This window comes from Streptomyces sp. NPDC018964 (genome assembly GCF_044390325.1).
GTDB lineage: Bacteria > Actinomycetota > Actinomycetes > Streptomycetales > Streptomycetaceae > Streptomyces.
The window spans coordinates 56,432-100,224 of the sequence record NZ_JBIRYZ010000023.1 but is presented as its reverse complement, the minus strand read 5'-3'; the positions used below and the strand labels follow the sequence as shown (position 1 = coordinate 100,224).

Below are 43,793 nucleotides of genomic sequence, written 5' to 3'. Positions count from 1 at the left end.
TGGTGGGTGCGGGGGGCGGGGGGGGCGGTGGGGGGCGGGGGGGCGCGCCCCTCCCGGGGGGGGGGGGGGGCCGGGGGGGGCGGGCCGCGGGGGGGGGGGGGGGCGCCCCGGGGGGGGGGGGGCCCCCCACCGCAGCGGTCCTCGGCCGTGCACCGCCCGCGTCAGGCCGACGCGGGCGCGAGCTCCATCTCGCCGTCCACCCGGGCTCCGCGGTCCGGGGCCACGTCCAGACGCATCAGGACCGGGGGCGAGGCGACGGAGGGGAGCAGGTGCTTCAGCAGGACCGAGACCCGGTACTCGACGTCCTGCAGGCCGGTCTCGAGCTGGGAGTACAGCTGCACCCCGTTGAACGCGCCGACCACCATCTCGGCGACCTCCCGCGGCACCACGTGCGAGAGGGTCTCACCGCGCTGGTGGGCCTGGCTCACGACCTCCGTCAGCACGTCGACCCACTGCGTCCAGGCGCTTCCGTAGTACTTGCGGCCGACGGGATCGGCCGAGAGCCGGGCGCCGGCCCGCAGGAGGGGGTCGTGCACCATCCGGTGCGCCACCGTCATGGCGATGTCCACCAACTCCTGGAGCTTGATCTCCTGTTCGGGGACCCGCTGCTCCGTCTGCACCTCGAGGATGCCTTGCGCAAGCGCTTCCTTGGAGTCGAAATGGAAGTAGAGCGCGCCCTTGGTGACCCCAGCCGTCTTGAGGATGTCCGCGACGGTCGCCGCGGTGTATCCGTGCTCCGCGAAAACCGTCGCGGCCGCCTCCAGCACGGCCCGGCGGGTCCTGATCGCTCGTTCCTGCTGCGCCACTGGACCTCCCCTTCAGCCAACCGCACTCTGCTGCAGGGCACGATCGCTCATAAAAAACCGTCTAGAAGGTACCTTAGGCTTTCGTCAACCGCTGCACCAGGGTGTCCAAGTTCTCTTCGCCCTCCCGCACCGGTTCCGGGAGAGCGCCACTCGGCCGGACGACAGCGGAATCCCACTGGTCAGGTCGCCGGAAGAGGGACCGGTCGAAGCGTGCTGCGCCGTCCCCCGAGGAGGGAACGGCGCAGCAGGTAAAAAATTCCGGAGTGCTTGTTTCCATGCGGGGCCGCGGGCGCGCCCGGGGTCAGGACAGTGCGGGGACCCGCTGCGCGGCGGGTTCGGCCGGCGACCGCCACAGACGGCCCTCGGCGACCTCGGCGTCGACGGTCCGCAACAGCCGCGCGTCTATCGCGTCGAGCGTTCCGACGATGTGGCGCACCCCGGCCTCGCGCATCAACTGCCTCTGGAAACTGTGCTCGTAGGTGGTCGGGTGCCCGATGAAGGCCGCTCCCAGCCGCTGCGCGGTCTCGGCCACCCGCGCGACGTCGTCGATGAACAGCGCCTGGTCACAGCGGAGCCCGAAGACGTCCTCGGCGATCTCCCGGACGCCGGGGCGGAACGCGTCGGTGCACACGTATCCGGGCCCGTCGAAGTACCCGGCGAACGGCGCCAGGTGGCGGTCGAAGTGGGCGCGTCCGAGCCCCCCGTAGCACACCAGGGACGCCCCGGTGGCGTGCAGCCGGCTCAGCAGCTCGCCGGCGCCGTCGAGCACCCGCACCGGGTGTTCCTCGAGGTACCGCTCCCGCTCCTCGAAGTACGCCCGCACGACCTCCTCGGGCGTCCCCGGCAGGCCCAGGACGGCCGCGGCCCGGAGCTGCGACTGCGACAGCACCGCCCGCTCCAGTTCGGCGGTGTAGACGCCGCCGTGGCGCACCACGAACCGGTGGATGACCGGACTGAAGGTGTCGTTCAGCAACACTCCGTCGATGTTGACCGCGATCAGACGCACCTGTCGGAAGGACACTGGGGACCGCCTAGCGTCGAGCCGCACGGACACCGCGTGCGGAGCCTGATGATGTCGGGCGACGAGCTGCGCCGATCACCTCGGCGGCGGGTCGCCCGCGGAAAAGATTAAACCGGGCGTGCGGTTTTATCAATGGGCCCGGGCGTTCTGCGTCCGCCCCGTCCTCAGGAACCGCACCCCGAAAGCAGGCGCGCGCTCCTTCGACGAACGTGTGCATGAACTGGAAGACTGGCGCGGGCTGCCGGTGACCTGCCGGCGCCGGGGGAACAGGGGGCGATGATGAATGCGCTGAAAGGCAGAACGGCTCTCGTCACGGGGTCGGGCCGGGGCATCGGCCGGGCCATCGCCTGCCGGCTGGCCGCGGACGGCGCGCTCATCGCCGTCCATTACGGAAGCGACGAGGCCTCGGCCCGCCGGACCGTCGAACTGATCGAGGACCGCGGCGGGCGCGCCTTCGCCGTGTGCGCCCCCCTCGGCGTGCCCGGCGACGTCGAGGCGCTGTACGAGCGGTTCGACTCCGGGCTCGAGCGGCTGGGTGAACCGGCGGCCCTGGACATCCTGGTCAACAACGCCGGCTTCAACGTCCGCGGCGGTGTCGCGGACGTGACTCCCCAGGACTTCGACCGGTTGATGGCCGTGCACGCCAAAGCGCCTCTGTTCCTGGTGCAGCAGGGGCTGTCGCGGCTGCGGGAGGGGGGCCGCGTCATCAACATCAGTTCGGCGGCCACCCGGGTGGGTTTGCCCTCCTCGCTCGTGTACTCCATGGCGAAGAGCGCGGTCGAGACGCTCACGCACACCCTCGCCAAGGAACTGGGGCCCCGGCGGATCACGGTGAACTGCGTGGCTCCGGGGTTCGTGAAGACGGACCTGAACAAGCGGCGCTGGTCGACGCCCGAGGAGGAGGCCGCGCACGCCGCGCTGTCCGTGTTCGGCCGGATGGGGCACCCCGGGGACATCGCTGACATCGTGGCCTTCCTCGCCTCGGACGACTCCCGCTGGATCACGGGTCAGTGCATCGACGCGTCCGGAGGCACCGGCCTGTAGGGCGGGGCGCTCACAGCGGCAGGGTGATGCCCAGCTCCCGCATCGCCGAGGACGGCGGGCCGCCCTCCGAACGCTCCGTCTTGCAGCCCTTGCTGCCCGGGGCGAGGGTGCGCGGGTCCACGGCCTCCGCGGGCGCCCCGGTGGCGTACAGGCCCTCGGGGGCGGTGTCGCGGTCGTGCGGGAGCAGCCAGAAGACGCGCCGGCGGAAGGTGCCCGAGGAACGGGAGGGCTTGGCCTCCGGGCCGAGCAGCGCGTACCCGACCATGCGCCCGTCGCGGTGGTAGGCGGGCCTGCCGCGGCGGGTCGGCAGCCGGTCCAGGCTCTGGCGCACGTAGTCCAGCCCGGCTATGTCCTCCAGCCAGACGAGCTCCATCTCGTCGACGATCTCGTCCTCTGCGATGAGGGCGCTCATGCTGTCTCCTCGTCCGCGACCAGTCCGATACCGGGGTAGTACTTCCGCTGGTTGGACAGGATCATCTCCTTGGGCGACGCCAGTCCCACCGTCTCTCGGACGCGCGCGGCGAACGCGCGGGACGAGACGGCCGGGGCCCCCTCATTCTGACACCACGTCCGGTAGACCGCGTAGAGCCGGGTTTGCTCCGCCCGCAAAGAGGGCTCCACCCGGCAGGATTCGCTCAGGAACCGGCCCGTGTGGTCCTCCGTCTCGGCATAGACGGTCGTGGCGATGCGCACGCGTTCGGGTCCGGTGAGGTCCTTCTCCCCCGTCAGATAGCGGCGTGCGCCCGTGATGAGCCAGTTGAGGATGCCCGGCCCCTCCTCGGTGACGAGGATGTCCGCCAGGTTGTCGATCTTGTGGTCGTCGGAGACGACGCGCTCGAAGGGGATCAGGCGCATCCGGCGCCAGAACGCGAACCCTCCGGTGCCGACCTCCGGCCGGTGGTTGCCCAGCAGCCACAGCTTGTGCGTGGGCTGGAAGCTGAAGAAGTCCTGGCGCATCCGGCGCGCCTTGATGCGGTCGCCGCCGGTGAGCAGCTTGACGCGTGCCTCGTCGAAACGGTCGCCGGGCTTCACCTCGCTGCACACGATGACGCGCCGGCCGTGCAGTTCGGCCAGGTCCGTGGGGTGTCCCTCGTACGGCCTGGTCATCAGGAAGCCGGGCGGGGCGGCGTCGGCGTAGTCGCCCAGGAGCTTCATCAGGACGTCCAGCAGAACCGACTTGCCGTTCTTGCCGGAGCCGAACAGGAACGGCATGACCTGTGCGCCGACATCTCCGGTGATGGAGTAGCCGAGCAGCAGGTGCAGGAAGTCGATCATCTCCGTGCCCTCGGGACCGCCGCCGAAGGTGTCGGTGAGGAACCGGTCCCAGCGGGGGGTGGGCATCTGCTCGGGGGCCACGGTGGTGGAGCGGGAGTGGAAGTCCTTGTTCAGGTCGGGTCTGCGCACCAGGCCGGTGCGCAGGTCGACGATCCCGGCCGGCGTGCACAGCGCGTACGGGTCGGTGTCCAGCAGCGTCGCGTTGAGCACCATGCCGGGGGCGGACTTGGCCTGGGCGAGCATCGCGTTCATGCCGCTGGTGCTCAGCGCACGACGGCGGTGCTGCTGCAGCGCGGCCGTGCTGTGGACGCCCCGCGGGTCGTTGGTGGCGATGGCCTCCGCCAGGTCCCCGGCCGCCCACAGCACGGTGTCGTCCTCGTCGATCTGCCAGCGGGTGCTGTCCCACCGGAACCAGCCGAGACCGGGGACGTGCCGGTAGTCGTCGGCGTAGAGCTTGACGAACAGCTTGGCGTTGCCGCGGTCGGTCAGGGTGTCCGGCAGCAGCCCGGCGGCCGTGGCCTCACCGACCGGTTCCGGTGTGTACGGAGCCTGCTCGCGGGGCTGCAGCAGGGCCCGGCTCGGGGGCTGGGCCAGGATCTGCGCGGCGACCGACCGGGCGTCGAAGAGGACGTCGTCGTCACCGGAGGTCATGCGTGCCTCCCAGGGACAGCGGACGCGTCCGGCCCGCACTCAGACCGCCGCGGATGACGGCGCCGTAGCGCCGGCGCTGCCCGGGCCGGGCGCGCGCGGCCGCCTCCGTCAAGAGCCGCTGTGCCTCCTCCTCGTCGAGCAGGCCCGCGGCGACCAGGCCGCCTGCGGTGTAGGCCGCCCGGTTGAGCTTCTCGGTGAAGCCCGCTCCCTCGGGGACGGCGGCACAGGCGGCCACGTCGGCCAGGAGGACGGTCAGCGCGCGTCCCGCGGCGAAGCGCCCGCCTCCGGCGGCCAGGACGGCCTGCCGGGCGCGCGGCGGCACCGGGCGGGGCGCGGGCACGTGCGCGGGCGGCAGGTGCCCGGTGCGCTGGAGTTCACGGGCGAGCCAGTCCGGCAGCGGCGCGGGCTCACGCACCCGTCCCACCGGCTCGTACGCGCCCGCCTCTGTCACGGTGCCCGGGGCGACGATGTAACCGCCGTGCGCCCGGATGTCGACCTGCCAGGCGAGCGCACGGCCGCCGCCGGAACCGGCGGAGCTCTGCCACCGGTGCCCCCGATGGGCCCTGTACCACACGTGCAGACCGCCCGAGGGCGTACGCACCCTCAGGGTCGTCTCGTCCTCCGCCGGGCTCGTGACGCCCCGCAGAGCGGCCAGCACGCCGATCGTGTGGAAGCCGTTGGCGAGTCCGGTCAGGTCGACGGCCTCGGAGATCTCGATGCCCGGCAGCAGCCGGTCCCGGTCGGGCAGCCGGCGCGCGTGCGCGTCGACGTCGACGACGACCAGGCCCGCGGGACCGCAGGAGATCCCGACCCCGAAGCCGGGGTTGGCCCCCCACCACTGCTCGATCCGCGCGAAGTCCAGCGTGGCGGCCCGGAACCCGTGGCACCAGCGGCCGGCCGCCGGGCAGCGGCAGCCCCGGTAGGTGTGCCCGTGCTCCCGGCAGGCCGCGCAGTTGCCCGGGGGCGTCTTGCGTCCCCGGGCCAGTGGATGCACCGGCCAGCCTCGGCCCGCGCACCACCGGGCGGTGGCCAGCGAACGGGAAGGGCTCTGCCGGGCGTGCGCGGGCTCGGGTAAGTCGCTGCGTGAGAACCCCAGTTCATCGGCCATGCAACTCCCCCGTCAGCGACCGAAGCGACTCAAAACGAGGAACAGACTAGCGAATCGCGAGTGACGAAGGAGGAGCCTGTGTGGAGAAACGATTCCGGACACCTTTCCGCCCGAGCGACCGGACCGGACCGGGGCCAGCGACTGGACGACTTTCGGTCGCTTCGTCAGTAGCTGCGAAAAACAGCAGGTCACAGGCTTGCGATTGATCCAATAGCGACTGAAGCGACTGAAGGGGTCTATATATAACGTGTACACGCGTACGCGCACGCGCATACGCACACACTCCAGTGGCCTCATATATAGGGGCCTTCGGTCGCTTCAGTCGCTACCGCAGCTCAAGCAAGACGCTTGACCTGCGCTTTTCCATAAGCGACCGAAGGAGACCCTTCCCCGAGACGGTCGCTGCGCTTCAGTCGCTCACCGCCCCCGGCCGCCTCCGGAACGCCGGAACGCCCGCCTCCGGGACCTTCCGGGGCCAGCGACCGAAGCGACCCCAGCGACTCTCCAGCGGGTTCGAAACCGCCTCACGTACCGGGCCGGTCCAGGAAGGACCCCGGGGCGCCGGACGGGCCAGTGCGCGACGGCCGACACGGCTCCCCGGCCGGCTCAGCCGGCTGCCCGGCCCTCGAGGTCCTCGCCCCCGGCTGCGGCCGGGGGCAGGCGGGTCCTTCCGCCGTACGGGAACGACGGGACCGGCCCCGAGCCCGGGCCCGTCTCCAGGCCGGGGACGCAGTCCGTGTGCCAGCCGCCGGCCGGGACCTTCCCGCGGAGCAGGGTGCCGCGCTCGAACCGCTCCCTGCGGGCCTCGGTCGGGAAGAGCAGGAGCAGTCCGGCCAGCAGCCGCGACGCGTCACCGCCGACCCGTCCGGGCTCCGGGTCGAGAACGGCGGTGAAGACCCACTCGTCGGTCCTGATCAGCGGTACGCCGCCCGCCCAGTGGCGTTCGGCCCAGCTCCCTCCCACGGTCACGGGGATGCCGTACGCCTCGCTCGCCAGGTAGGCCACCGCCTCCCGCACGTCCGCACGCTCCGCGAGCCTGTCGTACGGTCCCGGCCCGGCCCGGCGGGGCAGCTGCCGCACCCGCCCGCCGGGCCGCTCGGACGGGGAGCGCCCGCCGTCCGAGCTCTGCCGGGCGCCGCGCGGCGAGGTGATCTCGACGTCCAGCCCCGCGGGAACCATCAGCCAGCGGGCCGACAGCGCCCCGTTCTCCTCGGATCGCATACCGCCTCCCTCGTCGTCGGGCCGTTCAGGACGGTGCGTGTGCGTCGTCGCCCCGAGCCTCGGCCCGCCCGGTCGAGGCGGGGCGAAGCACCGCCCAACACCGACGGCAGCACCGCGCTCCCCGCCCGGCCGCCCGAGCTGCCCCCCCGTGGCCGAAGACCGCGCCCCTTCGTCGCCCGCGGGCAGATCTGTCCGGTTCCCCTCCGTCGCGCCCGGACGCCTCCACGGCCCTCCGCAGCCGGACGACCGCGCCCGTCCGGTCCGCTCCCCCACGGCGGACCGCTCGCGCCCGTGAGTGGAGAAACAGCTGTTGACCTGCACGTTTCCTACGCCTTGGTCTCTCCTTGGATGCCCCCTCCGAGGCTGCCGACACAGCCAGATCCAGCCGGGCCGTCTTCAGATCGATGACCACCCGGTGTCAACCGCACAGACGCAGGCCTGGCCGAGCGGCCGGGGCCCGCCGACCAAGTGGTGAGGTGGAACGGGGATGCAGACCAGGACGCACACGCGTGTCTACGATGCCGAGTTGTCCCGTCTGGTGCGGGAGACCCCCCAGGAGAACGTCCTGGAGGAACTGACCTCGGTGCTCTTCAAGTCCCTCCCGCGCAGTGACCAGCGCCGCCGGGGGATGGAGTACCTCCAGGGCCTGCTCGGCGTCGAGGGCCGCAAGTCGATCCGGAACATCTCCTCGTTGTTCGGAGGAGAGGCAGCCGAACAGAGCCTGCACCACTTCATCAGCGTGTCCACATGGGACTGGGAGCCGGTCCGGCGGGCCCTGGCCCACCACCTGGAGGAGGTCTCCCCGACCCGCGCCTACGTGCTGCGGCCGATGGTGATACCCAAGGCGGGCGACAACTCCGTGGGTGTCGACCGCCGTTTCTGCCCGAGCCAGGGCCAGACGATGAACGCCCAGCAGGCCGTGGGTGTCTGGGCGGTCTCCGACGAGCACAGCACCCCCGTCAACTGGCGCCTGCACCTGCCCGAGACCTGGCTGGACGACAAGGCCCGCCGCCGCCGGGCGGCGATCCCCGAGAGCGTGCTCCCCGAGACCCTCGACCAGGCCGGCATCGAGGCCTATCTCGACATCACCCGCGACTGGGGCCTGCCCGTGCGCCCCGTCGTCATGGACGCCCGCGAGTCGGACGCCGCCGGCGCCGTCCGCATGCTGCAGGCCGCCGGCGCCCCGATGCTGCTGCGGGTCAGCGCCAACCTGCGGCTGACCGCCGTGGATCCGGGAATGCCGCGCACCGCCGCAGGCCTGGAGACGGCGGCGCACCAGATCATGCTCATGGCCCGCCCGCTGCGCCAGCCGGTCATCCAGCGTCAGCCGGGCCCCGGCGGCGGCGCCGTCCACACCGGGCTGACCGCCGCCGTCCGGGTGCGGCTGTCCCGGCACACCGCACGGCGCCCCTCCCACCGCGACCTGCTCCTGCTCGGCGTCGGCGAGAACGGCGGCCGCTGGCCGGCCGAACTGTGGCTGACCGACATCGCCGATCTGCGCCCCGCCCAGCTGCTGCGGCTGAGCCGCCTCCTCCAGCGTGTGGACCGGGACTTCGCCGAGGTCGCCGAACGGGTGGGCATACGGGACTTCTCCGGCCGCTCCTACAACGGCTGGCACCGTCACGCCACCCTCGCCTCGGCGGCGCACGCCGTGGCGGTGCTGTCGGGAACGGCCCAGCCGGAGATGGAGGTGGCCCAGGCCTCGTGAGCGCTGGGAGCGGCGCATCGTACGCTGCCTGAGCGACTGCTGTCAGCCTCCTTGTCAGCCGCTGCGTCAGCTGTGGTGGTGATCCAGCCACGGAGCTGACGTATTGCCCCGGCGTGCTTTGATGCCCCCGGAACTCCCGTCACACGATCGGCGGACCAATCCGTCCGTGTGTGCGAGGAGTTCATCATGACCAGCCAGCCGCAGGCCGCGGGCGTGCGGGGCACCCCTGCCTTCGTTCCGGCCGAGCCCTCCACGCCTGCCGGGACCGGGGCCCGGGTCGTGGTGCGCACCTCGGGCGGGCCGGTGGCCGGCGAGCGCGTCGGCGCCGTCACCGTCTTCCGGGGCGTGCCCTACGCCCGGGCGCCGCTGGGCGAGCTGCGTTTCGCCTCCCCCAGGCCGCCGCTGCCCTGGCACGGCGTCCGCCCGGCGCTGAGGTTCACCGACGTCTCCTTCCAGAGCGCGGTCCCCAACCGTCCGGTGCCGCCCAGCAGCGAGGACTCGCTGTACGCCAACGTCTGGACGCCCGATCCGCAGGGCGCCCGACCCGTCCTGGTCTACATCCACGGAGGCGGCTGGCAGGCGGGCGCCGGCAGCCTGCCGGTCTACGACGGCGCCCGCCCGGCCGAACGCGGCGACCTCGTCGTCGTCACCTTCAACTACCGGCTCGGCGTCCTCGGATTCGGCCTGCACGAGGACCTCGCCGACCCGGAGACCGGGCACTTCGCCAACTGGGGCCTGCAGGACCAGCGGGCGCTGCTGCACTGGGTGCACGCCAACGCCGCCGCCTTCGGCGGGGACCCCGGGAACATCACCGTGTGCGGCACCTCCGCCGGCGGCGCCAGCGCCTGGCAGCTGGCACTGCTGCCCGAACTGCGCGGCCTGATCCGCCGTATCGTCTCCATCAGCCCCAGCCACGTCACCCCGCCCGCGACCGCGCTGACCCCCGACGACGCGCGCACCGCCTACGAAGCCGTCGCCCGGCGCCTGGGCACCACCGTCGCCGGGCTGCGCGACGTTCCGGCGGCCGCGCTCACCGGGGCGTGGGAGGAGATCTTCGCGGCGCCGCCCGGGCGACGGATCGTCGGCAGCGGACGCTGGTATCGCGGCCCCGTGCTCGACGGGCGCACCATGCCCGGCTACGACCACCTGCTGCCCACGCCCGACGTGCCGGTGCTGTCCGTCCACACCAGCACGGAGGGCTCCTTCTACACCGGTCCCGGATCCCCGCAGCCGGCACCCGCCCCCCGCGACGAGGCCGAACTGCGCCGGGCCGTGCGCTCCGTCCTGCGCCTGGCCGAACCGGACGCCGGCGACGACCTCGCCGACGCCTGCCTGAGCGCCTACCGGACGGCAGCCCGGGACGGGAACCTGCCCGCCGACGCGCTGTCGCTGTGGACGGAGATCTGGGGCGACGCGCTGTTCCGGCATCAGATCGTCCGGTTCTCCGAACGGCACGCCCGCCACGGCCGCACCGCGCTGTACGCCATGGAGTTCGCCCACCCGGCACGCGCCCCCCACTTCGGCACCCCGCACGAGGCGACCTCGCCGTTCCTCTTCGGCACCCACCGGCTGCCCCGGCTCGCCGACGTCTTCGGCCGCGGCCGCACCGAACACCTGCTGTCCGACCTCCTCATCGACTCGGTGGCGGCCTTCGCCCGGACCTCCCGGCCAAGCTCCCCGGACCTTCCCGACTGGCCCGCGTTCACCCCCGAGGCACCCAGCACCCTCGTCCTGGGCGGCCCCGCCACCGCCGAGGTCGTCCACACCCCCAAACTCGCCCAGCTCGGCTTCTGGGACGCGGTCGGCTGGACACCACGCCTGTGACACGCGTCGCTTCGACGCGGCGGACGACCACCCGGACCCGGTGAAGCCCCCCTCAGTCCTCCCTCGTGCGCACCGAGGCCCTCATCGCACCGCCCTCGCTCTCGTCTGGAGACATTCGTGGACAAATCATTGCTCGACATCGATCTGAAGCTCGCTTCCCAGCAGCCGGACTGGGAGGACCCGGCCCAGGTACTGCGCGTCCGCTCGGACCTGTCGGGCCGCCCCGCGCTGGTGCGCTCCGACGACGTACGCCTGCTGCGCAGCCACCTGGCGCGGGTGGCCGCGGGCGAGGCGCTGGTGGTCCAGGCCGGCGACTGCGCGGAGAACCCCGCCGAGTGCACCGCCGGGGACGTCGCCCGCAAGGCGGCCGTGCTCGACCTGCTGGCCGGCTCGCTCAAGCTGATCACCGGCAAGCCGGTGATCCGCGTGGGCCGCATCGCCGGACAGTTCGGCAAACCGCGCTCGCGCCCCACCGAACACATCGCCGGCCTGGAACTGCCCGTCTACCGCGGGCACATGGTCAACGACCCCGAACCCACCCCGGAGGGCCGCCGCCCCGACCCGCTGCGCCTGCTGACCTGCTACATGGCGGCCGACGACATCATCCGCCACCTCGGATGGCACCGCACCCCGCCGGCGGGGGGCATCGACCCGGCGGTGTGGACCAGCCACGAGGCCCTGCTGCTCGATTACGAGGTCCCGCTGCTGCGGCGCGCGGAGGACGGGCTGCTGCTGTCCTCGACGCACTGGCCGTGGATCGGGGAACGCACCCGCCGGCCCGACGGCGCGCACGTCGCGCTGCTCTCCGGGGTGGTCAACCCGGTGGCCTGCAAGGTCGGCCCCGGCATCACCCGGGACGACCTGCTGGAGCTGTGCCGCCGCCTGGACCCGCGGCGCGAGCCCGGCCGGCTCACCCTCATCGCGCGCATGGGCGCCGACCGGGTGGCCGACGCGCTGCCCCCGCTGGTGGAGGCGGTGCGCGACGCCGGCCACCCGGTCATCTGGCTCACCGACCCGCTGCACGCCAACACCGTCACCACCGCCGACGGATTCAAGACCCGCTACGTGGAGTCCGCCGCACGGGAGGTCGCCGTCTTCCACGACGTGGTCGTGCGGCACGGCGGCACCGCCGGGGGACTGCACCTGGAGACCACGCCCGACGCCGTCGTGGAGTGCGTTCCCGACGCGCGGGCGGACGGCCTGGTCGGCGACGCCTACGAGACCTTCTGCGACCCGCGGCTCAACGTCGGCCAGGCCGTCTCCGTGGTGTCCGCATGGCACCGGTGACCCCCGCCGCACGACCCACCTCCCCACCCGCACGGCAATCGAAGGAGAGGCACGACATGGACAACAGACTGGCCCTGGTCACCGGTGCCGCCGGAGGCATCGGCGCAGCCGTGGCCCGCGTCCTGGGAGAGCAGGGGATCGCGGTGGCCGCGGTCGACCGCGACCCCGACCAGCTCGACGAGGTGGTGACGAAACTGGGCGCGGACGGCCTGCCCGTGACCCCGTTCCCGTCCGACGTGACCGACAGCGCCGCGGTCGAGACGCTCGTCGCCGAGGTCGAGCGGCGTCTCGGTCCCATCGACTACCTGGTGAACACCGCGGGCGTGCTGCGCCTCGGCGAGGTCACCGACTTCAGCGACGAGGACTGGAGCAGCACCTTCGCCGTCAACACCACGGGCGTCTTCCACCTCTCGCGCGCCGTGGTCGGCCGCATGGTGCCGCGCCGCCGCGGAGCCGTCGTCACCGTCGCCTCCAACGCGGCCGCCACGCCCCGCACCGGCATGGCCGCCTACGCCGCCTCCAAGGCGGCGGCGGAGATGTTCACCAAGAGCCTCGGTCTGGAGGTCGCGCGCCACGGCATCCGCTGCAACATCGTCGCCCCCGGCTCCACCGACACCCCGATGCTCAGCTCGATGTGGCACGACGACAGCGGCCGGCGCGCCACCCTCGCCGGGAACCCGGAGACCTTCCGCGTCGGCATCCCGCTGGGCAAGCTCGCCCGCCCCGCCGACGTCGCGCACGCCGTCGCGTTCCTGCTGTCCGACCAGGCCTCCCACGTCACCCTGCACACCCTGACCGTCGACGGCGGCGCCGCCCTCGGCGCCTGACGGACCGCCCCGCCCCACCCGCCTCCGTCGAGAAAGGACACCCACCGTCATGGCCGGCCTTCCGACCATCGAGTCCTACCCCCTGCCCACCGCGCCGGAGCTGCCGGAGAACACCGCGCCGTGGACCGCGGACCCCGAGCGTGCCGTCCTGCTCGTGCACGACATGCAGCGCTACTTCCTCCAGCCCTTCCCCGACCCGCTGCGCACCCAGCTCGTGCGGAACGCGGCCGAACTGCGCGAGCGGTGCGCCGAACTCGGCATCCCGGTCGCCTACACCGCCCAGCCCGGCGGCATGACCGCCCCCCAGCGGGGCCTGCTGAAGGACTTCTGGGGCCCGGGCATGCGCCCGGCCCCCGCCGACCGCGCCGTGGTCGAGGAGCTCGCCCCGCGCGAGGGGGACTGGCTGGTGACCAAGTGGCGCTACAGCGCCTTCCACCACACCGACCTGCTCACCCGGATGCGCTTCCACCAGCGGGACCAGCTGATCGTGTGCGGGGTCTACGCCCACGTCGGTGTGCTGGTCACCGGCGTCGAGGCGTTCAGCCACGACATCGAGACGTTCCTGGTCGCCGACGCCGTCGCCGACTTCGACGAAGGCCACCACCGCATGGCGGTCGAGTACGCGGCCGCGCGCTGCGCCGTGGTCACCACCGCCAAGGAGGTCCTGGCATGACCGGCAACCCGACCGGACCCGACCGGCAGGACGGCGGCCTGCTGGACGCGATCCTCAGCCCCGAACCCCCGCCGTTCGCCCTGCTGCACCGTCCCGAGACGAACGGGCCGGGCGTGCTCGACGTCCTGGTCGGCACGGTCTCGCAGGCCGAGACCCTCGCCGGCATCCCGCTGCCCGGATCCGCCGGCCCGGTGGACGCCCCGCGGCACGAGGTGCTCGCCCTCGTGCCCTACCGGCAGATCGCCGAGCGGGGCTTCGCCGGCCACGACGACGGGACCCCGCTGGTCGCGCTCAGCATCGCCGCGCAGGAGACCGCCGACCTGGCCACCGTCCTGCGACGGCTGCCCGACGAGCCGATCCGCACCGTCGGCGCGCACTTCGACGTGGACGACGACGCCTACGCGGAGACCGTCCGGCGCATCATCGCCGACGAGATCGGCACCGGCGAGGGCGCGAACTTCGTCATCAAGCGCACGCTGACCGTCGACATCTCCGGCTACACCCCGCGCAGCGCCCTGACCTTCTTCAAGCGGCTCCTGGAGCGGGAGAAGGGCGCGTACTGGACGTTCGTCGTGCACACCGGCGAGCGCACCCTGGTCGGCGCCACGCCCGAACGGCACATCAGCGTGCACGAGGGCAGGGCCGTGATGAACCCCATCAGCGGCACCTACCGCTACCCGGCGTCGGGTCCCACACTGCCGGAGCTGATGGACTTCCTCGCCGACCGCAAGGAGACCGACGAGCTGTACATGGTGGTGGACGAGGAACTGAAGATGATGGCCCGGATCTGCCGCGGCGGCGGCCGGGTGACCGGGCCCTTCCTCAAGGAGATGGCCCGCCTGGCCCACACCGAGTACTTCATCGAGGGCCACACCGACCGCGACCCGCGCGAGGTGCTGCGGGAGACGATGTTCGCGCCGACCGTGACCGGCTCCCCGCTGGAGAGCGCCTGCCGCGTCATCGAGCGCTACGAGCAGCAGGGCCGCGGCTACTACAGCGGTGTGCTGGCGCTGATCGGCCGGGACGCGCGGGGCGCCACCGCCATGGACTCCGTGATCTGCATCCGCACCGCCGACATCGACGCCGCCGGCCGGGCGCGCATCGGGGTCGGCGCCACGCTGGTGCGCCACTCCGACCCGTACTCGGAGGTGGCCGAGACCCGCGCCAAGGCCGCCGGCCTGCTCACCGCGCTGGAGGGTGGCGGGACGACGAGGTTCGCGGCCCACCCCGAGGTGCGCCGGGCGCTGGAGCGGCGCAACGAGACCATCGCCGGTTTCTGGCTCGCCGGGGACGCTCCGGCCGACGACGGCGCGGCGGTGCTCTCCGGGCGCCGGGTGCTGGTGGTGGACGCCGAGGACACCTTCACCTCGATGATCGGCCATCAACTGCGGTCTCTGGGGCTGGAGGTGACGGTGCGCCGCTTCGACGAGCCGTACGACCTGGCCGGTTACGACCTGGTGGTGATGGGGCCCGGCCCGGGAGACCCGCGCGAGACCTCCCACCCCAAGATCGCCCACCTGGACGGGGCCGTCGCCCGGCTGCTGCGCGAACGGCGGCCGTTCCTGGCGATCTGCCTCAGCCACCAGGTGCTCAGCCGCCGTCTCGGCCTCGGCCTGGCCCGCAGGGACGTGCCCAACCAGGGCGTGCAGCGGGACATCGACCTGTTCGGGCGCCGCGAACGCGTCGGCTTCTACAACACGTTCGCGGCCGTGAGCGCGGAGGACAAGGCGGAGGTGGACGGCGTCGGCATCGTCGAGGTCGCCCGCGACCCGGACAGCCACGAGGTCCACGCCCTGCGCGGCCCCCACTTCGCGTCGATGCAGTTCCACCCCGAGTCCGTCCTCACCCAGAACGGGGTGAGCATCACCGGCGACCTGGTCCACGGTCTGCTGGAGGGCTCGTCGCTGGCCCTGGCCGACTGAACCACCCGGCGGCCGGCCCCGCTCCGGCGGCGGGGTCGGCCGCCATCTGACGTACTCGCCGGCGACCTGACGGGTTCGGCGGACCGCCTTTGCCGCCCGGTCGCGCGGCCCTGGAGCATCGCGGTGCGGGAAGGCCCGCCCGAATCACCGAAGAAGGGTCACACCATGATCACCACCGGTACGGCCCGGTCCGGCCGGACGTCTGCGGGCGTCGCCGTCCTGGGCACAGGATCCTGCCTGCCGTCCCACGTGGTCGGCAACGACGAGGTCGCGGCCGCGGCCGGAGTCACCGACGAGTGGATCCGCCGCAAGACCGGCATCGGGGCGAGGCGCCGGGCCAAACCGGACGAGGCCACCTCGGACCTGGCCGTGGCCGCGGGCCGGGCCGCGATGGAGGACGCCGGGATCACCGCGGCGGACCTGTCGCTGATCGTCGTCGCCACCTCGACCCCCGACTCGCCCCAGCCCCCGACGGCCAGCGTGGTCGCCGACGGGCTCGGCGCCGGCCACGGCACCGCCGCCTTCGACGTCAACGCCGTGTGCAGCGGGTTCGTGTTCGCGCTGAGCACCGCCGAGCACGTGCTGAGGGCGGCGGACTCCTCCTACGCCCTCGTCATCGGCGCGGACGTCTACTCCCGCATCCTCGATCCCACCGACCGGCGCACCGCGATCCTCTTCGGGGACGGCGCCGGAGCGGTGGTCCTCGGCCCGGCCCGACCCGAACGCGGTCTGCTGGCGTCCCGGCTGGCCGGCTTCGGGGCCGACCGCGACCTGATCGAGGTGCCGGCCGGGGGAAGCCGCCTGCCGGCCAGCGAGCAGACCCTGGCCGAGGGCCTGCACTTCTTCACCATGAACGGGCGCGGGGTGCGCGAGTTCGTCGACACCACCGTCACCCCGGCCATCGACACGTTCCTGCGGGACGTCGGCCTCGACGCCCGCGACGTCGACCACTTCGTCCCCCACCAGGCCAACGGCCGGATGCTGGACGACCTCTCGGCCCGGCTCGGCATCCCCGCCGACCGCATGCGCGTCACCTACGAGGACTTCGGCAACACCGGAGCCGCGTCGGTCCCCGTCACCCTCGACCGCGCGGCCCGTTCGGGCGAGCTCGCCGACGGGGACCTCGTCCTGCTGGCCGGCTTCGGCGGCGGCATGGCCATGGGCCTGTCGCTGCTGCGCTGGCAGCGTCCCACCCCCTCGCACAGCACCACGCAAGCCTAAGGAGACGGTGATGTTGGACGGCATCATGGAGGACTACCTGCGCCGGATCAAGGCGGTCCGACCCGAGCGCCCCGACCTGGCGGGACTGCGGCACCTGACGGAGCGTCACCTGCTGTCGGTCCCCTTCGAGAACCTCGACTACCACCTGGACGAAGAGATCTTCATGGACGAGCGCGTCCTCGAGAAGATCGTCCACAAGAACCGCGGAGGCGGCTGCTACGAGGTCAACCCCGCCCTGTCGTTCCTGCTGACCGCACTCGGCTACGAGGTCGACATCCTGCCGGGCTGGGTGCACCGCCCGGACGGGCTCGGCCCCTTCCTCGGCCACCTGGCGCTGCGCGTCAAGGCCGACGGCGAGGACTGGCTGGTCGACGTCGGCTTCGGCCGCAACAGCCGCTTCCCGCTGCGGCTCGCCTCCCGCGAGGTGCAGCACGACCCGCACGGCGACTACCAGCTGCACGACGTGGCCGACGGCGTCATAGACGTCCACCTCGGCGGCAAGCCACTGTACCGGGTGGCGGACCGGCCGGTGCGCATCGAGGACTTCGCGCCGACCCTGTGGTGGTACCGCACCTCGCCCGACTCCTCGTTCCTGCAGGCGGTGTTCTGCTCCATCCGCACCGCCGACGGCCTGGTCACGCTCAAGGGCAACACCCAGATGAGCATGGTCGACGGCCGGGAGCGCAGCAAGCGCACCCTGGACGGCGAGGCCGAGGCGTTCGAGGCGTACGAGAAGTACTTCGGCGTCAGCCTGGAGCGGCTGCCGAAGGAGCCGGGCCTCGGCGTGACCGCCGGAGTGCGGACGGAATGACAGCCATGAGCGACAACCACGTCAGCCCGGCGTCCGACGTCGACGTCCTCGTCGTCGGCGCCGGCCCGACCGGCCTGCTGACGGCCGTGGAACTGCTGCGCCGCGGCGTCCGGGTCCGCGTCGTCGACCGTGCCGAGGAGCCGTCGACCACCCCGAAGGCGCTGTCCGTGTGGCCCCGGGCGCTGGACATCCTCGAGGACGCCGGGCTCGCCGAGGGCATACGGCGCGAGTCGGTGCTCATCAACCGGCTCAGCTACTTCTCCGAACGCAGTCCGCTCGCCTCCTTCGCCCTGAACGAGGACACCGCCTGCCGGGTGCTGCCCCAGCACGTCACCGAGCGCCTGCTGGCCGAACGCCTGGGCGAACTGGGCGGCAAGGTGGAACGAGGGGTGCGGCTGCTGGCCCTGGAGGGGGTGGACTTCTCCGGGGACATCACCGCCACCGACGGCGTCACCGCCGTGGTGGAACGGTCCGACGGGAGCGTCGACCGCATCCGGGCGCCCTTCGTGGTCGGCGCCGACGGCGCCGGCAGCGCGGTACGGGGCCAGCTCGGCATCGGCTTCCAGGGCAGCACCTACGAGATGGCCTTCGCGCTCGTCGACGCGCGGGTCGAGGGCGACCTGCCCGACGACGAGTGCCTCTTCTACCAGACGCCGAGCGGTGCCCTGGTGGTCGTGCCGATGCCCGGCGGTGTGCACCGTTTCCTGTCGGTGATGCCGCAGGGACGGCACGAGGTCTCCCTGGAGATGATGCAGGAGATCCTCGAGGAGCGCGGACCGCGCGGGGTGCGGCTGACGGAGGCCGTGTGGCAGGCCGTCTTCCGGGTGCACGCCCGCCGCGCCTCCGACTTCCGCGTCGGGCGCGTCTTCCTGGCCGGTGACGCCGCACACGTGCACAGCCCGGCCGGCGGCCAGGGCATGAACAACGGCCTGCAGGACGCCCAGAACCTGGGCTGGAAGCTGGCCGCCGTCATCCGGGGCACCTCGCCGGCCTCGCTGCTCGACGGCTACGGCGTCGAGCGCTCGGAGGCCACCCGCCAGATCCTGCGCGACACCGATCTGCAGACCCGTGCGTGGGTGGCGGGCAGCCGGGCCAAGGTGCTCGCCCGCGACACCGCCTTCAAGCTGCTGGACCGCACCGGCGTCGTGTCCCGCTTCTACACGCCGGTGATGGCCGGACGCCGTCTGGCGTACCCGCCGGTGCGCGCCACGCAGCGGCCCTCGGGACCGTCCGGCTGCAAGGTCCGCGGCAGGATCCCCGGCGGCCTGAAGGACGGCGCCGTCTTCCCCCGGCGGTCCGCGCTCGCGCACGGCGTCAGCGGACCCGACGTCGACCCGCACGCCTGGACCCTGGTCGTGGCACCGCCCTCGGACGCCTGGCGCGCCGAGGCCGGACACGTCACGGCCCGCTACGGGCGGCTGCTGCGCACCGTCGTGCTGCGGCGGCGCGAGAGCGCCTTCGCCACCGGCTGCCACCGTGGGGGCTACTGGCTGGTGCGGCCGGACGGACACGTGGCCGCGCACGGGCACGAGGCCGACCTCGGGCACCTGGAAGCCGAGCTGAAAGCCGTCCTGACCAGCCACGACGGGCGCGCCTGAGGCGACTTGACATTAAAAACAGCGGGCCCTTCTGGCGGACATTGCCGATGCGTAATGTCCAGGACATGAAGCTGAGAGAGGGCGTGGAGTGGGCAGTGCACTGCTGCATCAACCTGTCGTGGATCGCTCCCGACAGGTCGGTGCCGGCAGCCAGACTGGCCGCGTTCCACGACCTGCCCACGGCTTACCTGAACAAGCAGATGAACGCGCTGGGACGAGCCGGCATCGTCTCGTCCCGGTCCGGCCCCCGGGGCGGATTCCGTCTCGGCCGCAGGCCGCGGGAGATCAGCCTCATGGACGTGGCGACGGCGATCGACGGCTCGGCACGGGCCTTCCTGTGCACGGGCATCCGTCACCACGGGCCGGCCGGCCGGATCACCGGCTCCGGCGGCGGCAGCACCCCGTGCACCGTGGCGCAGGCCTTCTCCGCCGCGGAACTGGCCTGGCGGCGTCGGCTCGCCGAGCAGACGATCGCCGACCTGGCGGACGCGGTGCGCCGGGCCAACCCCGCCGCTCCCGACCACGTCCGCCGCTGGTTCGACCGGAACTGAGATCCACTAGCGCACCCCTGTAACCGCCGGGGCCCCTCCCCTGCGGTGGCGCCCCCGCGCGCCGAATCCGACCCCGTAGTGAAAGGCACAGTCATGCCGTCTTCGGCCACAGGCGCCGCCACAGAGGCGACGCGCCAGCGCCCTGGACTCCTCCTGGCGCTGCTGGCGTTCGCGCAGCTGATCATCTCCATCGACTACAACATCGTCTACGTCGCGCTCCCCGAGATCGGTTCCGCACTCGGCTTCAGCTCCCAGAACCTGCAGTGGGTGATCAGCGCCTACGCGGTCGCCTTCGGCGGGTTCCTGCTGCTCGGCGGCCGGGCCTGCGACCTGTGGGGCCCGCGCCGCATCTTCATCCTGGGCCTGTCCCTGTACGGGGTGTCCTCGCTGGCGGGCGGCCTCGCCACCGACCCCGGAGTGCTGATCGCGGCCCGCGCGGTGCAGGGCATCGGCGGCGCGTTCCTCTTCCCCGCCACGCTGACGCTGGTCTCCACCAAGTTCGCCGAGGGCAAGGAGCGCAACCGCGCCTTCGCCGTCTGGGGCACGGCCGGCGGTTCGGGCATGATCCTCGGTTCCCTGCTCGGCGGTGTCCTCACCCAGGCCTTCGGCTGGGAGTCCGTCTTCTACGTCAACGTCCCGCTGGCCGTACTGGCCATCGTGTTCGCCCTGCCGCTGATCACGCGTGACCAGCTCGGCGGCTCGCGCCGCTCCTTCGACCTGGCCGGCGCGCTGACCGCCACCATCGGCACCACGTCCGTCGTCTTCGCCCTCGTCCAGGGACCGGAGTCGGGCTGGGGCTCCGCCCTCATCATCGGCGCCCTCGTCCTCGGCGTGGCCCTGCTGGCCTCCTTCCTCCTCATCGAGAAGCGCAGCAGCGACCCGCTGATGCCGCTGCGCCTGTTCGGCAACCGCAACCTGAGCACCGGCGCCGCGATCACCTTCCTCTACATGGCGACCTTCGGCACCCTGCTGTACTTCCTGACCGTCTACTTCCAGGGCGTGCACGGCTACAACGCGCTGGAGACGGGCCTGGCCTTCCTGGTCCCCATGGTCGCCATCTCCATCGGCGCCCAGACGGCCGGCCGCCTCGCCACGCGGTTCGGGCTGCGCGCCATCATGATCGCCAGTCTCCTGGTGGGTCTGGTCGGCACCGTCATCGTCGGCCTGACGCTGACCACCGACGGCTCCTACGTCTCGCTGATCCCCGGCATGGTCGTCCTCGGCCTCGGCCAGGGCGCCGGCTACACCCTGATGTTCGGCGCCGCCACCGTCGGTGTGGACCCGATGGAGCAGGGCATCGCCTCCGGCTGGGCCTCCACCACGCAGCAGGTCGGCGGCGCGGTCGGCCTCGCCGTCCTGGTCGCCATCGCCAACTCCGGCCTGGGCGGGCTCGAGGGCGAGGCGCTGCGCTCGGCCACCACCGACGGTCTGCGCACGGCGGTGTTCCTCGCCGCGGCCGGTATCGCGCTGACCGCGCTGGTCGCCTTCGGCCTGAAGAAGCCGAACAAGCAGCGGGCCGTCGCCCAGGGAACCGCGGCCTCCGCCGACGAACCGCAGACCGCCCAGGTCTGACCCCGCTCTCCGGCGCCCCCGAGGGCGCCGGGCACCGGACCTCCGCATCACCCGCGTCCCCCGCCGGTGCGGAGGTCCTGCCGTTCCCCGGGACCACGGGGCCCGACTGTGCGTCATGTCCCTTCCCGGAAAGGGACATGACGCATAGCCGGGGAAAAGATTGCCGGTCCGGGGGTGCTCTCCCAGGATCGGCGTATGTCGAAAACAACGGTTGCCGAGGCACCTTCGCCGGTGTCGCGCACGGCGCCGCTCGCCGCCACCGTGACGACCGTGTCCGTCATGGGCGTGCTCGTGGTGGGCCAGATGTACGTGACCATCCCGCTGATGCCCGAACTCGCCCACGCCTGGGACGTCTCCACACAGTCGGCGGCGCTGTCGACCACCGCTTTCGCCTTCGCGCACGCGGCCGGCTCGCTGATCAGCGGCCCGCTGTCCACCCGCTTCGGGCGACGCGCGGTCATGGTCGTCAACGTCCTGGCCATGGCCGTCGTCACCGCTCTGCTCCCGCTGGTGACGTCGCTGGCGGCCGGGGTGACGCTGCGGGCGCTGCAGGGGTTGTTCGCCGGCTCGTTCATCCCGATGGCGTACGCCTACCTGCACGCCCGCATCGCCCCCGAGAAGGTCGCCCTGGCGCTGACCGTGGTGTCCGCCTGCATGGGGGCCACGGTGGTCATCGGCCAGGTCGAGGCGCAGCTGCTGGCGTCCCTGGTGGGCTGGGTGTGGGTGTTCTGGGCGACCGTGCCCCTGCTCCTGGTCGGGGCCGCCGTCTCCTGGCGCGTGCTGCTGCCCGAACCGCGGCCGGCCGCGCCGGGCGCCTCCCCCGAGCGCCCTCCCGGTCTGCGGTCCGCGCTCGGCGGCCGGCTGGTCCCGCTGTACCTGGTCATCCTCGTCGCGGCGGGCGCCCTCACCGCCGTCTACACCGGCGTCCAGCTGTACGGCCCCCCGGACGTCGCGGACGGCGGCGCGCTGCTGGCGCTGCGCGCCAGCGCCCTGCCCGCGCTGCTCGGCGCCGTGCTGCTCGCCCCGGCCCTGTCCGGTGTCCCCGCGCCCCGGCGCGCCGTCGGCGCCCTCGTGGTCACCGTCGCGGCGATGCTGGCCGCGGTCCTCGGCGGCGACAACCCCCTCGTACTGGGGGCCGCCCTGTTCGTCTTCATGGCGGGCTTCTCCACGCTCGGTCCCGCCCTCATCCAGACCGTCGGGGCCAGGGCCGGAACCGCCCAGACCTCGGCCATCGCGGTGTACGGCTTCACGCTCAACGTCGGAGCAGGCGCCGGCGCCCAGCTCGCCGCCTCCTTCTCCCGCTTCGCCGCGCTGGCGCTGTTCCTGGCGGTCGCCCTGACGCTGGCCACGGCCGTGGTCGCGCGTGGCGCGCGAAGGACCTGACGCACTCGCCGGAGCGCCGTTGCCGCCGGGGAGCCGGGCGTCCCACGATGCGAACCCGCAAGCCCGTCACAGCCATCCGTACGCCAGGGAGCGTCCGACCATGACCAACGTCGCCGTCATCTACTACTCGTCGACCGGCTCCACCCACCGGCTCGCCGTGGCCGCCGCCGACGCCGCCGCCGCGGAGGGCGCCGAGGTGAGGCTGCGCCGGGTACCCGAGACCGCCGCCACGGGCCGCCCCGGCTCCGAGGAGCACGCCGCCTCCGTCGCGGACATCCCCGAGGCGACGCCGGACGACCTGCAGTGGGCCGACGCGATCCTGCTGGGCACGCCCGTCCACTTCGGGCTCGCCGCGCCCCAGCTGATGCAGTTCATCAACACCTCCTCGGCGCTGTCGATCCAGGGCAAGCTCCTGAACAAGGCCGTCTCCGCGTTCGCCTCCGGCTCCGCCGAGCACGGCGGCCAGGTGACCGCGATCCTCGCGCTGCACAACGCCATCTGCCACTGGGGTTCGGTCATCGTCGCCACCGGCTCCGCCGACCCGGTGCTGTACGAGAAGAACAATGGCAACCCCTACGGGGCCTCCACCGTGGCCGGCAACCGCGCCGGTTTCATCCACCCCGAGAACACCGGGGCGATCGCCTACCAGACGCGCCGCACCCTCCACGTCGCCGCCGCCCTGAAGGCCGCCGAAGGCGTACGGGCCGCCGCCTGACCTTCCGTCCCGTCACGAGGAGACACCATGGCAGTCAGCGATCCGGCCCAGCTGCCGGCGGCCTTCGTCGAGGCCTTCAACGCCAAGGACCTCGACGCCATCGACCGGCTCTTCGAGCCGGAGGCGGTGCGCGTGCTGCGCCCGGGCGTGGTGGTGACCGGAGACGGACGCCGGCAGGCGACCAGCAGTTTCCTGGCACTGGGCGTTCCGATCCGGATCACCCTGCGGCACGCCTACGTCTACGACGACACGGCCCTGATCCTCGGCGACTTCGTCATCGAGGGCACCAAGCCGGACGGCGAGCACGTCCACCTGACGGGCACCGCGACCGACGTGGCCCGGCGCGGTGCCGACGGGCTGTGGCGCTACATCATCGACAATCCGCCCGGTGTCGAGACCGCCTGACCCGGGCGGGCCGGCCCGGAAAGGAGGGGAAGCACGCACGAGGAACGGAAGAGGGAACCGACTTGACGGATTGGCGGAAAAGAGGTGGCTGCCCGGACGGGACCGGGACACGATGGGGCCGGACCCAGCAGCCGGAAACGGCGAGCGCACCATTTATCGAGGGAGCAGTACGGCCATGACCAATGTCGCCATCATCTATTACTCGGCCACCGGAAACATCCACAAGTTGGCTGTCGCCGCCGCCGAGGCGGCGGAGAAGGCCGGTGCCGAGGTGAGGCTGCGCAGGGTCGCCGAGATCACCGACGAGCCGCTCGCACCCAATTACACCGAGTGGACCGAGGCGAACAACGAGCACGTCGCCACGAGCCGCGACGTGCCGGTGGCCGCCATAGACGACCTGGACTGGGCCGACGCCGTCGTCTGGGGCACCCCCGGCCGCTACGGACTGCTGGCCGGCCCGCTCAAGCACTTCATCGACCAGACCTTCGAACTCCACGCCCGGCGCGGCCTGATGAACAAGGCGATGTCCGCGTTCACCTCCACGGGCACCCCGCACGGCGGCCAGGAGTCGACGCTCCTGTCCCTGAGCAACGTCTTCTACCACTGGGGCGCCGTCATCGTGCCCCCGGGCGTGACCGACGACATCCTGCTCGCCCCGAGCAACGGCAACCCCTACGGCGTCAGCGCGACCTCGGGCCTGCAGGCCATCCCGGGGCACCTCGCGCAGAACGTCACCGACGACAACCTCGCCGCGGTCGGCTACCAGACCGTACGCACCCTGAAGGTGGCCGAGGCCCTCAAGCGGGGGCTGAAGGACGCCTGAGCCCCACCCGTCCGAATGCCGGGCCGCGCACCGCGCGGTCCGGCATTTCCGCTTTCCGGCTTTTTGAATTCCCGGGAATTCCCGGCGCCGAAAAGTGCGGGAGCTGATGCATTAGCCGTTCTTTCCTTTCCGTGAGCGGCGGCGCGTGGGAGATTCTCGTGCGGGAGTTTTTCAGTTTCGTGTGCCGTTCACCATGAGGAAGAGGCCTGATGTACAAGGTTCCCAAGAGCAAGAAGATCCTCTACCTCGGGGTCGTCTCCGAGCGGGCCGCCGAGAAGTACGGGACCACCCCGATCACGCTCGACCACGACATGCAGGTCTTCCCCGAGGCGGGCCGGACGCTGACCGTCTCGGAGTTCGCCCGCCACGTGGCCGACACCGCCGACCGGTTGTGGGCGGCCGGTGTGCGGCCCACCGAGCACGTGGCGGTGTACAAGACCTCGAACTTCGACATCACCGTGCTGGCCTGCGGTGCCGCCCGGATCGGCGCGGTCCCGGTGATGCTCTCCCCGCACCTCGACGGAGACAGCATCGGCGAGCTGCTGCAACGGCTGCAGCGGCCCACCCTGCTGACCGACCGGGAGAAGCTGACCGGTCCGCTGGCCGGGCTGCCGCTGGACGGGCTGACGGCCCGGGTCGTCACCACCACCGGCTCCCACCCGGGCGCGGTGTCCTTCGCGGACCTCGCGGGCGCCCCGGAGCGCCGGCCGGTGCTGCTGGACCCGGACCAGCCGGCCCTCATGACGCACACCTCCGGCACCACGGGCATCCCCAAGCTGGTCGTGCACTCCGCCCGGTCCCTCGGCGCGCGGGGCAACTGGCAGGACAAGGTGGTGTCCTTCATCCGCAAGCGCGAGACCGTCGCCATGCACGTGTCCTACGTGCACTCGCGGATGTACCTGGGCCTGGCCGTGCTGCAGACGCGCGGCATGCCGATGGTCTTCATGAACGACGGAAGCCCCGAGCACGTCGCCGACATGCTGGTCAGGCACCGTCCGGGCGTTCTGGAGACGCACCCCAACTCCTTCCTGGAGTGGGAGCAGATGCTGGACGACCCGCGCCGGCCGATCTCCAACGTCAAGTACTTCAACAGCACCTTCGACGCGATCCACCCGAGCACGATGCACAAGTTCCTGCACGCCACGGACCGCAGGAGCCCGGTCTTCCTCCAGGTGTACGGCCAGAGCGAGTGCGGTCCGCTGGCCGCGCGGACCTACCGGCGCCGCAACGCCCTGAAGGCGGACGGCCGCTGCCAGGGGTACCCCACGCCCTTCATGACCAAGTACCGGCTGGTCCCGCGCAACGGGGAGAAGCCGTCCAAGGAGACCCCCGGCTACATCGACGTGGCCACCGCGGGCCGTGCGCTGAGCTACCACGGCGAGCAGGAGCGGTTCGACCGGCAGGTCCTCGGCGAATGGTGGCGCGGCGGTGACGTCGGCTACCGCACCAAGTGGGGGTGCCTGCACCTGCTGGACCGGGAGGTCGACACCATCCCGGGCATCGAGTCCACCCTCGAGATCGAGGACGAGGTGCTGCACAAGCTGGAGGAGCTGACCGAGCTCGTCATCGTGCCCGGCCCGGACAGGCAGCCGGTGCCCGTGGTGTGCACCCGGGGCGACGAGCCGCTGGACGTCCGGCGCTGGAAGGCAGCGGTGGCCGGCCACCCCGCCCTGGCCGCGCCCGTCCAGCGCCGCCTGTCCGACCTGCCGCGCACGGCCACGATGAAGATCCGGCGGCTGGAGCTGGCCCGGCAGCTGGCCGAGCAGCTCGGCGGTGAGCGGCAGGAGGAGCCGACCGCGGCCCGCTGACGGCCCGCCCACCGGCCCGCGCACGGTCCCGGACCGCCCGGCCGCCGGCCCGGACCCCAGGAATCACCCCTGGGTCCGGGCCGGCGGCCGGGCCCGTGTTCGATCGGAATCTTCGATACGAGTAGAAAACCGCTGTGCGGGTTTGTTTCTCTGGCGGTGGAGGAACGACTGCCGTGAAAGGGCTGACATGTCGAGTAACCGCATCCGCGTGGCCGTGATCCTGTCGAGCGTGCGCAAAGGCCGCTTCGGCCCCACGATTGCGAACTGGTTCGTCGGCACCGCCGACCAGCGCGACGACATCGAGGTCGACCTCGTGGACCTGGCGGACTTCCCCCTGCCCACGGCCCTGACCGACCAGCCGGCCCCGGAGGTCGCCGAGGTGCTGGCCGCGTTCTCGGACCGGCTGTCCCGGGCGGACGGCTTCGTCGTGGTGACGCCGGAGTACAACCACAGCTTCCCCGCGTCCCTGAAGGCGGCCCTGGACTGGACGCAGGCCGAATGGCACGCCAAGCCGGTCGGCTTCGTGGGCTACGGCGGTCTCGCCGGCGGTCTGCGCGCGGTGCAGCAGCTGCGCCACATCGTCAACGAGCTGCACGCCGTCCCCGTACGCGACGCCATCAGCTTCCACGGCCCGTGGGAGCAGTTCGGCCCCGACGGCAAGCTGATCGACCCCGCCGCCGCCGAGGCGGCCGCCAAGGTGCTCTGGGACAAGCTCAGCTGGTGGGCGCTGGCGACCAAGGAAGCCAAAACCCGCCGCCCCTACGACAACTGACACGGGGACTGTTCTTCCCCGGCCGGGCCGCCCCCTCCTCGGGCGGTGGCCCGGCCCCCCGGCCGCGGGAGCGTCCGTGCGCCGCGCCCCGCGCCCCGCGCGGACCGGAGCACGGCTCCCCGGCGCCCAGGAACGCGGGGCGACTCCCTGCACAGCCGCCCCGTCACAGCCCCGCCGGGGCCCGGTCCTCCTCCGCATCCGGGCCCCGGCGAGGTGAGGGACGGTGCGGCGAGGGCGCACCAGAACGGCGGGGGCCCGGCACGTGAGGGACGGGTAACCGGGCCCCTGCTCAACCCCTTTCAGGCTCCCGTGCCCGCTCCGGCGAGCAGCGCGTCGGGGGAGGCGGTCAGCGGCCGCCCGGTCAGGGCCCGCAGCACCGGGTAGGCGCGGGAGTCGCCGGCCAGCACCCCGCCGAGCAGGGTGCGGCCGTCGGAGGCCAGGACCAGCTTGGCGTAGGTGCCCGAGCGCCGGTCCTCTCGTACGTACTCGACCGCTCCCGGAGTCCGGGCGTGGGAGTCGCCGAAACCGGCCACGTCGACGCCGAGCAGCTTCAGCTTGGCGGAGGTGTCCGCTCCGGTGAACGCGTCCCCCGCCGCGCCGAGCAGCTGCCGGGCCACGGTCTCGGCCATGCGGTAGCCGGGCGCCGCAAGCCCGTAGCAGCGGCCCTCCACGGCGGCGCACTCGCCGATCGCCCAGACGCGCTCGTCCTCCGTGCGGCACCACTCGTCCACCAGGAAGCCGCCGCGTTCGGCCCGGGCGAGCCCGGCACGGTCGGCCAGTTCGTCCCGGGGCCGCACTCCCGCGGAGAAGACGACGAGCGGCGTGTCGAGCACCGTGCCGTCGCCCAGCTCCACCCGGTCCACGCGGCCGTCGGCGCCCGCGGAGATCTCGCGCAGCGTGGTGCCGCAGTGCACCCGCACCCCCAGCCGCCCGATCGCCCCGGCCAGCACCCGCGCGCCGCCGGCGTCGATCTGCTGGGCCATCAGCCACGGGGCCGCCTCCACCACGTGCGGCCGCATGCCCAGCCGCCGCAGGCCGCCGGCGGCCTCCAGCCCCAGCAGGCCGCCGCCGACCACCACCGCGTCGCGGCCCGGCCGGGCGGCCTCCCGGATCGCGTCGACGTCCTCCACCGTCCGGTACACGAAGCAGCCGGGCAGCTCCCGGCCGGGCACCGGGGGGACGAACGGCCGCGAACCGGTGGCCAGCACCAGCGCGTCGTAGCCGAACGTGGTGCCGTCGGCGCAGGTCACCGTCTGCCCCGCCCGGTCGACACCGGTCACCCGCGCGCGCAGCCGCAGCCGCAGCCGCGGGTCGCCGAGGACGGGGTCCGCCAGGGCGAGATCACCGGGGCTCGCGCCGGCCAGCAGGGTCGACAGCGCCACCCGGTCGTAGGCGGGCCGCGGTTCCTCGGCGAGGACGACGACGCGCCAGGCGCCGTCCCGGTCGCCCTCGAGCATCTCCTCCACCAGCCGGTGGCCGGCCATGCCGTGGCCGGCCACCACCAGCGTGCGTGCGTTCACGGGGTGCCTCCCTGTGCGGTGGTGTCGTGCGGTGCGGACCCCAGTGCCGCGCACAGGTCGCGCACGGCGTCGGCGCAGCCGCCGCACCCGGTGGTCGCCCGTGTCGCTCCGGCCAGCGCCGCGGGGTCGTGCGCCCCGTCCGCCCAGGCCTGCCGCAGGGCCCCGCGCGTGACGTTGTTGCAGTGGCAGACCACGGCGTCGTCGGGCAGCGCGCCGCCGTCGGCGTAGGTGCCGTCGGAGCCGGTCAGCCAGGCGAACCGGTCCTCGGGCAGCGGCGCGCCCGCCTCGTGCAGGGCGCCGGCGGCGGCGACGGGCGCGGCCGCGCCGATGACGGCACCGCGGTGGACGCGTCCCCCGCGCAGTTCCAGCCTCGCGTACCGGCCGGCCGCCCGGTCCACCAGCGACACCGTCTCCTCGACGGCGCCGTCGGCGTCCCGGTCCGCTCCGCCCGGCGTCAGCACGACGGCGTCCAGCCCGGCGGTGCGCGGGCGCAGGACCTGCCGCCGGGGCCGGAAGGGGCGGTCCGAGCCGGTGAGGATCCCGGCGAGGGCGTCCGCCTGCTCCCAGGCGGCGGTCACGGTTCCGGCGGCCGTGCCGGCGTGCTCGGCGCAGTCGCCGATGGCGTGGATCCGGGGGTCGCCGGTGCGCAGCCGGTCGTCGACGACCACCCCGTGCCGCACCGCCAGGCCGCTGCGGCGGGCCAGCGCGGTGTCCGGCACGGTGCCCGCGCACAGCAGCAGGGTGCCGGCCTCCAGGATCCGGCCGTCGTCGAGGACCAGCTTGCCCGGCGTGTACTCGACGGCCCGGCGGCCGAGGTGGACGGCGACGTCCCGTCCGGCCAGCACGTCACCGAGCACGGCGCCGCCGGCCGCGTCGAGGTGGCGCTCCATCAGGTGCGGTTCCGGGTGGACCAGCGCCACCTCGTGGCCCGCCCGGCGCAGCGACAACGCCGTCTCCACGCCGAGGACACCGCCGCCGAGGACCACCACGGGACCGGTGCGCACGGGACCGCAGTCGGCCGCGGTGCGCACGGTGCGCACGCCCTCGGCGGGCCGGCCGCGCGCGGTGAGCAGGCCCGGCACGTGCGGCACCCGGGGCAGCGCCCCGGTGGCCAGCACCAGGACGTCGTAGTCCAGTTCGCGGCCGTCGCCGGTGCGCACGGTGCGCCGCGCCCGGTCGACGTCCGTCACCCGGACGCCCGTCAGCAGCGTCACGGCCGGGGGCAGGGGCGGCAGCCGCAGCCGGTCGGTGGACAGCGTGCCGTCCAGGACCGAGCCGAGCAGGGCGCGGTTGTACGGGGGCGTCTCCTCGGCGCCGATCACGGTCACCGTGCCCCGGTGACCGTGGTGCTCCAGGCGCACGGCCAGCCGGTGCGCGGCCGGGCCGCCGCCGACGACGACGACATCGCTGGTCACGGGCTCTCACCTGCCGGTGTGACGCGCACCGCGCTGACCTTGAACTCGGGCATGCGGCTGCGCGGGTCCAGGGCGTCGCCCGTCACCAGGTTGGCGCGGGCGGCACCGGGATAGTGGAACGGCACGAACACCGTGTCGGCGCGCACGTCGCGCGTCGTGCGCACGCGGGCCCGCACGGTGCCGCGCGCCGAGGACACCTCGGCGCGCTGCCCGTCGGCCAGGCCGAAGCGCCGGGCGGTGTCGGGGTGCATCTCCACCACCGCCTCCGGCGCCGCCGCCATCAGGTCGGGCACCCGGCGGGTCTGCGCGCCCGACTGGTACTGGGCCAGCACCCGGCCGGTCGTGCCGTACAGCGGGAACGCCTCGTCGGGCAGCTCGGCGGGCGGCCGGTGGTCCACCGCGGCGAACCGGGCGCGCCCGTCGGGGTGGGCGAACCGGTCCAGGAAGGGCCGGGGCGTGCCCGGGTGGTCCTCACCGGCCGGGCAGGGCCAGTGCAGTGCCTCGCCCGCCTCCAGCCGCTCGTAACTGATGCCCGAGTAGTCCGCGGTGCCGCCGGCGGTGGCCCGCCGCAGTTCGTCGAAGACCTCCCGGGGACGGGCGGGGAACCGGCGGGCGCTCTGGCCGAGCCGCACCGCGAGCCCCCGCAGCACCTCCAGGTCGGTGCGGACCCCGGGCGGTGGGCTCAGATGGGCGCGGCGGCGCAGCACCCGCCCCTCCAGGTTGGTCATGGTGCCCTCCTCCTCGGCCCACTGGGCCACCGGCAGCACCACGTCGGCCAGGGCCGCCGTCTCCGAGGGCACGAAGTCGGCCACCACCAGCAGGTCCAGGGCGGACAGCCGGGAGGCGACGTGGGCGGCGCGCGGTGCCGACACGACCGGGTTGGAGCCGAACACCAGCAGCGCCCGCGGTCCCGCCTCGGTGCCCAGGGCGTCCAGCAGTTCGTAGGCGCTGCGGCCCGGACCGGGCAGCTCCCGCTCCGCGACGCCCCACACCCCGGCCACGTGGGACCGGGCCGCGGGATCGGTGATCGACCGGTAGCCGGGCAGCTGGTCCGTCTTCTGGCCCATCTCCCGCCCGCCCTGTCCGTTGCCCTGCCCGGTCAGCGTGCCGAAGCCGCTGCCCGGGCGGCCCGGCAGTCCCAGGGCCAGGGCGAGGTTGATGAAGGCGGCGACCGTGTCGGAGCCCTTGCTGTGCTGCTCGGCGCCCCGGCCGGTCAGGACGTAGGCCCGCCGCGCGCCGGCCAGCATCCGCACCGCGGCGCGCTGGTCGGCCACCGGCACCCCGGTGACCTGCTCCACCCGCTCCGGCCACCACGCCACGCACTGCTCCCACGCGGCGTCGAATCCGGTGGTCCGGGCGTCGACGTACTCCTTGTCGAGGAGGTCGTCGGTGACCGCCAGGTGCAGCAGGCCCAGGGCGAGCGCCAGATCGGTGCCGGGGGCGGGCTGCAGGTGCAGCGCCGCCTGCCGGGCGGTGCGGGTGCGGCGCGGGTCGATGACGACGAGGTCCGGGCGCCGCAGGTGCCGCAGCAGCGGCGGCATCGTCTCCGCCGGGTTGGCACCGGCCAGCAGGACGACGTCGGCCTCGTCCAGGTCGGTCACCGGGAAGGGCAGCCCGCGGTCGAGGCCGAAGGCCGCGGTGGCCGCGGCGGCGGCCGAGGACATGCAGAAGCGGCCGTTGTAGTCGATCTGCGAGGTGCCCAGGGCCAGCCGGGCGAACTTGCCGAGCGTGTACGCCTTCTCGTTGGTCAGGCCGCCGCCGCCGAACACCGCGACCGCGTCCGCGCCGTGCCGGTCGCGGATCTCCTTCAGCCGCCCGGCCACCAGGTCCAGCGCCTCCTCCCAGGAGGCCGGGCCCAGCTCGCCGTCCGGCCGGCGCACCAGCGGCGTGAGCAGCCGGTCCGGCGCGCGCAGCACCTCGGGCGCCGTCCAGCCCTTCTGGCACAGGCCGCCGCGGTTGACGGGGAAGTCGGGGGAGGGCCGTACGGCCGTCTCCCCGCGGCGGCCGGACAGCACGGTGGCGCACTGCAGCGCGCAGTACGGGCAGTGCGTGCTGCTCTCCGCCGCGCCGGAACCCGCCGTTCGCTCACCGGACATGGGAGGCACGCACCTGGGGGGAGGGGGACAGCGAGCGGTCCTCGCGTTCGGCGCGCAGGTACACCGCCCAGATCAGCGCGGCGCACAGCCCGTAGAAGGCGAGGAAGGCGTAGAAGGCGGGCTCGCCGCTGCCCAGCGACCCGTAGGCGGTGCGGAACGCCAGGTTGATGGCGACGCCGCCGAGCGCGCCCACCGCCCCCGCGATGCCGATCACCGCGCCCGACAGCCGGCGGGAGCGGGCGAAGGCCGCGGCCGCGTCGTGACCGGAGGTGACCGCGTGCTCGGCCTGGCGGGCGAAGACCGCCGGGATCATCTTGTAGGTGGAGCCGTTGCCGACGCCGCTCACCACGAACAGCGCGGTGAACCCCGCGACGAACAGCTCCAGGGACCGGGCGTGGGTGGCCAGCAGCAGCACGCCGATCCCGGCCGCCATGGCGGCGAACGCCCACAGCGTGACCCGCGCGCCGCCCCACCGGTCGGCGAGCCTGCCGCCCAGGGGTCGGGACACCGAGCCGAGCAGCGGGCCGAGGAAGGTGAGCGAGGCGGCCTGCAGCGGGGTGGAACCGAACTGGCTCTGCAGCACCAGGCCGAAGGCGAAGCCGAAGCCGATGAAGGAGCCGAAGGTGCCGATGTACAGCAGCGAGATCCACCAGGTGTGCGGGTCGGCGGCGGCCTCCCGCTGCGTGCCGGGCTCGGCACGCACCACGGACACGTTGTCCATGCGCAGCGCGGCCAGCAGCGCCACCAGCGCCACCAGCGGCAGGTAGAAGCCGGCGACGTACGCCGGGTGGGTGTCGCCGGCCACGGAGATCACCAGCAGGCCCAGCAACTGGACCGCGGCGACGCCCAGGTTGCCGCCGCCCGCGTTCACGCCGAGGGCCCAGCCCTGGTGCCGTTGGGGGTAGAAGGCGGTGATGTTCGTCATGGACGAGGCGAAGTTGCCGCCGCCGGCCCCGGCCGTCGCGCCGATGAGCAGGAACACCCACAGCGGGGTGCCCGGCCGCTGCACGAAGTACGTCGTCAGTGCCGTGGGCACCAGCAGGACCAGGGAGGAGAACACGGTCCAGTTGCGGCCCCCGAAACGGGTCACCGCGTAGCTGTAGGGCAGCCGCAGCAGCGCCCCCGCCAGGGTGGGCACCACCACCAGCAGGAACTTCTCGTCCGGGGTGAAGCCCAGCCCGATCTTCGGTGACATGAACAGCACCAGGACCGACCACATGCTCCACACGGAGAAGCCGATGTGCTCGCAGAGCACCGACATCACCAGGTTGCGCCGGGCGACACGGCTCGCGCCGTTCGCCCACGCCTGCTCGTCCTCGGGGTCCCAGTTCTCGATCCAGCGCCCTCGGGCGGCGCGTTGGCGGGTCATGTTCTCCTCGGCTTTCTCGCGGGTCTTCAAGGACCGCAGCCCGGGGGATTCGGCGTGGGGGCGACGGTGCGGCCGGCCGGGGCCGGGTCGGTGCGCGGGTGTTCCGGTCCGGCCCGCGGGTCCCCGGCGCGTTCCGCCGCGGTCCCGCGGGCCGCACGCCGACCGGGTCCCGCGCGGCCGTGGATCGGCCCGGGAGCGGCGCCTGTCGCACGCTCCCGGGCCGTACGGGGGCCTTACGCGCCGGGGGTCGCGGCCAGCAGGCGGGCCAGCTCCAGGCGCTTGATCTTGGTGGTGGCGGTCTGCGGGAGGTCCTCCAGCCGCCACTGCACCGGGTCGGCCAGCACCGGCAGGTCGACCACCGCCGTCTTCCAGGCGAGTTCGTCCAGCGGCGCGTCGTCACGGGTGCACACCACCGGCACCGCGCGGCCGTCCGGCCCCGGGACGATGATGACCTCGATCAGTTCGGGCAGCCGGGTGAACAGCTTGTCCTCGATCTCCAGCGTGGACTGCACGCCCGGGATCTCGTCGACCTCGCGGTCCAGCAGGTGCAGGCAGCCCCACCTGGTGCGGTAGCCCAGGTCGCCCATGCGCCACCACCCGTCGTTCACCTGCTTCTCCCAGCGCTGGTGCTCGCCGAGGTAGGTGACGATCCGGCCGTCGCTGCGGACCTCGATGAAGCCGGGGTTGTCCTTCGACACCGGCTGTCCGTCGCGGCTGACCACCCGTACCCCGGTCATGCCCGGGAAGGGCACGCCGACGCAGCGTCCGTTGAAGTCGGCGCCGTCCTTGAGCGAGTAGGTGCGGGCGGCGATCGGCCCGACCTCGCTCTGCCCGTAGGCCTGCGCGAAGCGGCGGCCCTTGCGGCGGGAGGCCCGCAGCAGGGTGTTGACGGTGCGCGGGTGGATGGCGTCGAAGGTGCTGGAGTAGTACTTCACGTTCGCCAGCGGCTCGCGCGGATCGTCGGCCAGCACCTCCCAGCGCAGGAACGTGTTGGGGTGGGCCTCGATGAAGCCGGGCGGGATCTGGCTGAACAGGTCGCCCACCGTCTCCGGGTCGTCGTCCCTGAGGATGATCAGCGGGTGGCCCTGCAGGATGGAGATGGGCATCGCCGTGAACATCCGGGAGTGCACGAACGACACGTGGACCGCGACGGGTTCGCGGCGCCGCACCGTACCGGCCACCACGGTGGCCTGCGGACGGTAGCGGGCCTGGAAGCTCATGCCCGTGTGCACCGCCAGCTTCGGCGTGCCGGTCGTACCGGAGGTGTGGGTGATGAGCGTGGGGTGGTCGATGGGCATGGACACCGCCGGGACGCGCTCGGCTCCGGCCAGCGCGGCGAAGGAGGTGGCGCCCTCGTGCTCGCCGGAGGCCAGCAGCACCGTGCGCGACAGGTCGAAGACCTCGGCCGGCAGGTGGTGCTCGAGCTTGTCCTGGTCGGTGACGAGGAAGGGCCGGCCCACCCGGCGCAGCAGCTCGGCGACCGTCGCCCCGTCCAGTTTCGGGGACAACAGCACCGGGATGGCGCCGGTGCGCGCGATGGCGCAGGCCAGCAGGGAGATGTCGAAGCCGTCGCTCTTGTGGACCACGACGTGGTCGCCGGGACGCACCCGGACGGCCCACAGCCGGGAGGCGAAGTCGTCCACCAGGTCGGCCAGTTCGGTCAGCGACACGCGCCGGCCGAGTTCGGGGGCGATGTCCAGGTCGTGGTCGAGGATCACGAAGTTCGCCGGATGCCGGGCCGCCGCTCGGTCGAAGAGCGTGCCGAGCCGAATTCCCTTGCTGCCTATTCGCTGGAGAAACATGTAACCGATCTCTCGTCCATGGCTGCGGATTCCTGAGGGGGGTGCCGAATGCGGAACTGACGGCCTGCCGTGCGGGTCGAATACGGTGGCCGGTGTCAGTTCTTCTCGATGACGTCCTTGATGCGGGCGAGCGTCGCGTCGAGGTCCTGGACGAGCTTCGCGGTCCAGTCGTCGACGAACCGGACGCGGTCGGCCTCGTCGAGGTCGGCGACGATCTTGTGGATCCCGGCGGTGGCCCTGCCCATCCGGAAGTGGTGGACGAGCCAGGAGGTGCCGTCGCCGGCGTCCTCGATGTCGAAGCCCCAGATGGACTCCTGGTCCTCCCTGGCGTGCGTGAGCATCATCCAGCGGAACGTGCGGCCGGGCTCGGCGGCGACGACGCGGGCCTCGGTGTACCAGGTGCCGCGCACCAGCGGCGCCCAGCCGACCACGTCCTCGCTGCGCAGGTTCTCCCCGCGGAAGACGGACCCGACCGCGGACGGCTCGCCCTCGATCCACTCGCCGCCCATGCACTCCGGGCTCCACTCCTTGCTGCGGGCCAGGTCGCTGACCACCGCGTAGACCTCTGCCGGGGTCGCGGAGACGCGAATTCGCGCGTCGAGTTCGAAGAGCGGGGAATTGTTGATGACGGTTTCCGTGGTAGCTGTCATGTCGGCAAGCCTGCCGTCGCGCGCGGAATTCCAGCAATTAAGCCGCCCGGGGTCCGTCAAGTTCCATTCCGGCCGCGCGGGCGGTTCTGCGGCGGTACGAATTCCGGAACGGCACGGGAGCGGAGGACGCGAATTCGCCGGCGGATGTCCGCGGGCACCGCTGTCACGGCGGTGCGGCGGTGCGGCGGTGCGGCGGGCGAGCGTCGTCCGGGCGCCGTGAGGTGAGGGGCGCCGGCGAGGGGAGGAGGCCGGACGTGGGTCGCCGTACCGGCGCGGGCCGCGAGGTCGCCTCGCGGCCCGCGTGCGGGGGTGCCGCGTCGTTCAGCCGCGGACGTCCAGGACCAGCTTGCCGCGCACCTTCCCCTCGTCCAGGCGGCGGTGGGCCTCGGCGGCCTCGCTCAGCGGCAGCACCTCCGTGGCCCGGGGCCGCAGCCGGCCGGAGGCCAGCAGCCCGTTGATGCCGCGGGCGGCGTCGGCAAGCTGGGCGGTGTCGGCGTGGGAGATGGCGAACCCGTGCACCGAGCGGTCCATCAGGTACAACGGCCCCACCGGCAGGACGGGCCGGGTGCGCAGTCCGGCCATCAGCACGATCCGGCCCCGGCCGGCCAGCAGGTCCACGGCCGTGTCGAGGTCGTTGCGGCCGGAGGCGTCGACGTGCACGTCCACTCCGCCGGGCGCGGCCGCGCGGATCCGCGCGGCGACGTCGGAGGAGCGGTAGTCGATGACGTGGTCGGCGCCCAGGGACCTTACGTAGGCCTCGTCACGGCCGGAGGCGACGGCGATCACCCGGGCACCCGCCCGGGCCGCCATCACCACCATGGCGCTGCCCACGTTGCCGCCGGCGCCGAGCACGGCGACCGTCTCGCCGGCCCGCAGCCGTCCGTGGGTGAACAGCGCCAGGTGCGCGGTGGCGGCCGGGTGGGCCAGGGCCACGGCGTCCGCCGGGGACACGCCCTCGGGCAGGTGGTAGAGCCGGTCCACCGGTACCACCGCCTGCTCGGCGGCCGCGCCCTGCCGGCCGGCGTGGCCCAGGCTGTTGCACCACACCCGGTCGCCGACGCGGAACCCGACGGCGGCGGGCCCGACCGCGGCGACCGTGCCGACCAGGTCGCGGCCGATGACGAAGGGGAACGTGACCGGGGTGCGCCAGGCCCCCGACCGGACGAAGGTGTCCACGTGGTTGACGGCGCTCACCTCGACGTCGACCAGGACGTCCTGGGGACCTGGCACGGGCGGCGGCAGTTCGCCGTGACGGATGACGTCGGGGGAGCCGAGTTGGGTGATGTAAGCGGCACGCATGGTCGCCGAGTCTGGCACCGCCTCCAGCGGCGCACGGCGCCCCGGGCCACGGTCCGTCAGGTTGCTGCCGGTGTGTCAAGTCGACCTTCCCCAGGGGGCGTTCCCTTCCCTACCGTCTGCGGCGTGCCACTGTCCCTGACCGACCTCAGCCCCGCCGACCCCCGGATGTCCACGCACGTCAGGCCACTGATCCGGGCCCTGCGCCCGGCACTGACCGACGACGGCTTCGACCGGTTCGCGGCGGAGGCGCACGGGCAGGGACTGGTGTTCACCGCCGCCTACGTCCCGCACGGCGGGTGCGTCGCGGTGGCCACCCACCGTGTCCTGGCGACCAGCCGCGGCCGGGTGCTCTTCGTCGACGACCTGGTCACCGACCCCGGTCACCGCTCGGCCGGCATCGGCGCCCGGCTGCTCGAGCACCTGGCGGAACGCGCCCGCGCGGCGCGTTGCTGCCGGATCGAACTGGACTCCGGCGTCACCAACCAGGCCGCCCACCGCTTCTACCGCGCCCACCACATGACCGTCTCCGCCCTGCACTTCGCCGTGGACGTCCCCGGGCACCACCCCGCTCCCCCGCCCGGGTCGTGACCCGTCCGGGCCCTGATCTGTCCACCCCGGTCCTCCATCCGAGCCGTGCCCCGGGCGGACCGTGACCCGGGCGGGCCGGGACCTGTCCACCCCGGTCCCCCGTCCGCTCCGGTTCCCCGTCCGAGCTGTGGCCCGTCTGCCCTGGTCCTCCGTCTGCCCCGGTCCCCCGCCCGAGCTGCGACCCGTCTGCCCCGGTCCCCATCCGCCCCGCTCCCCTGTCTGGGCCGTGACCCGCCCGGGCCGTAACCCATCCGCCTCGGCCCCCACGCTGGCCGTGCCCCGTCCGGGCCCGCCGGCTCCGTCCTGTCCGGTCGCGCCCCGGACCGCGTGTTGGCCGTGCCTTGACCGCCCCTTGGCTCCCGGCGCCGACCGTGTGTGCGTACCGCCCCGGACCCCCTGCGGGCGGACGCCCTCGCGGAAGGAGACCCCCGCCGTGCCCGCTGCCGAACCGACCCCCGTCGACCTCTGGTTCGACCCCGTGTGCCCCTGGGCGTGGATGACGTCCCGCTGGCTGCTGGACGTCGCCGAGCACCGCCCCCTCGACATCCGCTGGCACGTCATGAGCCTGGCGGTGCTGAACGAGGGCAAGGGCGACGACCTGCCCGAGCGCTACCGCCGGCTGCTCACCGAGGGATGGGGCCCGGTGCGTGTGGTGGTGGCCGCCGAGCAGAAGTACGGCGCCGACGTCACCGGCCCGCTGTACACCGCGCTGGGCGAGCGCATCCACCGCGGGGGCCTGGGCCCGAGCCGGGAGGCGATCGCGGGCGCGCTGGAGGAGACCGGCCTGCCGGCGGACCTGATCGACCAGGCCGACCAGGACACCTACGACCTCCAGGTGCGCGCGTCCCACCAGGAGGGCATCGACCGGGTCGGCCAGGAGGTCGGCACCCCGGTGATCGAACTGCCCGGACCCGACGGCACCCGGACGGCGTTCTTCGGGCCGGTGGTGACCCCGGCCCCCAAGGGCGACGCGGCCCTCCGGCTCTGGGACGGCCTGTTGCTCGCGGCCTCCACGCCCGGCTTCTACGAGATCAAACGCTCCCGTTCCCAGGGCCCGGTCTTCGACTGATCCCGGACCCGCCCGCGACGGTCCGCGCGGCCCCGACCCCGTGCCGGGCCGCGCGGACCGTGTCCCCGCGGCGGGCCGCGGGCGCCGAGGCTCCCGGGGCCCGCCGCGGTGTCACGGGGCCACCGGCGCCAGCGGCTGCGGCGACCGGCGGACGGGCGCGGGGCCCGGCACCCGCAGGGCGGCCAGGCCCAGGACGGCGAAGAGGGCCGCCCATCCCGCCCACCCCGCCCAGTCCCAGCCGACACTGGTGCTGATCAGCGGCGGCCCGACCACCGTGGCGACGGCGAAACCGAGATTGAGCGCCGCCAGGTGGCTGGTCTTCTGCCCCTCGGGGATGTGCAGCAGGGCCGCTCCCGTCGTGCCCACGGTGATCAGCACCTCGCCCAGCGACAGCAGCACCGCCGCGACGACCAGGACGGCGACGTCCAGCCGCCCCCCGCCCAGGACCGTCATCGGCACGGTCAGCGCCCCCAGCCCGGCGGACACCCCGCCGCAGCACATCAGCGCCCTGGCCCTGCCCAGGTGTTCGGACCCCCGGCTCAGCCGCACCTCCAGGGCCACCACGACGGCCGTGTTCAGCAGCTGCACCAGGGTCACGGTCCACGTCGGCGCCTGCGTCCGCTGCACGATCCACAGCGGCATCCCGATGCCGAGCAGCAGCGCCGACAGGGTGAAGGCCCCGTACAGGGCGGTGACGGCCAGGAACGGCCGGTTGCGCAGCACGCGGGCCCGCCGCGCGCCCGCCGCGGCGGCGGCGGGTCCGGCGGAGGTGGGGAAGCCGCGGCAGATCACGGCGCACGCCAGGAACAGCACGGCCGAGACGACCAGCACCGCGCGGTACGCCCACGGCTCGCCCACGGTCAGCGCCGCACCGGCGGGCAGTGCGCCGGCCGCCAGGCCGACGTTGCGCAGGGCCCGCAGCCGGGCCAGCGCGCCCACCGCGGCGGCGTCCTTCGCCCGGCTGATCAGCCCGGACTCGATCAGCGGTCCGATGCCGCGGCTGAGCAGTCCGGCCACCGCGGCGGCCACGAGCGCCTGCGCGAAGGACGACACGGCCGACAGCGCGAGGAAGGCCGCGCAGCGGATCACGAACAGCGCGCACAACGCGGTGCGCACACCGAGACGTTCCGCGGCCCGGGCGATCGGCATGGCGCCCAGCAGCGACGCCACCCCCGACGTGGCGAGCACCACCCCGATCTGCTGGTTGGGCAGTGCGACGGCCTTGTCGAGGAACAGCACCGACAACGACAGGTACATGCCCAGGCCGACGGCGTCGCACAGGCCGACGGCGTAGAACCGGCGCACCGGCGCGGCGGAGAAAGGGGCGGCGCGGTCAGTCACGGTCGGCTCCGGTCGGCGCGTCGGAGGCGGGCACCAGCCGGATGCCCAGCGCCTCTTCCACCCGGCCCGCCATCGCGCGGGCGGTACCCACGTCGGGGGCGGCGACCAGGAAGCTGGCCAGGTGCAGGGTGCGCTGCCGGCTCACCCGCCGGCCCGGCGCGAAGCGGGGGGAGAGGTAGACCAGTTCGGGGAAGGACCGCCGCACCTCCTCGGCGGGCGTCTGCGCGGCCAGCCGCCACGTCCCGGCCGGGATCGGCAGGAACCTCAGCAGCGCCGTCCGGCGGAAGGAGGGCAGCTCGGTGGGCGGCAGGCCCAGCGCGCTGCGGCCGATCTGGGCGGCGTAGTCGTAGTGGGCGGCCACCTCGAACATGGTCGGCAGCGGCCCGCCGGCGCGGGCGTTGACCTCGACGACGCGCGGGCCGTCGGCGGTCAGCGCGATCTCGGTGTGCACCGCGCCGCAGGTCAGCCCGATCGCCCGGATCGCCCGGTCGGCGACGTCGATCACGGCCGCCGCCGTCTCCTCGTCCAGCCGGGTCGGCAGGACCACGCCCTCCTCCGCGTAGCCGTGCTCCAGGGGCAGCCGGTCGGAGACGGCCAGGTGGTAGGTGGTGCCGGCGGCCAGCAGTGATTCCACGCTGCAGTACGCGGCGTACCCGCTGTCGCCGTCGGCCTCCAGCGCCATCCGCTCCTCCAGCAGGTACGCCTCGTCCGACTGCAGGAAGGCGGTCTTCTCGGCGCGCGCGGCGGTGAAGGCGTGGACCAGCTCCGCGTACGTGGACACGAGGCGCACGCTCTGGCTGCCCGCGCCCAGCGACGGCTTGAACACCCCCGGCAGCCCGACCCGGGCGGCGGCCGCCGCGATGTCCCCTCCGGTGGTGATGATCTCGAATCCGGGCGAGGGGACGCCGTGTTCGGCGAAGACCAGCCGCTGGCGCGCCTTGGACTGGGCGACGGCCACCGCCTCGGGCCGGTTGCCGGGCAGGCCCAGCCGGTCGGCGATCTCCGCCTGCGGACGCAGCAGCAGCTCCGAGTAGGTCACCACACCGTCCACCGGGAGCCGTTCGTGCAGGTCCAGGGCGGCCTCGACCGCCGCGTCGAGGTCTGCGGCGGCCAGGAACTCGCCCCGCAGGCCGCTCCTGCGGTGCTCGGCGCGCACCTCGTCGGGCGGGTTCCAGGCCGTGACGTACACGACGCTGACGGTGTCGGTGACGGTGGACAGCGAGTCGAGGGCCTCGTCCGGGGAGTGGCCGCCGATCCCGGCGAGGAGTACGAGGTGGGGGGAGCCCATGGCGATCAGGCCTTTCAGCTGAGGACGGGGCGGGGGGCGGAGAAGGTGAGCAGTTCGCGGACGAGGTCGTCGATCCGCTCGTCGAGGAAGCGCAGCGGCTCTCCCGGCGTCAGGTCCGCGGCGGTGGTGGCGACATGGGTGGGCGTGGACCATCCGCCGAGCGCCCGTACGACGGTGCGCAGCTGGTCGCAGGCGGTGCCCGCACCGCGCGGGCCGCCGCCCGCGGCGATGATCCCGACCGGCCGGCCGGCGAACGCGTCACCGGTGAGGTGGTCCAGCGCGTTCTTCAGCAGCCCGCTGAAGGAGCCGTGGTAGACGGGCGTGGCCAGCACCACGGCACGGCACGGGGCGACCCGGGCGCGCAGCAGTGCGGTCTGGCTCCCGGGTGGCGGGTCGTCGTAGTCCTCCAGCTCGTGCGGCCGGGAGAACTCCACGGCCAGGTCGAGCAGCGAGAGACCGAGGCCGGCCCGCTCGACGCGCTCGCCGGCCCGCAGGAGGATCTCCCGGGTCACCGAGTCCTTCGCGGCGCTGCCGAGGATGCCGAGGATCATCGCCGTACCTCCCGGCCGGCCGCCGGGCCGGTGACGATCCGCACCTCGCGCTCGGCACGCTCCAGCAGCCGCCCCAGTTCCGCGGGCGAGTCGTGGGCGAAGACGTGGGTGCTCACACCGGTGCCGGAGAACCGGGAGACGGGCAGTTCCTGCCCGACGCGCGCCCGTACGGACCGCACGTAGGCGTGCGGGGCGACGGCCGAGTCGTCGAACTCCAGCAGCGTGCCGCCGGTGCCGTAGTGCACGGTCCATCCGGCGTGCGCGGCGACCGGGTCGCGGCGGTGCGCGCGGGGGTCCTCCCCCGCGTCGGCGAGGATCTTGGCGTGGTCGAGGTCGATGCCGGTGGTGGCGCGGAACGCCTCGGCCACTCCGGCGCCGCCCGGCCGGGCGGCCACCTCGCAGAACGTCGGCCGGTCGCCGGTGAGGAACGCCTCCAGGTGCAGCACCCCCGAACGGACCCGCCAGGCGTCGACGACCTGCTCCAGCAGGCGTCCGGCCCCTTCGCGCACCGCGGGGTCGGCCGCCGTCGCCGACGACAGCGGCTGCCCGCGCCGCAGCGCCATGGTGTCGCGGGTGTAGACCGACACGGTCCACTCGGTCTCGCCGCCGTGCACCACGGCGTCGATGTGGCACATGGGGGCGTCGACGAACTCCTCGCACAGGTGCGTGCCCGGCGTGAACTCCTCGCGCAGCCAGGTCTCCACCTCGGACCGGCCGGAGAGCACCACCACGCCCTGGGACCCCGATCCGGCCCGCGGCTTGAGGACGATCCTGCCGTGGCGCTCGAACAGCGCGGTGACGTCCCCGGGGCCGTCGGCGAGCACCCCGTCGGCGCAGCGGATGCCGTGCTCGAGGGCGATGCGCTTCATGACGGCCTTGTCCAGGAAGCGGCGTACCCGCTCCGGGCCGTCGCCCGCCGCGCCGAGGAGCTCCCGCAGCCGGGCGGCGGGCTCCAGCAGCCGTTCCGACAGGGCGGCCACCCGGTGCACCGGATGGGCCGCGTGGACGGCCCGGGCCAGTGCGCGCAGTGCGAACGGATCGGTCAGGTCGGTGCGTACGGCCAGGTCGGCGGGGCCGCGGACGTCCACGGCCGACAGGACGGACAGCCGGAAGCGGTCCGCGGGCAGCAGCGGGGAGCCGTCCTCCCCGGTCCACGTCGCGGCACCGATCCGGTCCAGCAGCAGTACGTGGGTGCGGTCCAGCGGCGTGGTGCGCAGCACCAGCGACCGCTCCAGCCGTTCGGCGCCGCGGCGGGCCCGCTCCCGGTCGGGCGCGACCACCGTGTGCCGCAGCCACACCGTCGGCTCGGCCGGCCGGTGGACGTCGCCGGCCGCGGTGGACACCCGCGCCCGGAACAGCCCCGGCCGGCCGCGCAGCTCGTCCGCCGTGGTCGCCTCCACCGCCCGCCACGGCCCCGCGGGCGTGCGCACCGCCCGCTGCACGGCCACGGCCCGGCGGGTACGCGTCCCGCGTCCACCACGGCCGAGCGCGGCCTCGGCGACGACGGCGACCAGGCTGCGGGCGTGCACGGCGTCGTACAGGTCGAGTGTCGCGGCGTCGAGGCCGGTCAGCAGCTCCGGCGGTGACGCCGGTGCCCGGCCGGCCGGGAAGAAGCAGCGCACCACTCCCCTGAGCCGCGCCCGGCGGACCGCGCGCACGGCCAGGCCGGCGAGGCCGGCGCGCCGCGCCGCGGGCAGCTCCGACGGGCACAGGCGGGTGCCGCCGCCCTCCTCGTCGATCACCGCCACGGCCCGTACGTCACCGCGCTGCGTGACCACC

37 protein-coding genes (1 of these 37 cut by a window edge) are annotated in these 43,793 nt (G+C 73.6%); 20 read left to right on the top strand and 17 right to left on the bottom strand.

Features of this window, described 5'->3' with window-relative positions:
- Positions 1-161 precede the first annotated feature (161 nt).
- Both ACH5AO_RS29530 and ACH5AO_RS29525 read right to left on the bottom strand, forming a co-directional pair.
- Positions 162-806 carry a ScbR family autoregulator-binding transcription factor gene (locus ACH5AO_RS29530; RefSeq protein ID WP_398929914.1) on the bottom strand — a complete coding sequence of 215 codons (645 nt, stop codon included), beginning with the start codon at positions 804-806 and terminating at the stop codon, positions 162-164.
- A gap of 301 nt (positions 807-1,107) precedes the next feature.
- On the bottom strand, positions 1,108-1,827 hold the full coding sequence (locus ACH5AO_RS29525; protein ID WP_398929912.1) for an HAD family hydrolase: 720 nt from the start codon (positions 1,825-1,827) through the stop codon (positions 1,108-1,110).
- A gap of 279 nt (positions 1,828-2,106) precedes the next feature.
- Between ACH5AO_RS29525 and ACH5AO_RS29520 the strand changes: the two genes are divergently transcribed.
- A complete protein-coding gene (locus ACH5AO_RS29520) occupies positions 2,107-2,871 on the top strand; it encodes an SDR family oxidoreductase (protein WP_398929973.1) in 765 nt (254 codons plus the stop codon).
- 10 nt (positions 2,872-2,881) lie between these two features.
- Here ACH5AO_RS29520 and ACH5AO_RS29515 read toward each other — a convergent pair whose 3' ends face one another.
- The 4 genes from ACH5AO_RS29515 to ACH5AO_RS29500 all read right to left on the bottom strand — a co-directional run bounded on the left by ACH5AO_RS29515 (position 2,882) and on the right by ACH5AO_RS29500 (position 7,126).
- Positions 2,882-3,283: a DUF6009 family protein gene (locus ACH5AO_RS29515; RefSeq protein ID WP_398929910.1), complete on the bottom strand. Its 402-nt coding sequence runs from the start codon at positions 3,281-3,283 to the stop codon at positions 2,882-2,884.
- Positions 3,280-4,797, bottom strand: a complete 1,518-nt coding sequence (locus tag ACH5AO_RS29510) for a phage/plasmid primase, P4 family (RefSeq protein ID WP_398929908.1) — start codon at positions 4,795-4,797, stop codon at positions 3,280-3,282. The genes ACH5AO_RS29515 and ACH5AO_RS29510 overlap by 4 nt, the downstream gene beginning before the upstream one ends.
- The gene (locus ACH5AO_RS29505; RefSeq protein ID WP_398929906.1) at positions 4,784-5,905 is read right to left on the bottom strand and encodes a bifunctional DNA primase/polymerase; all 1,122 of its coding nucleotides are present in this window, start codon (positions 5,903-5,905) and stop codon (positions 4,784-4,786) included. Before ACH5AO_RS29505 ends, ACH5AO_RS29510 begins: the two co-directional genes overlap by 14 nt.
- Before the next feature lie 606 nt (positions 5,906-6,511).
- Entirely contained in the window at positions 6,512-7,126 is a 615-nt protein-coding gene (locus tag ACH5AO_RS29500) for a hypothetical protein (protein ID WP_398929904.1), read from the bottom strand.
- Positions 7,127-7,613: 487 nt separating this feature from the next.
- Here ACH5AO_RS29500 and ACH5AO_RS29495 point away from each other — a divergent pair, with 487 nt between their 5' ends.
- The 17 genes from ACH5AO_RS29495 to ACH5AO_RS29415 all read left to right on the top strand — a co-directional run bounded on the left by ACH5AO_RS29495 (position 7,614) and on the right by ACH5AO_RS29415 (position 27,026).
- The gene (locus ACH5AO_RS29495) at positions 7,614-8,834 is read left to right on the top strand and encodes an IS701 family transposase (RefSeq protein WP_398929902.1); all 1,221 of its coding nucleotides are present in this window, start codon (positions 7,614-7,616) and stop codon (positions 8,832-8,834) included.
- A gap of 186 nt (positions 8,835-9,020) precedes the next feature.
- A complete protein-coding gene (locus ACH5AO_RS29490) occupies positions 9,021-10,658 on the top strand; it encodes a carboxylesterase/lipase family protein (RefSeq protein WP_398929900.1) in 1,638 nt (545 codons plus the stop codon).
- A gap of 117 nt (positions 10,659-10,775) precedes the next feature.
- Complete coding sequence (locus tag ACH5AO_RS29485; RefSeq protein ID WP_398929898.1) at positions 10,776-11,945, top strand: 3-deoxy-7-phosphoheptulonate synthase; 1,170 nt, start codon at positions 10,776-10,778, stop codon at positions 11,943-11,945.
- Positions 11,946-12,001: 56 nt separating this feature from the next.
- A complete protein-coding gene (locus ACH5AO_RS29480) occupies positions 12,002-12,772 on the top strand; it encodes a 2,3-dihydro-2,3-dihydroxybenzoate dehydrogenase (RefSeq protein WP_398929896.1) in 771 nt (256 codons plus the stop codon).
- Between the two features lie 49 nt (positions 12,773-12,821).
- Positions 12,822-13,445 carry an isochorismatase family protein gene (locus tag ACH5AO_RS29475; RefSeq protein ID WP_398929894.1) on the top strand — a complete coding sequence of 208 codons (624 nt, stop codon included), beginning with the start codon at positions 12,822-12,824 and terminating at the stop codon, positions 13,443-13,445.
- Entirely contained in the window at positions 13,442-15,367 is a 1,926-nt protein-coding gene (locus ACH5AO_RS29470; RefSeq protein WP_398929892.1) for an anthranilate synthase family protein, read from the top strand. The genes ACH5AO_RS29475 and ACH5AO_RS29470 overlap by 4 nt, the downstream gene beginning before the upstream one ends.
- A gap of 165 nt (positions 15,368-15,532) precedes the next feature.
- Positions 15,533-16,588, top strand: a complete 1,056-nt coding sequence (locus ACH5AO_RS29465; RefSeq protein ID WP_398929891.1) for a 3-oxoacyl-ACP synthase III family protein — start codon at positions 15,533-15,535, stop codon at positions 16,586-16,588.
- A gap of 10 nt (positions 16,589-16,598) precedes the next feature.
- Entirely contained in the window at positions 16,599-17,399 is an 801-nt protein-coding gene (locus ACH5AO_RS29460; RefSeq protein ID WP_398929889.1) for an arylamine N-acetyltransferase, read from the top strand.
- A gap of 5 nt (positions 17,400-17,404) precedes the next feature.
- The gene (locus tag ACH5AO_RS29455; RefSeq protein ID WP_398929887.1) at positions 17,405-18,997 is read left to right on the top strand and encodes an FAD-dependent oxidoreductase; all 1,593 of its coding nucleotides are present in this window, start codon (positions 17,405-17,407) and stop codon (positions 18,995-18,997) included.
- 65 nt (positions 18,998-19,062) lie between these two features.
- Complete coding sequence (locus ACH5AO_RS29450; protein ID WP_398929885.1) at positions 19,063-19,548, top strand: RrF2 family transcriptional regulator; 486 nt, start codon at positions 19,063-19,065, stop codon at positions 19,546-19,548.
- 93 nt (positions 19,549-19,641) lie between these two features.
- Positions 19,642-21,120, top strand: coding sequence for an MFS transporter (locus ACH5AO_RS29445; RefSeq protein WP_398929883.1), 1,479 nt, complete (start codon positions 19,642-19,644; stop codon positions 21,118-21,120).
- Between the two features lie 195 nt (positions 21,121-21,315).
- On the top strand, positions 21,316-22,503 hold the full coding sequence (locus ACH5AO_RS29440; RefSeq protein WP_398929881.1) for an MFS transporter: 1,188 nt from the start codon (positions 21,316-21,318) through the stop codon (positions 22,501-22,503).
- A gap of 100 nt (positions 22,504-22,603) precedes the next feature.
- Positions 22,604-23,218, top strand: coding sequence for an NAD(P)H-dependent oxidoreductase (locus tag ACH5AO_RS29435; RefSeq protein WP_398929879.1), 615 nt, complete (start codon positions 22,604-22,606; stop codon positions 23,216-23,218).
- 27 nt (positions 23,219-23,245) lie between these two features.
- Positions 23,246-23,623 carry a YybH family protein gene (locus ACH5AO_RS29430; RefSeq protein ID WP_398929877.1) on the top strand — a complete coding sequence of 126 codons (378 nt, stop codon included), beginning with the start codon at positions 23,246-23,248 and terminating at the stop codon, positions 23,621-23,623.
- A gap of 175 nt (positions 23,624-23,798) precedes the next feature.
- Positions 23,799-24,446, top strand: coding sequence for an NAD(P)H-dependent oxidoreductase (locus ACH5AO_RS29425; RefSeq protein ID WP_398929875.1), 648 nt, complete (start codon positions 23,799-23,801; stop codon positions 24,444-24,446).
- A 209-nt stretch (positions 24,447-24,655) separates the two neighbouring features.
- Positions 24,656-26,254, top strand: coding sequence for a class I adenylate-forming enzyme family protein (locus ACH5AO_RS29420; protein WP_398929873.1), 1,599 nt, complete (start codon positions 24,656-24,658; stop codon positions 26,252-26,254).
- A 187-nt stretch (positions 26,255-26,441) separates the two neighbouring features.
- A complete protein-coding gene (locus ACH5AO_RS29415; RefSeq protein ID WP_398929871.1) occupies positions 26,442-27,026 on the top strand; it encodes an NADPH-dependent FMN reductase in 585 nt (194 codons plus the stop codon).
- Positions 27,027-27,325: 299 nt separating this feature from the next.
- Here ACH5AO_RS29415 and ACH5AO_RS29410 read toward each other — a convergent pair whose 3' ends face one another.
- The 7 genes from ACH5AO_RS29410 to ACH5AO_RS29380 form a co-directional block, all read right to left on the bottom strand.
- Entirely contained in the window at positions 27,326-28,546 is a 1,221-nt protein-coding gene (locus tag ACH5AO_RS29410) for an FAD-dependent oxidoreductase (protein WP_398929870.1), read from the bottom strand.
- Positions 28,543-29,961 carry an FAD-dependent oxidoreductase gene (locus ACH5AO_RS29405; RefSeq protein WP_398929869.1) on the bottom strand — a complete coding sequence of 473 codons (1,419 nt, stop codon included), beginning with the start codon at positions 29,959-29,961 and terminating at the stop codon, positions 28,543-28,545. The genes ACH5AO_RS29410 and ACH5AO_RS29405 overlap by 4 nt, the downstream gene beginning before the upstream one ends.
- Complete coding sequence (locus ACH5AO_RS29400) at positions 29,958-32,057, bottom strand: molybdopterin oxidoreductase family protein (RefSeq protein WP_398929868.1); 2,100 nt, start codon at positions 32,055-32,057, stop codon at positions 29,958-29,960. Before ACH5AO_RS29400 ends, ACH5AO_RS29405 begins: the two co-directional genes overlap by 4 nt.
- Positions 32,047-33,426 carry an MFS transporter gene (locus ACH5AO_RS29395; protein WP_398929867.1) on the bottom strand — a complete coding sequence of 460 codons (1,380 nt, stop codon included), beginning with the start codon at positions 33,424-33,426 and terminating at the stop codon, positions 32,047-32,049. The genes ACH5AO_RS29400 and ACH5AO_RS29395 overlap by 11 nt, the downstream gene beginning before the upstream one ends.
- A 233-nt stretch (positions 33,427-33,659) precedes the next feature.
- A complete protein-coding gene (locus tag ACH5AO_RS29390) occupies positions 33,660-35,228 on the bottom strand; it encodes a class I adenylate-forming enzyme family protein (protein WP_398929865.1) in 1,569 nt (522 codons plus the stop codon).
- 95 nt (positions 35,229-35,323) lie between these two features.
- A complete protein-coding gene (locus ACH5AO_RS29385; RefSeq protein ID WP_398929863.1) occupies positions 35,324-35,878 on the bottom strand; it encodes an SRPBCC family protein in 555 nt (184 codons plus the stop codon).
- Positions 35,879-36,199: 321 nt separating this feature from the next.
- Complete coding sequence (locus tag ACH5AO_RS29380) at positions 36,200-37,177, bottom strand: NADPH:quinone reductase (protein WP_398929861.1); 978 nt, start codon at positions 37,175-37,177, stop codon at positions 36,200-36,202.
- Between the two features lie 123 nt (positions 37,178-37,300).
- Between ACH5AO_RS29380 and ACH5AO_RS29375 the strand changes: the two genes are divergently transcribed.
- Positions 37,301-37,765 carry a GNAT family N-acetyltransferase gene (locus ACH5AO_RS29375; protein WP_398929859.1) on the top strand — a complete coding sequence of 155 codons (465 nt, stop codon included), beginning with the start codon at positions 37,301-37,303 and terminating at the stop codon, positions 37,763-37,765.
- Positions 37,766-38,198: 433 nt separating this feature from the next.
- Positions 38,199-38,834 carry a disulfide bond formation protein DsbA gene (locus tag ACH5AO_RS29370; RefSeq protein ID WP_398929857.1) on the top strand — a complete coding sequence of 212 codons (636 nt, stop codon included), beginning with the start codon at positions 38,199-38,201 and terminating at the stop codon, positions 38,832-38,834.
- Between the two features lie 111 nt (positions 38,835-38,945).
- Here ACH5AO_RS29370 and ACH5AO_RS29365 read toward each other — a convergent pair whose 3' ends face one another.
- The 4 genes in view from ACH5AO_RS29365 to ACH5AO_RS29350 are tightly spaced (at most 14 nt apart) and all read right to left on the bottom strand, a layout consistent with a single transcriptional unit that may run on beyond the window.
- Positions 38,946-40,175 (bottom strand): MFS transporter, encoded by a 1,230-nt coding sequence (locus tag ACH5AO_RS29365; protein ID WP_398929855.1) that lies wholly within the window; start codon positions 40,173-40,175, stop codon positions 38,946-38,948.
- A complete protein-coding gene (locus ACH5AO_RS29360) occupies positions 40,168-41,463 on the bottom strand; it encodes an acetyl-CoA carboxylase biotin carboxylase subunit family protein (RefSeq protein ID WP_398929853.1) in 1,296 nt (431 codons plus the stop codon). Before ACH5AO_RS29360 ends, ACH5AO_RS29365 begins: the two co-directional genes overlap by 8 nt.
- Before the next feature lie 14 nt (positions 41,464-41,477).
- Positions 41,478-42,014 (bottom strand): NADPH-dependent FMN reductase, encoded by a 537-nt coding sequence (locus ACH5AO_RS29355; RefSeq protein WP_398929851.1) that lies wholly within the window; start codon positions 42,012-42,014, stop codon positions 41,478-41,480.
- Positions 42,011-43,793: the 3' portion of an ATP-grasp domain-containing protein gene (locus ACH5AO_RS29350; protein ID WP_398929849.1), read on the bottom strand. Its footprint extends 1,544 nt past the window's final position; only the last 1,783 of its 3,327 coding nucleotides appear in the window; its start codon lies beyond the right edge, outside the window — the gene reads right to left on this strand; it ends in the stop codon at positions 42,011-42,013. The genes ACH5AO_RS29355 and ACH5AO_RS29350 overlap by 4 nt, the downstream gene beginning before the upstream one ends.

What these genes read in the sequence shown, in the direction of transcription:
- ACH5AO_RS29360 (WP_398929853.1), bottom strand. Translation starts at nt 41,463, where the DNA reads ATGGGCTCCCCCCACCTCGTACTCCTCGCCGGGATCGGCGGCCACTCC.
- ACH5AO_RS29440 (WP_398929881.1), top strand. Translation starts at nt 21,316, where the DNA reads ATGTCGAAAACAACGGTTGCCGAGGCACCTTCGCCGGTGTCGCGCACG.
- ACH5AO_RS29420 (WP_398929873.1), top strand. Translation starts at nt 24,656, where the DNA reads ATGTACAAGGTTCCCAAGAGCAAGAAGATCCTCTACCTCGGGGTCGTC.
- ACH5AO_RS29470 (WP_398929892.1), top strand. Translation starts at nt 13,442, where the DNA reads ATGACCGGCAACCCGACCGGACCCGACCGGCAGGACGGCGGCCTGCTG.
- ACH5AO_RS29480 (WP_398929896.1), top strand. Translation starts at nt 12,002, where the DNA reads ATGGACAACAGACTGGCCCTGGTCACCGGTGCCGCCGGAGGCATCGGC.
- ACH5AO_RS29500 (WP_398929904.1), bottom strand. Translation starts at nt 7,126, where the DNA reads ATGCGATCCGAGGAGAACGGGGCGCTGTCGGCCCGCTGGCTGATGGTT.
- ACH5AO_RS29425 (WP_398929875.1), top strand. Translation starts at nt 23,799, where the DNA reads ATGACCAATGTCGCCATCATCTATTACTCGGCCACCGGAAACATCCAC.
- ACH5AO_RS29430 (WP_398929877.1), top strand. Translation starts at nt 23,246, where the DNA reads ATGGCAGTCAGCGATCCGGCCCAGCTGCCGGCGGCCTTCGTCGAGGCC.
- ACH5AO_RS29510 (WP_398929908.1), bottom strand. Translation starts at nt 4,797, where the DNA reads ATGACCTCCGGTGACGACGACGTCCTCTTCGACGCCCGGTCGGTCGCC.
- ACH5AO_RS29490 (WP_398929900.1), top strand. Translation starts at nt 9,021, where the DNA reads ATGACCAGCCAGCCGCAGGCCGCGGGCGTGCGGGGCACCCCTGCCTTC.
- ACH5AO_RS29445 (WP_398929883.1), top strand. Translation starts at nt 19,642, where the DNA reads ATGCCGTCTTCGGCCACAGGCGCCGCCACAGAGGCGACGCGCCAGCGC.
- ACH5AO_RS29385 (WP_398929863.1), bottom strand. Translation starts at nt 35,878, where the DNA reads ATGACAGCTACCACGGAAACCGTCATCAACAATTCCCCGCTCTTCGAA.
- ACH5AO_RS29475 (WP_398929894.1), top strand. Translation starts at nt 12,822, where the DNA reads ATGGCCGGCCTTCCGACCATCGAGTCCTACCCCCTGCCCACCGCGCCG.
- ACH5AO_RS29380 (WP_398929861.1), bottom strand. Translation starts at nt 37,177, where the DNA reads ATGCGTGCCGCTTACATCACCCAACTCGGCTCCCCCGACGTCATCCGT.
- ACH5AO_RS29415 (WP_398929871.1), top strand. Translation starts at nt 26,442, where the DNA reads ATGTCGAGTAACCGCATCCGCGTGGCCGTGATCCTGTCGAGCGTGCGC.
- ACH5AO_RS29455 (WP_398929887.1), top strand. Translation starts at nt 17,405, where the DNA reads ATGAGCGACAACCACGTCAGCCCGGCGTCCGACGTCGACGTCCTCGTC.
- ACH5AO_RS29450 (WP_398929885.1), top strand. Translation starts at nt 19,063, where the DNA reads ATGAAGCTGAGAGAGGGCGTGGAGTGGGCAGTGCACTGCTGCATCAAC.
- ACH5AO_RS29505 (WP_398929906.1), bottom strand. Translation starts at nt 5,905, where the DNA reads ATGGCCGATGAACTGGGGTTCTCACGCAGCGACTTACCCGAGCCCGCG.
- ACH5AO_RS29460 (WP_398929889.1), top strand. Translation starts at nt 16,599, where the DNA reads ATGTTGGACGGCATCATGGAGGACTACCTGCGCCGGATCAAGGCGGTC.
- ACH5AO_RS29390 (WP_398929865.1), bottom strand. Translation starts at nt 35,228, where the DNA reads ATGTTTCTCCAGCGAATAGGCAGCAAGGGAATTCGGCTCGGCACGCTC.
- ACH5AO_RS29400 (WP_398929868.1), bottom strand. Translation starts at nt 32,057, where the DNA reads ATGTCCGGTGAGCGAACGGCGGGTTCCGGCGCGGCGGAGAGCAGCACG.
- ACH5AO_RS29495 (WP_398929902.1), top strand. Translation starts at nt 7,614, where the DNA reads ATGCAGACCAGGACGCACACGCGTGTCTACGATGCCGAGTTGTCCCGT.
- ACH5AO_RS29465 (WP_398929891.1), top strand. Translation starts at nt 15,533, where the DNA reads ATGATCACCACCGGTACGGCCCGGTCCGGCCGGACGTCTGCGGGCGTC.
- ACH5AO_RS29395 (WP_398929867.1), bottom strand. Translation starts at nt 33,426, where the DNA reads ATGACCCGCCAACGCGCCGCCCGAGGGCGCTGGATCGAGAACTGGGAC.
- ACH5AO_RS29435 (WP_398929879.1), top strand. Translation starts at nt 22,604, where the DNA reads ATGACCAACGTCGCCGTCATCTACTACTCGTCGACCGGCTCCACCCAC.
- ACH5AO_RS29515 (WP_398929910.1), bottom strand. Translation starts at nt 3,283, where the DNA reads ATGAGCGCCCTCATCGCAGAGGACGAGATCGTCGACGAGATGGAGCTC.
- ACH5AO_RS29355 (WP_398929851.1), bottom strand. Translation starts at nt 42,014, where the DNA reads ATGATCCTCGGCATCCTCGGCAGCGCCGCGAAGGACTCGGTGACCCGG.
- ACH5AO_RS29520 (WP_398929973.1), top strand. Translation starts at nt 2,107, where the DNA reads ATGAATGCGCTGAAAGGCAGAACGGCTCTCGTCACGGGGTCGGGCCGG.